Source organism: Ruminococcus hominis, from assembly GCF_014287355.1.
Lineage (GTDB): Bacteria > Bacillota > Clostridia > Lachnospirales > Lachnospiraceae > Schaedlerella > Schaedlerella hominis.
Genome location: NZ_JACOPE010000001.1, coordinates 692,058 through 749,728 on the forward strand (window position 1 = coordinate 692,058; position 57,671 = coordinate 749,728).

Genomic DNA, 57,671 nt, shown 5'->3' on the forward strand with positions numbered 1-57,671 from the left:
GATATGGTATAGTATATCCGGATTTCACATTCTTATCTTCGAAAACAGAGCAAGAAATATATTGGGAACATGAAGGGATGATGGATAATCAAGAGTATGCAAGGAGTGCAGTGCGTAAAATAGAATCTTATCAGAAAAATGGAATTTATCCTGGAGAAAGGTTAATTCTTACTTTTGAAACTGAGCAGAATGTGCTTAACCAGAATATAGTTGCAGGTTTGGTAGAGAAATATTTGTAAAGACCCAAAAGCATCTGTAGAAGTATTGCATGAGCAAATGAGGATACCAAAACGTTTAAAATGAATAGCGAAATAAAAAGATGTCACGTAGTGGTGTATTAAAATTATGTGGATGTAATTGAAGCAAAAATATGATATCATGTGAGTAACAAATCGTTATTTTTAGAACAAAATATTTCTATAAGATTAAGCAGATTTTAGTCAATATGAGCTGTTTATTATTGGATTTGATATATCACTTTTTAAAAGAATAGTTTACAATAAATACAAGTAGAAAAAAAGGAGATTAAAAAAGGAGGATTTGACATGAAAATTTTGAAAAGTATTCTTAATTATATTCCATTAGCCACGTTTCTCATATTTGTGGTTACTGATGGAATTTTTTCTCTAACATCGGCATTAATTTTTGTTATTTCCACGAGTGGTCTACTAATTAATTGGAAAAGAAAAAACAGAGATGAAGAATTAAGAAAATAGGAATTTGTGGAGGATGAAAAGATTATGATAAAGAATATCGCTATTGTCAGTTTATCGAGCGGAACAATAGGAGAGGATTTTGTTAAGCATGAGGTAGATATAGGAATAAAAAGGTTGAATGACTTTGGCCTGAATGTTCGATTTATGCCTCATGCCCTTAAAGGAATAGAATATGTCAAAAACCATCCTGAAAAGCGTGCGGCTGATTTGTTACAAGCCCTTAGTGATCCGGAGATTGATATGATTCTCTGTGCAATTGGTGGAGATGATACATATCGCTTGTTGCCTTTCCTGTTTGAACATAATGAACTGGCAGATGCAGTCTCCAATAAAGTATTTCTTGGCTTTTCTGATACGACGATCAATCATTTTATGCTCCATAAGGTTGGAATGAAAACGTTCTATGGGCAGTCTTTCCTTGCGGACGTCTGTGAACTGGACAAAGATATGCTCCCATATACACAAAAGTATTTTGAAGAACTGATAAGTACTGGAATGATAAAAGAAGTCAGACCCAGCGAAATCTGGTATGAAGGAAGGACGGATTTTGGTATTGATCGAGTTGGCACACCTTTAAAATATCATCCCGATTATGGTTTTGAATTACTGCAAGGCAATTCTGTTTTCTCAGGAGAGATTCTTGGCGGTTGTATTGATTCCATTTATGATTTTTTCAATGGAGAACGCTATGTGGATATGCCGCTTTTTTGCAAGAAGTACAAACTATTCCCAGAGATTGCAGATTGGGTCGGAAAGATTCTTCTGTTAGAATCCAGTGAAGAGAAGATGTCTCCTGAAAAATACAGAAAAGCCGTACTCGCACTAAAAGAAACAGGCATTTTTGATGTGATTTCAGGTATTCTTATAGGAAAGCCGATGGATGAAACTTATGTGCAGGAATATAAACAGATACTGGTAGACGTAATTGATCATCCGAATTTGCCTATAGTGTGCAATATCAATATCGGACACGCCCAGCCACGTTGCATCATTCCATTTGGTGTTGTGGCAACGGTTGATATTGATAATCAAGTAATCAGATTTGCAAACTGAGAGACAACTTCCAATTGAACAAAATCGCTGCGCGATGGCCTGCCAAGGCTGTGGCACAGCTTTCTTTTTCTCAATAATAAAATAGGCAATGGCAATTCTTACCAGTATTTGATATTGTAAAGTTACCACACAAAACAATTCAATACAGAAAGACACCACTGCCTATGAAAAGAATACCATTTGACCGCTTTTCTGACAAGCGGTTTTATTATGCTAATGCACCTCCATGTAAGCAGGGTTTTTCATTAACTACTGATTTTACATGGAGGATTTTATTATGTACGATGAAATATTTAGCCAGATTACAAATGCTGCAAACAAACGGAATCTAAGAGATTCTACTATTCATGCATACTGTACAAGTGTTGCTCACTTTTTAAAATATACTGATAAGCCAATAGATGCTCTGACAACAGATGATGTTGACATATTTCTCACAGAAAAAAGACTTTCCGGGATTTCACCGGAAACATACAACCACTATCATTCCGGTATTCGTTTCTTTTATAAAAAAGTATTAAAGATGAATTGGGATGACGATGATATCCCACGTATGAAAAGAGACAGGAGCCTGCCAATCGTACTTACGAAAGCAGATATATCAGCGATTCTGGATGCAACGCCAAACCTGAAACATAAAGCCATGATTGCTACAATGTATTCAGGTGGTCTTCGGGTATCAGAAGTCACGCACCTTCACTATGATGATATTTCACGCACAAACAAAACAATACACATCCGTGATGGCAAAAGTCGTTTTGACCGTTATACCCTGCTTGCTGACCGTACACTTGAGATACTTACGGAATACTGGTTTAAGTGCGGCAGACCAACAGGGATTCTGTTTCCAAGTTCATGGACTGGCGATTATCTTGTGAAGGACAGTGTCATTCAGTTCTTCCATAAAAGTGCAAAAAGGGCTGGAATTCAGAAACATGTCTCTACACACTGTTTGCGCCATAGTTTCGCAAGTCATCTGTTCGAAGCCGGGTGTGACGTGAAATATATTCAGGCCCTTTTGGGACACCGTGATCCAAGATCAACAGAGATTTATCTTCATGTAAGTAATAAGACTCTGCTCGGTATTAAAAGCCCATTTGATGAGATGGGTGGTGAGTAATCGTGGAAAAATCATGTACGATACAGGATGTCTTTGAACGGTTTTATCCTGTTTATAAAAAAACACATGAGATTCCTGCGCACCACAGAAAAACCGCTTTTCACATCATGAACTGTAAAACAGGGGCTTTTGGTGTGAATATCAGTGTCTGTGAGGAATGTGGCTGTATCAGTGTTCACAACAATTCATGCAGAAGCAGGTGTTGTCCCATGTGCCAGGAGTTTCCGAAAGAAAAATGGATTGATGCACAAAAGGAGAATGTATTGGATACACCTTATTATCATGTTGTTTTTACGGTTCCGGAAGAATTGAATCCAGTTATTTATAGTAATCAGAAACTTCTGTATGATGCACTGTATCATGCTGCATCTTCCACTCTGAACGAACTGGCAAAAGATTCAAAGTATCTGGGAGCTGACATCGGATATATCTGTATTCTTCATACATGGGGTTCTGCAATGAATTATCATCCTCATATACATACCATTGTTCTTGGTGGTGGACTTGATAAGGACAACAAATGGAAAGATACCGGTGGGAAGTTTTTTCTCCCGTATGGGGTCGTTGCAAAAGTGTTCCGTGGGAAATATTTGTGCGAATTAAAAAGCCTGTGGAATGATTCAAAGCTTGAGTTTCATGATACAGCGGAGAAATATCAAAACCACTATTGCTTCAAAGAACTTCTCGATGAGTGCTATAAAAAAGACTGGGTTGCTTATTGTAAGGAAACATTTAATGGAGCACAGTCAGTCATAAATTATCTTGGGAAATATACTCACAGGATAGCAATCAGTAATCATCGGATCAAGTCCATGACGGAAACAACTGTTACATATGCTGTAAAAGACTATAAAAACAAAGGTCAGTGGAAAGAGAAAACAGTTCCAGGCGAGGAATTCATCCGTCGATTTTTAATGCATGTTCCTCCAAAACGTTTTGTTAGAATCCGGCACTATGGTTTGCTGTCGTGCCGAAACAAGAGCAAAAAGATGACGCACTGTAGAAATCTGCTTGGATGTAAAAAATATATTTCTGCATTGAAAAATCGAAGTGCCGCTGAAATGATAAAGCTGCTATATAACATAGATGTATGCATGTGTTCTTCCTGTGGCGGAAAAATGGTTCCACATCTTCCAGATAAGCATACACCATCTGTTTTAGCGTATATGAGATGTTAAAATATACAACTGAATACTTCAAAAAACTTCCGCAAAGGGAGTCTGTTTGTCATGCCTAAAAATAATTCTTTTGGCAAAAACTAGCTGTCAATAAAACACGAGACATGATAAACTTATAGAAGAGAGTAAAGATTGAATTCCCATAGATAGTGGCGAAAGGGACGCGACTTTGTTCACCAAGGAAAAATCGAAATTGATGTAAACGAAAGGGCAGTTTGATAAAACCGCAAGACTGCTTTTTCGTTTACAACAACTCCGATTGTTTCCTTAACAATTTGGGCAATGGCGAATCACATGGTTTGCCGGCAGCGGTATTCCTTTGGCGTGCATCCGTATTTTTCTTCAAATTTTTTGAAGAAGAACCCAGTATTCTCATATCCCACGGCAATGCTGATATCGCAGGTCGGCAGCGTGGTGGTACGCAGCAACATGGCGGCCTGTGATAACCGCTGGTTCTGGATGAGTTGTTTATATGTATAGTTTGTATGCTTTTTGATATACGAAGAGAGATAGTTCGGATGCATATGGAAGAAAGCCGCGGTCGATTCCAGCGTACAGTCTGCGCAGTTGGTTTCTATATAACGCAGGATGGCGTAAATATGGTTGGAGGAAGAGAGGCTTGCCAGTTCCATGTTGTGCTGGAAGTAATTGATTAACTCGCAAATCAATAAAGTCATCTGTGCGTCAAGCATGGCGACGGACGTAACGGAGGGCGAGTAGAATTCACACAGAAACTGGTTGACAAATAATGTCAGCCGGTTTCTTTTTTTGGCGGAAAACAGGATATAGTTATCCCGTCGGGACTGGCTGTTGAGCGCCTCAATGAGAAATTGCGTGATAAAATTCTTTTTTGCGAGTTTCTCAAAGAAGTTGTTGTTTAAATATTCTTTGGTAATCAAAAAATTAATCATAATATCTTCTTCATTACATTTTGTCGTGCGGTGAGGCGTATTCGGGCTGATTAAAAGAATCTCTCCGGCAGATAAAGTGAGGGATACGTCATTGAGTGTAAATGTACAGCTGCCGGAATAGACATAGCAAAGCTCCAGCCATTCGTGAATATGCAGGGGAACCGTCTCAAAGCGGTCCTGCTTGATGACTGCAAAATTTTGGTAATTGGCCAGAACCTTGTTCTCCGAGAGCGCCATCTGCATACTGAGCGGGGTAGGCGTGAAACAGTAGCAGAGTTCCCCCGACGCCGTGGTGATTGTCTCGATACCGGGATAATCATTGGTAGCTCCCAAGAGATTCTGTTCTTCCTGTGCAGTGTGTTTTCGCAGATAAGTATCCAGTCCGGAATCCGTCAACATTGGTATATCCTCCCATATTTTTAAAAATATTTAAAAATCCGCCTTCATCGGCTGCCTTCGCATGTTTTTCAGGTTTCAAAGTCATGGCTTTCATGCAAATGTAAAGGTATGCTCTTTGGCACTTTGCATTTTTATCATTATACAAAACATTTGCGGATGCATCAATATAAATCTTAAGTTTGGTAGGTAAAATGATGAAATTCCGTAAATGATTTTATGAGGCAAATCCATTATACTCGAATTACAGTGTACACAATGAAAAAAGGAAGGAGCTTGGAAAACAGCAATATGAATCAGATTTACGCAGCAAAAACAAATCATATCACGAATCCGGTGGGATTTTTACTGAATCCGGTGGTTTTTTCGTGGAAGGTCAGAGAATGCAGGGGAAAGAACCAGAGATGTGCCAGAATCCTTGTGGCAAAGGATGAAACCTTCGCGGATGTTCTTTGGGACACCGGGGAGGCAAAGCTCGACAGTCTGGCTGTAAAAGCGGAGATGAATCTGGAGCCTTGTACCAGATATTACTGGAAGGTAATCGTTACTACGGACGCAGACGAAGTGCTGGAGTCCGACGTACAGTTCTTTGAGACGGCAAAGAGGGACGAGCCGTGGGTGGGAAAATGGATTACCTGCGACAGCAGGATGGAACGCCATCCCATTTTCTCAAAGCGAATCATTCCCCGTGGAAAGGTAAAAAAAGCCCGTCTCTATCTCTGCGGACTGGGGCTTTATGAGGCATATTTTACGGATGGAGAGAAAACCGAAACAGATATTTTAAAATCCGCAAAAATCGGGGAAGAATATCTGACCCCGTACTGCAATAACTACAATCAGTGGTTACAGTATCAGACGTATGATGTGACCGCGCAGATGCAGCGCGAAGGTGTGTTGTCCGTTCTTTTGGGGAATGGGTGGTACAAAGGGAGGTTCGGGTTCAATCAGACAGAACAGAAAGGATTTTACGGCGACGAGTGGAAACTGCTGGCAGAGGTGCATCTGGAATATGAGGATGGCACACAAGAGATAATCGGCACGGATGACACATGGGAAGTGACAAGGAGCAATCTGTTTTTTTCCAATATATATGACGGGGAGAAACGGGATGATACCTTGGAACCTGTCGAACCTGTCAGCGCGCAGCTTGCTGAGGCGCCGCAGGGGCGACTGACGGAGCGGCTGTCCCTTCCGGTGACTGTGCATGAACAGTTTACACCGAAGGAACTGATTCACACCCCGAAGGATGAATGGGTGTTTGACTTAGGGCAGGAGATTACCGGGATTTTCAAACTTCATGTCCATGAGCCGAAAGGAAAAGAAATCAGAATCCAGACAGGCGAAATCCTGCAGGACGGATGTTTTTATAACGAAAACTTAAGAACCGCTTTGTCGGAATATGTGTATATCTCTGACGGGGAAGAAAAAGACATTGTTCCGCATTTTACATTTTACGGATACCGGTATGTAAAAATCAGCGGGGTAACCAATGTCTCCTGTGAAGATTTTACGGGAATGGCACTCTACAGTGATTACGAAGGTACCGGTAGTATACAGACAGGAAATGAACTGGTAAATCAGTTGATTTCCAATGTGGAATGGGGCATGAAGGATAATTTCTTAGATGTGCCGACAGACTGTCCGCAGAGAGATGAGCGCATGGGATGGACAGGCGACACACAGGTGTTTTCGGGTACGGCATGTTATCTGGCGGATACCTATGCATTTTACAGAAAATATCTGTACGATTTGTATAAGGAACAGCTGATTGCCGGAGGGATGGTTCCGGAGGTGGTGCCGACCTTCGGTCCGTCGAAATGTTCCTGTGCATGGGGCGATGCGGCCTGTATCGTTCCGTGGAATGTCTATCTGTTCAGCGGGGATGCTACCATATTGGAACAGCAGTTTGACAGTATGAAGGCTTGGGTGGACTATATCCGTAAGGTGGACGGAGAGCACCACGGATGGAGACATTCCTTCCATTACGGAGACTGGCTGGCGCTTGACCGGGTGGGAGCCGCGGCGGGAAATGTATACGGAGCGACCGATGAAGGCTATATTGCGGATATTTATTATGCGGCAAGCGCGGAGCTTACAGCGAAGGCAGCGGCGGTTCTCGGGCGAAAGGAAGAGGAAAAACAATATCGGGAAATCGCCGAAAAACAATGGCGTGTGGTAAAAGAAGAATATTTTACCCCGACCGGAAGATGCGCGGAAAAGACACAGACGGGTCTTCTGCTGGCTCTGAAATATCATTTGTCAGAGGACGAAGAGCTGACCAGAGAGATGTTAAAGAAACTTTTCCGCGAGAGCAGAAACAAATTGAATACCGGATTTGTGGGAACCTCTCTTTTGTGTAATGTGTTGACCGATAACGGAATGACGGATACCGCCTACCGCCTGCTTTTGAACGAGGAGTATCCGGGGTGGCTGCACGAAGTGAAACTGGGAGCCACCACAGTCTGGGAACGATGGAATTCACTGGATGAAGACGGTAAGATATCCAGTACCGGAATGAACAGTCTCAACCATTATTCTTACGGGGCGATTCTGGAATGGATGTTCCGCCATGTGGGAGGAATCCATCTTTTGGAAGAATCTCCGGGAGGCAGAAGGGTTGCAATTTGTCCGAATGTCCATTATGATTTGAGACAGGTAAAGACCGTGTATGACTCGGCAAGCGGACGGTATGAGTGCGGCTGGGAAATCACGAATGATAACAGAATCAAAATCAGCATCACGATTCCGTTTGGCGGAGAAGGCGAGGTGCGATTGCCGCATGCTCCGGAGATTCTGTTTGAAGATAAGACAAATCCACTATTCGCAACAGTGGTGAACGGTATTTGTTATATCACTGCAGGAAACTATGAAGTCGTATATGAGGCAACTGAGAAGTTAAAGAAAATATACAGCGTGGAGTCAAAGCTGGAAGATTTGCTGAACCATCCGCAGATACGGGCATTTTTATCGACGATGACCGAGGTGGATATGATACCGGATGCGGTCTATGGATTGTCGTTTCGGCAGGTGGCGGAGATGTTTTCAGGACCGATGGATGAAGGACAGGCAGAGATGTTGAATACAGCATTATCACAATATTAAGGCGGAGAGAACAAATGAGTGAGAAGAGTAAAAAACAAAAGGTTAGTATCGTGGAAAAAATGGGCTTATTTATGGTATGTGCGGGAAATATTCCACTGATGGGATTATTGTCAGGATTCTTTATGATTTACTATACGAATGTGGTTGGTCTGGAACCGGCAGCACTGGCGACCCTGTTTTTAATATCCAAGGTGGTGGATGGAATCAGCGACCCGATTATGGGATATTTTCTGGACAAATTTCCGGTAACAAAAATGGGAAAATTTCGCCCTATGATTATTCTGGGAACAATCATCTGTGTTATAAATTATATTTTACTGTGGTTTGGCGCAGTCTGGATTCCGGTCGGAAAATATGTGATTGTGTATGTGACGTATCTTCTGCTGGGCTGGACGTTTGATATTATGGATATCTCCAAGAACAGTCTGCTCCCGGTCATGAGCGCGGATGACAGGGAGAGAAACAGTCTGTCGATTTTCAATGCGTTGGGAACAATGATAGGTGGCGCGGTACTGGCTGTGGCAGCACCGATTCTTGTGGCGGAAGGAACGTTACAGAACTATTACGTGTTAATTTTCGGTTCCATGGCCATGGTGTTGGTTTTATCTATTGCAGGGGCTCTTTGTGTAAAGGAAAGAGTAGCTTTTGAAGGAAAAAAAGAAGAAAGTTATACATTCAGGGAATTGTTACAGTTTTTGCGGTATAAACCTGTCTGGGCACTGTTTGTACTGGCACTGGTAGTCGGGGTGGGCAGTAATATAGCAGGAGGAGCCGGCGCTTATTTTTACACATATATAATGGGTGATATGACGCTTATGTCAGGGGTGTCACTTGTTTCAATGATAACTGCTCTGGTGGGAATTTTCCTTGGACCAATTCTGGCAAACCGGTTTGGAAAGAAACAGATTTTTGTAATGGCAATCGTCGTATCCATCCTGTTTTCCGCACTGCGTTTGATTGATGTGAGATCTATGCTTTTGATCTATATTAGTACAGTGGCAGGAGGTGTGGCAGGCGGATGTATAGCACCGCTGTCAACCAGTATACAGGCAGATAATACTACTTACGTGCAGTATAAAACCGGAAAACGTGCAGAAGCGGCGATCGCATCGCTTACATCTTTTATTACAAAAGTGGCGCAGGGACTCGGAGGAGCGATTCCGGGGTATGTATTGGCAGCTACAGGTTTTGTTACCGGCTCGGTTGCCCAGCCGGAGAGTATCAATACAGGAATTATCCTCTGCGTACTGATACTTCCGATTATCCTGAATTCCGCAGGGGCGATTCTTTTTGGTACACAGTATACGTTGGATAAAAAAGCAGTAGAGGAAATGCACACGGCAATCGCAGCGCGCAGCAATAAGTAACATATTGAAGGAGAATGCGATGGAACTGTCAAGATTAAAAGTAAACAACCAGTATTGTCCTTGCGTGGATGAAATGCCTTATTTTTCATGGGGCATTACCAGTAAAAAGCAAAATGTGATGCAGAAGTCCTACCACATTACGGTAACAGGAGCGGAAGGTCTTGTATGGGATTCGGGTGTGGTGGAAAGTGATGCGAGCGTTTTTGTGGAGTATAAAGGCAAACCGTTTCAGAGTTTCAGTGACTACCTGTGGACGGTGACAGCGACGGATAACACCGGTGATACCGCCACCGCCACATCCTCCTTTGAAACAGGTTTTATGGAAAAGGAGTGGAGTGCGCAGTGGGTAAGGTCTCCGTTTGCGATGAAAAAAGCCAGGAAAGGGAACGGCGGTCAGAATCCGGCAGAATATTTCCGCAAGGAATTTGTCGTAAGACAGGGAATAAAGAGAGCGCGTGTTTACGCGACCTGCCATGGCGCCTATCAGCTTAGTATCAATGGAAACAGAGCGGATGACAGAGAACTGGCGCCGGAATTTACGCTCTATGAAAAGTACCTGTGTTATCAGGTGTATAACGTAACATCTCTTTTGCAAGAGGGACACAATGCCATAGGAATGTTGGTTGGTGATGGCTGGTATGACAGTAAGAACTTTAAGTCGCGTGACAGGAAATTTAAGATGGAGCACGCAGTGTTGTTTGAAACGAGAATTGAGTATGAAGACGGCACATTTGAGACAGTTCTCTCTGACGATAAGTTGAAAGTTGCCGAAAGTCCGGTTCGTTCTTCGGATTTGTTCGCGGGCGAACTCTACGATGCGCAAATGGAGCAGGAGGGATGGAATTGTGCCGGATTTGATGACGGTGGATGGCAGAATGGAATTCTCTCAGGAGCATACTATGATAATTTAGTGTGGCTCTATGAAGTAAAACAAGGCGCGACTACAATATGGGAAAACTATATTGTCTATGAACCGGACGGCTCGCCGGTTACAACAAGTTTGAATCACTATGCGTTTGGCTGTGTGGATGACTGGATGTTCCGCAAAATCAGCGGTATCGATATGGCAGCGCCTGGTTTTAAGAAAATTGTGATTAAGCCGGAGCTGACGGAGACTTTTACATGGGCGAAACGTACTTATATGAGTGAATACGGACGAATCGGTACGGAGTGGCATCTGGCTGACAAAAATTTCAGCATGAATGTGGAGATTCCCTGTAATACTACGGCTGTTGTGTACCTGCCGGATGGAAGTTCCAAGGAAGTGGGGAGCGGGAATTATGAGTTTCACTGTATCGTTTGAATAGAAAAAACGAGGGCAGAGGATGCTTTGCCCCCTAAAAACATAACAGAGTTGGAGGATGTGTATGAAGCTGGAGCAATATGAAAAAGAACACATTGAAATTATGCGGAGACTGGCACCGGAATGTATGGTGTTGTTAAAAAGTAACGGTGACTTTCCACTTGCGGCACCGGAAAAGGTGGCTCTTTACGGCAGTGGCGCACGCAGGACAATTTTGGGCAAGAGATAAGGAGGAAAAGAACATATGAAAAAATATATGAAAATTCTGGCAATGATAATGCTCGTGCTGCTCATTTTGGCAGTCGGCTTTGTGGGGTATGTTTATAAGAAAAATGCGACGTTTCTGCCGGCACTGTTTGGCATCGGCGGTTTTCCGAATATAAAAAAGGAAGATTATTATCAGGCAGACGGAACATTCCGGAAAGCGGAAAAAGATGATAAAATGGCATTTTTTATGCAGCATCCGGTGTTTGGCGGCTATAAGCATATGTTTTTTAATGTTGAGGATAACGTGTTAAAAGCGATTGCCCCGGCAAAATATGCAGATTTTCTAAAAGCGCAGGGCAGAAGTGATCAGATGGAAAATGCACTGGAGGCTTTTAATTACCTGATCCGGCTTGTGGAAAGTGGAGAGGCGCAGTTGATTTCCGATATTAACTCGAAAGAAATGATAGAACAGAATCCATATCAGTCTCATTTGACCGGAATGTTTTACAAAGGAAAGCAAGGAAAACCATTGGCGGTGGTCGTTCCCGGAGGTGGATTTATCAGTAATGTGACGGACTGCGAGGGATATCCCGTGGCAATGAAATTACACAAGTTGGGGTACTCCGTATTGGTAATCAGTTACCCGATTGGCAAACAGCTGGGAGAAACGGAACATGAAAAACAGGGGCAGGCAGCGGTCAGGGAGCTGGTGCAGGTAATCCGTTATCTGAAGGAGCATGAGCAGGAACTGTCTGTGGATATGGATGACTATGCGATATTCGGTTTCTCGGCAGGCGGCATGATGACTACGGCATATTCCTTCGCAAATTACGAGGACTGCTGTCACAAAGTAAAACTGCCGAGACCGAAAGTGATTTTCCCGATGTATGGTCTGGACTGGAATGTGAAAGCGCTTGAGCAGGATAAGGGACTGGCGGTATTTTCCATCGCAGGGCGCGAGGATGAATACGGATTCGGAAATGTAGAGAAGAGACTTCCGCAATTGAAATCCGTGTTGGGTGAGGACAATGTGTCTGTACGGATTTACGATAATCTCGGACATGGATTTGGTATTGGTTCCAATACCATAGTACCTCATTGGATTGAAGAGGCAGTGGAATTCTGGGAGGCACATCGGAAATAATTTTTTCAAGAACAGAAAGAGTGAATTTTGAGAGGTCAAGTGTTTTATAAAATTATAAAACATCTGACCTTTTTAAAAGATGTTGGGGTCAAAAGCCCCCAACTATGATGCCTACGGATTGTTCCGTGCTTTGCACTCCCACAATCCTCCCAATTATTCGCAGAGTAGTCTCGTGTTTTTCAAATTCATGGAAAGCTACCAGAAAACTGACAGAATCATGTCTTTTGGCACTGGTAAACCGCAAAAGGAGTGGAATATCAACGTGTAGTGAATGGTTATGGCAGGACAGCTGAAAGAGGGTATATCCGTAATAGTATTTTTCCATATCGCTGTCCCATCCCCATGAGGCATCGGGGTCTGAAAAATGGCGAGGAACATCCGGGTTGTATGGTTTATCGGGGTCAGGATTTAAACGGTGTCCCCTCGGGTTGGCATGAGTATGGACAGCGGTACCGTCGCCGGAAACCGTAAGGTTTTCAGAAGAAGTCCCATAGAAATGAGCAGAAAAAACAGGATAAAGGAACGCACAATTCACGAGAAATGACAATAGTTTTTTGAAAATTTGCTGAAAAAATTTAAAATCCCTCTCTGAAAATGGGAGGAAACGAAAAAAGTAACAAGTACAAAAAGAGCGGAGATTCGGGCTTTATGGAGTTTCCGAGACCGTTCTGAAATAGATAAGGAGGAAAAAAACATGGGTAAGTACAAAGGACTGTTCTGGCCGGCAATCTTAGGCGTCAAGCATATGCCGAAGGTAAAGGAATCGGAGTTTTACAATGACGCGGGAGGGTTCCGCAGGGCTACGATCAATGACAAGATTGCGTTCTTCCTGCAGCATCCCGTATGGGAGGGCAGGCCGGAGCTTTTTATGAAGACCGGGTCGCCAAAGGAAATATATGCCATGTCAGGCATGAGCGTCCATGGTTTGTGCAATCTTATCGGGCAGCCCGCACAGGCGCAGAGCATCGTGGATGGTTTCAACTATGTCGTGGAGCAGAAAGGGCTGAAAAAGGTGCATTTCATCAGCGGGCTTTATGCGGAGGATGAGGTAAGGCGTGATCCCGACAAGGGAAAGGTACAGGGGATCCTGTTCCAGGGGGAGCCAGGGAAGCCCGTGGCTGTGCTGATTGCGGGCGGCGGGTTTGACGGCGTAGCCTCTTATTTGGAGAGCATCCCGGCAGCCATGGAACTGCACAGGAGGGGATACAGTGCGTTTGTGCTGGTCTACCGTGTGAATGTGGAGCTGCATGAAACCGAACCGCAGGCCAAGGGCGGGGAGGCATCCAAGGATGTGCTGCCGGCGGTAAGGTATCTGATAGGGCATCAGGCAGAGTACGGCTATACGATGGACGGCTTTGGTATGTTCGGGTTCTCCGCTGGAGGCCTGATGACGACAGCCTACGCATTTTCTGATTATAAGGACTGCTGCCATAAACATAATTTGCCAAGGCCCGCCGCCATCTTCCCCATCTATGGCCTGCACTGGGAGCTTAAGGTTCACGAGGAGGACAAGGGGCTTGCTATATTTTCCAGGGTCGGGCGGGATGACCCTACCGGTTTTGCGGCCGTGGAGAAGATCATCCCGGACATCAGGAAAGCGCTGGGGCAGGAAAATGTCGATATCGTCATGTATGATAAGCTGGGTCATGGCTTTGGCCTGGGGATAGATACTGCGGCAGATGGCTGGCTGCGGGATGCAGTCGCATTCTGGGAGGAGCATCGGAAATGTTGATTTGCTCTTCACGGATTTCAACTATTGTTTGTGCCGCGGTGCGGCATGTCCGAAAGCGTGGGAGAACAGGAGAAATGACAGTATGGGACAGGTAAAAAACAATGATTCTTTTTTGGGCAAGGCTGAAAAATTAAAGCCTGTGCTGAAGCACAGGATGCTCCGGCCGGTGGGCGTTGTGTCCTTTGAGCGGAAAAAGGCGGACAGCGGGGCGGATGAGATGATCTGCAGCGGTACAAGGCCGATACAGGAACTGCCGCATCAGGTCCTGGGGAAAGGGCAGAAGCTGGTGCTGGATTTCGGAGACCATCAGGTGGGCTATGTAAGCTTTACGATTGATGCCAGGGGAAGCCATTTTGACGCGCCGGCCTATATCCGGCTGAAATTCGCGGAGCGTCCCTCTGAGCTGTTTGACAGAATGGAGGACTGCGAGAGCTGGATCAGCAAGTCCTGGATTCAGGAGGAATTTCTCCATATAGATGTGATGCCGCAGAAGATATCCCTGCCGAGACGCTATGCTTTCCGCTATCTGCAGGCGGAGGTCATAGACACTTCCAGTAAATATGGGATTGTCATAGACGGGGTTTCCGTGGACGCGGTGTCCGCTGTGGATATGGCGGATATCCAGCTTTTGGATTCCGGTGATATGCTGCTTGACAGGATAGACAGGGTGGGCGCAAAGACCCTGATGGACTGCATGCAGTCTGTCTTTGAGGACGGTCCCAAAAGGGACAGGAGGCTGTGGCTGGGGGATTTGAGACTGCAGGCACTGGCAAACTATGAGACCTTTAAGAATTATGATATGGTGAAGAGGTGCCTTTATCTGTTTGCCGGGAGTACGTTTTCAGATGGGAGGATTGCGGCCTGTCTGTTTTTGGAGCCGGAGATTGCAGCGGATGACTCTTACCTCATGGATTATGCACTGCTTTTCGGGGCAATCCTGTGGGAATATTATCAGGAGACAGGGGATGCGGAAACCTTGCGTGAGCTGTATCCTCGTGTCATACAGCAGATTGACTTATGTATGGAGCTGTTTGTGGAAAATGATTTGGTGAAGGAACAGAAGGAGCCGCTTTGTCTGCTTGATTGGACGGTGGAACTGGACCGGCAGGCCGGAACCCAGGGAGTGCTGATTTATTCCATGGGATATGGCGTGAAACTGGCCGGAGAAATGGGGGACGGTGAGACGGCCCGCAGGCTGGTGGTATCTATGGAACGGCTGCGGCAGACGGCGCGGGAAAGCTTCTGGGAGGAAGAAAAGGGGGCCTTTGTCAGCGGGAGCAGTCGGCAGGTCTCCTGGGCGACGCAGGTATGGATGGTTCTGGCAGATGTCCCCGGCAGGGAGGAAAGCTGGAAGCTCCTCCTGCACATGGCGGAAACGGGGTCTGAACTGCCGATGATTACGCCCTATATGTACCACTATTATGTGGAGGCCCTGCTGCACTGCGGCATGAAGGATGAGGCCGTAAATGTGATAAGGAACTACTGGGGCGGGATGGTAAACGAAGGTGCAGATACCTTCTGGGAACTGTATAATCCGGCGAACCCGGATGAATCCCCCTATGGGTCTGTGATGCTGAACAGCTTCTGCCATGCGTGGAGCTGTACACCATCCTATCTGCTGAGGAAGTTATAGAGGGTCACCATGTAAAGAAGGAAATGGAGGAAAGGAAAAATTGGGGCGGGTCCCAAGGCCTTTCATCCACTTATGAGCAAGCTCATGTGGATTTAGACCTTTTGACCCTGGCATCTTTAAAATAGAAAAGCAAAATATGGAATAAAAATCAAATTCTCGGTTCACTTCACAGATTTTTCCCGTTAGAATATATGTCAGATACAATGTTGAGGTACAAAGTACATAATAAGTTGTGTGTATCGGGAAAACAGACGAGCGATATGGTGCAGTTAATTTAAAATTGCTGTACCAGCAGAAAGCAGGACAGAAGGAGGATTATAACGATGAGTTTTTCAAAGGATTTTATCTGGGGCGCGGCGAGCGCGGCTTATCAGGTGGAGGGCGCGTATAATGAGGACGGAAAGGGCATGGGCATCTGGGATGCCTTGTCAGACGGTCATGTCAAGCATGGCGATAACGGCAATGTGGCATGCGACCATTATCACAGATACAAAGAAGATGTGGCACTTATGAAAGAAATGGGACTGAAGGCGTACCGCTTTTCTGTAAGTTGGCCGCGTATTATTCCGGAAGAAGGTGTGGTAAATCCGAAGGGAATTGAGTTCTATCAGAATCTGGTGCAGGAACTTCTGGATGCGGGGATTGAGCCAATGTGTACGATTTTCCACTGGAATCTGCCGATGTGGATTTACGAGAAGGGTGGCTGGTACTGTGAGGAAATCAGCGATTATTTCGCGGAATATACCAAAGTTGTGGTGGAGGCATTGTCAGATAAAGTGTCCTACTGGATGACGGTCAATGAACCGGCGTGCTTTATCGGCGCGGGATATATTGCGGGTGCGCATGCGCCGTTTGAAAGTCTGATAAAGGGGCTTGATATGAGCAAGCCGGAGGCAAGAGGGCAGATTGCGCAGAAGATGGCAGTGCTTACAAAGAATACGCTGTTGTCTCACGGAAAAGCCGTGCAGACCATCCGCAAATATGCCGTGAAGACACCACAGATTGGGATGGCGTTAAACGGCAACATCTATACTCCGTGGGAGAATACGGAAACAGGGGTTGCGGAGGCAAAAGCACAGACATTTACGGAGAATCCGATGGTATTTAACCTTGGATGGTGGGCAGACCCGATGATACTTGGAACAATGCCGCCTGCACTGGCGCCGTTTGTAAATGCAGAAGAGTTGGAGATGATCAGACAGCCGTTGGATTTCTTTGGCTATAACTGCTATAACAGTAATAACTATAGTGAAGATTGGGGCTCAAATGAACATGTATATGAAGGACAGCCGCGCACTGCCATGGACTGGCCGATTACCCCGGATGTGCTGTACTGGGCGGCGAAGTTTATTTATGAGCGTTATCAGCTGCCGGTATTGATTACGGAAAATGGTATGGCAAATCTGGACTTTGTGATGAGTGACGGTAAGGTGCATGACCCGCAGCGGATTGATTTTCTGCAAAAATATATAGGCGGACTGGAAAAGGTGGCGGAGGAAGGCGTACCGCTGGTGGGATATATGTACTGGTCGATTCTGGATAACTTTGAGTGGGCGGAAGGATATGATAAGCGTTTTGGATTGGTGCATGTGGATTATCAAACCCAGAAGAGAACACGGAAGGATTCGTCTTACTGGTATGCGGATGTAATCAAGAGAAACAGTGTGGAGTGATGAGACTGCGGTAAAATGTTGTCGCTTTCTGAAAATGGAATAAGGAAGAAAAATAGCTGTTTTGCGGTGTTGAAATCGTGAAACAGTTATTTTTATGAATTATGAATTGAGAAAATCGGTTGACTAAATACAGCTGTAGAGGTATAACGATACTACCACAGATGTACAAGAGGAGGGTGCATAGAAATGGTATTTCAATACATAGAACATCAAGAGACACATCTTGCCATGCAGCGAAGAATGATAGGGTATACGCAGAGACTTTTAGCTGAAAAGTCAGGTGTGAATATCAGACTGATTCAACAGTATGAATCGAAAGCCCGGGATATTAATAAAGCGGCAGCAGGAACTTTATGGCTGTTAAGCAAAGCACTGCAATGCAGGATAGAAGATATCATAGATATTGAGGTGGATACGGTTACAGATTGTATTGTGAACAGAAAAACAAAAGAGACATTGGATACCGGATATGAAGAGATTAAACGTATCATCACGCCGGCAGAGGCAAAGAACGATCTTGCTCACGGGTGGAAGTTTAATTGGTATGATATTCAAAAGCAAGGATATACCATTATTGAATTGTTTACGTTATCTGACAATAAATTACAGGGACGCATAGCATTTCAGAGAAAAGAAATGTATTACTATATCGGATATGTGGAAAACGCACCTAAAAATGTTGGCTCAGAAGGGATATACGAAGGTATTGGAGGAAGTCTGTTTGCGATTGTATGTGCAAAGAGTAAGTCAGAAGGATTTGATGGAGTTGTGTCTTTTATAACAAAAAAAGATCCAAAAGTAATCGCAAATTATACTGAAAAATTGCATGCAAAACAAATCGGAACAAGTCAATTGATGGTCTTAGATGAAACTGCGGCTGATTATCTGATTTCAAAATACGGATTGGAGGAAGAAGATGAACAGTAAAGAAAATGTGATTATGGGATTTGATGAAGTGTTTGAAGACGGTATTTTTGTAAATCGGGAAGATGCAAAAGCATTGGATGTAAAAGAGCTTATGCAACAGTTTTTCAGAGAGAATGAACACAGGAAAAACTATAAGTGACAAGGGAAGATAAGGGAGGAAGAAGATGCAGTACACAACAACTTACACATCCCCCATCGGCAAGATGAATCTGACATGTGATGAGACAGGTCTGACCGGTCTGTGGTATTCGGTGTGAGAAAATCTCTTGAAGAGGCAAGAGAAGTTTCTAAGAAATATGCAGACCGCGAGACAGTGGAACAGGAATACGAGAGTACACAGCACAATGGTGTCAGGCACCAATGTGGTCAACTTAAGTAGGGAGAATCAGGAGCGATATGAAGGAAAAGTCATTGAGATCACAGCCAGAGTATTGAAGCCGAAGAGTTTCCCAAGCAAATTCTTCATGCCGGGAAGAATGGCGATGACATGCTGTGCAGATGACACTTCATTTTGGGGGTATGTCTGCAAGAGCTCTTATGCACCGAAACTCAAAGCAGGACAGTGGGTGACAATCCGGGCGAAAGTCAGCTACGAAAATCTGTTGATGTATCGGGGAAAAGGACCGATATTGAATGCAGAGCATATTGAATCTGCAGAGCCGATAGAGGAACTGGTATATTTTAACTGATAGACAAAATGTTAGTGTAAAGTTTTCCTGTACTCCGTCGGCGTCATCCCGGTCAGTTTCCGAAAAACAGACGAAAAGTGGCTTGGAGTGGAGAAATGCAGGGATTCGCTGATTTCCTGAATATTCATATAAGGATTATTTAATAACGTTTTTGCATAATCAATGCGGCGTGACATCAGATATTCTGAGATGGTCATGCCGCTTTCTTTTTTAAAGCGGGTTGTGAGATAATACTTTGTATAGCCAAGTTCTCTTGCGAGTTGCTCAAAATCCGGTGCTTCTGTCAGATGCGAATCGATATATGCCTGGCAGTCCCGCACAAGAGAACTTGTGGCGGTGCTTTGGCGTATTGCCTGGATATGGCGTACAATATCAGAATACATAGTTTCAGTAATCTGGATTACCTCAGTAATAGTTCTGGCAGCTTCTACAGACTGGATGTAATAATCACTGAGATTATAAGCAGTTTCCGCCGGAACACCACTGCGGATAGCGGCACGGGTAAACAGAGTGGTACTGCTGATTGCTTCATCTTTTTTCTGGCGGGTCGGGTCGCCCGGGCACATAAGTCCGATTTGTGCAGAGGCAAACAGAGACGAAAAATTAGAAAATAATACACCGTCTTCAATATTTTTCAATAGCTGTGTTTCCAAAAAGTAAGAATCATGCTTCGCTGAAGCTTCCTCTTTTTTTGTGTGTGCAACAGGCATTGCTGTCTGAGTCTGCATACAGATTTGGTCTGTGGAAAGTGAAATTCCGTTTAATGTATAATAAAGCTGACAGATATAACGACTAAAAAAGGCAGTCGGCATCACTGGAATTTGTTCTATGATGTCGAGAAGCGTCTTTTGAGATTTTACGGACATGTTCTGGATATCCATTTTTTCTTTTACGTAACTGTCAGATGTAGTAGAACTGAATACCGGACCCAGAAGATATACAGCATGAAGGGAATCATTTACGGATTCTGGGACTGCTGCCCATAAAAAGAATAAATCATCAAATAGAAAGACAGGAGTGTTTTTTTCTGAAAAATGCTCCTGCATGTATTGAAAGCTGGAACTTAATGTGAAAATATTTTTCAAGGGGGCGACGGTCAGACTATTGCTGTATTCCAACTCAAAGGAAGGTGAAAACCTCCACAGGCAGAGTGAAGCAGTATGTAAAAATAAGTCTTCCAGAAAATTTAAATCAGAATGATGTGTCATAAAAAACCTCCTGCAAAATGTCCATGTAATCAAATGTTTTGAAAATAAGTCCTGTCATTAATTACATAATACTATCAAGAATTTGTTTTTACAAGGAAAGAAAACAAAAATATGACAAAAAAACGGAATATTTGACGGTAAAGAGAATCGTTGTCTGTTAGACTCAGCTCAGAAACAAGCAAATGAGTCAGACAAAAGGAGTTTATCAATGGAACGAGATGTAAAAGAACTAATATCCCAAATGACTTTGGAAGAAAAAGCTGGGCTGTGTTCAGGGGCAGATTTTTGGAATACAAAAAGCATAGAACGCCTCGGCATTCCGAAAGTAATGATGTCAGACGGACCTCACGGACTGCGTAAGCAGGCAGGAGAAACCGATCATCTGGGATTGAATGAGAGTGTGGAAGCGGTCTGTTTCCCTGCGGCATGCGCTACGGCTTCCAGTTTTGATGTGGATTTGATAGGGAAAATGGGTGAGATTCTGGGTGAAGAATGTCAGGCAGAGAATTTAAGTATTCTGCTCGGCCCGGCAGTGAATATCAAAAGGAGTCCGCTGTGCGGAAGAAATTTTGAATATTTATCAGAGGACCCATATCTGACAGGGAAGATGGCTGCTGCCTATATTCGAGGGGTTCAGAAATGGAATGTGGGAACCAGCATCAAACATTTTGCCGTAAACAATCAGGAGTACCGCCGTATGAGCAGTTCCTCAGAACTGTCTGAGCGGGCATTGCGGGAAATCTATCTTCCGGGCTTTGAAGAGGCGGTGAAGACGGCGCAGCCCAAAACGGTTATGTGCAGCTACAATAAAATCAACGGTGTATATGCGGCGGAAAATGAAAAACTTCTGACAAAAATCCTGCGTGATGAATGGGGATTTGAAGGTTATGTGGTGACAGACTGGGGGGCAGTCAATGACCGGGTAAAGGGACTGAAAGCGGGATTGGATTTGGAAATGCCTGCATCCGGAGGGTACAATGACAGAAAAATCGTGAAGGCTGTCCGTGAAGGTACACTGGACGAGGCAGTGTTGGATAAAACAGTGGAAAGAATATTGAAGGTTCTTTTCTCTTATGTGGATAATCGTCACCCGGAGGCTGTATTTGACAGGGAAGCAGATCACAAAAAAGCTATAGAAGTCGAAACAGAGTGTGCGGTTCTTTTAGAAAACAATGGCGTGCTTCCGTTGAAACCGGAACAAAAAGTAGTCTATATCGGTGAGTTTGCAGAAAATCCTCGATATCAGGGAGGTGGTTCCAGTCATATTCACGCAAGCAGAGTAAGTTCGGCATGGGAAACAGCGATGGAAAAAGGACGCAATATTACATATGTAAAAGGTTTTCCGTGTGACAGGGATGAAGTGGATGAACAGCAGCTCAAAGAGGCGGCAGAAGCAGCAAAAGCGGCAGATGTTGCAGTGATTTTCGCAGGACTGCCGGATGTGTTTGAGTCGGAGGGATATGACAGAACAAGCATGAAAATGCCGGAATGTCAGAATCGGTTGATTGAAGAAGTTGCAAAAGTACAGCCGAACACGGTCGTTGTGCTACATAACGGAAGTCCGGTGGAGACCCCGTGGGTAAAGAATGTGGCTGCGGTTCTGGAAATGTATCTGGGCGGACAGGGCGTTGGCGAGGCATGCGATATGCTGCTTTATGGCGAAGTAAATCCGAGCGGACGTCTGGCGGAGACGTTCCCGTTGCGACTGGAGGACAATCCAAGTTTTCTTACTTTTGGCGGAGATGGGAAAAAAGTGAATTACCGGGAAGATATTTTTGTGGGATATCGGTATTACGATACAAAAAAACAGCCGGTACGTTGGGCATTCGGACACGGACTTTCCTATACGGATTTTTCATATGCAAATCTGCAGGTATCCGGGGAAGCCATGAATGATACAAATAAAATTACGGTTACAGCAGAAATTTCCAATATAGGAAAATGTGCCGGAAAAGAGGTTGTTCAGTTATATATCAGTGATAAGAATGGTACACCGGACCGCCCGGTAAAGGAATTGAAAGGTTTCACAAAGGTGATGCTGGAAGCAGGAGAGACAAAGACCATATCTCTGGAAATCTGTGCAAGAGACCTGTCGTTTTATCACGAGGGACTCCGGGATTGGTATGCTCCAAGTGGAAGGTATGAAATTGCGGTAGGACATGCAAGCGACGATATCCGTCTTACGAAAGAAATTTCGTTTGAAACAAAGAAGCAGCTGCCATTTCGAGTAGACGGGGCAACGACGGTGGGCGAGATACTGGCTGACCCGAGAACCGCCGGGGTGATGGCTCAAATGCTGGAAGCGATAAACAATGCAGCGAAGACCGAAGAAGGTCAGGAAGCTGTCAGCGCCTCGGATTCAGAATCGGATGCGGCAATGATGAAAGCACTTCTGGATGGTATGCCGATGAAATCATTGATTAGTTTCGGCGTTCCGGGAGAGCAGGTAGAGGCTATAATCACACAGTTGGATGCGCTTTGCAGATAAAGGTGAAGGATAAATTTGGAAAGAGGGTAAAAACATGAATCACGATAAGATTAAAATGAGAGAAAAGCTGTCTTATGCGGCAGTAAACTTTGGAAATATTCCGATTATGACACTGATTAACGGATATCTGTTGATTTTTTATACCAACATCTGCGGGCTGAGTCCGGCGGCGTGTGCGACATTGTTTTTGATTGCACGTATTCTGGACGGGCTCAATGACCCGTTAGTAGGATTTGTAATCGACCATTTGCCGAATACAAAGCATGGACATTTCCGGCCAAGTCTGATTGTAGGGACTGTTTTGTGCAGTCTAAACTTCCTCATGCTGTGGTTCGGACCAATGCTTGCACCGGGTGGAAAGCTGATTATCGCATACATTTCCTATCTGTTGCTTGGCGTACTGTTCCCTGTAATGGACATTTCTTTAAATAGTCTGCTCCCGGTTATGACGGCAGATATGAATGAAAGAAACTCTCTGAGCTCCATTAAGGGATTGGCATATGTAGTAGGAGCACTTGTTATTGGTGTGGCTGCTCCGCTTATTCTGGGAGATGCTTCCAACAAGCAGGGATACATCCATATGATTTTGATAGGTACAGCAGTTGTATTTATTTGCTCTATTCTCGGTACAGCAGGGGTGAAGGAACGTATCAAACCGCAGAAGGGCAAGAGCTATACAGTAAAAGAACTGTTTAGAATCCTGAGTCGGAAGCCGGTATATATTACTTTTTTGGCAATTCTTCTGTACACAATCGGAGGCAATATTGTCAGTGCGGTAAATACATATTATTATACATATGTTCTCGGAAATTTGAGCTGGTCTGCAATTCTGACACTGGTAATGTGTATTACAATCTTTCCGGCAACCATGTTTGTAAGTAAACTGATTGGAAAATACGGAAAGAAAAAAATGTATGCAATCGGCCTTGCCATTGCAGGCCTGACGCCGCTGATTCGTCTGATTGATGTGAGAAGTATTCCGATTCTGGTCATTTCAGCACTGATTACCGGTATCGGAAGCGGATTTGCAGCACCGTTGAATTACGGAATACAGGCAGATAATACAGATTACATTGAACTGTCTATGGGAATTCGAGCAGAAGGTGCGATAGCATCACTTTCCAGCTTTATTTCAAAATGTGCAATGGGTATCGGTGGTGCAATCCCAGGGTATCTTCTGGCACTGGCAGGATTTGATGCCGCAGCAAAGACACAGCCGGACAGCGTAATTACCGTAATCATTTTGTGCTTGATCGGACTGCCTGCTCTGGTGGATTTGCTTGCAATTGTGATTTTTGGCAAGGGTTATCCGCTGACAAAAGAGAAATTAGAGGAGCAGAATCGGATTCTTGCAGAAAAAAGAGGTACAGTACAGGCAGAGTAGACAATGCATTCCATATAATAAGGATAATAGACAATATAGGTGTACAGAGGGCGGTGTGTCCTCTGTACATGGACGTTTGAGAAATAATATTTAAGAAAGGAAGGGAAATTATGGAGTTTCAGATACCTACAACCGGATGGATATGGGGAAACGGCTGGCAGGAAAGTGCCGGAAATAAAACACAGCTTGCTTATTTCAGAAAGATTGTTTCTGTAAAGGAGATACCGGATGAGCGGAAGATACAGATTTCGGCAGATTCCAGATACAAGCTGTATATCAATGACCGGTTAGTTTGTGTAGGACCAAGCAAGGGCGACAGAATGGTCTGGTATTTTGACGAAGTCGATGCTGCACCATATCTGGCAGCAGGAGAAAATGTAATCGCAGTGGAAGTGCTGCGTTATCCTCCGGTTCATAAAAAAGGAAGTCATTCTGTATTTCGTACGGATATTCCGGGACTGTTTGTCAAAGAACTGCATGCGGAAACAGAGGAAGCTTTCGGATTTTCTACGGATGCTTCGTGGAAATGTAAATTGGAAGAGCATTATGAAATCGTACCGGAGTCATTTCTATTTTCTCCGCTGTTTATCTTTGAATCACGCTGTGGAATACCGGAAAATGCAGGCTGGAAATCGATAGAGTATATTGCAGATGCATGGGAAAATGCGGTGGAATATAATATTTTGCAAATGGATAAAGCAGTCAGTCCATACAATTTGCTTCCTCGCACCATCCCACATATGAAATTGGAAAAGCGGAAGTTTGCAGGACTGTTTGGAAACTTCCAATCATCTTCTGAAAAGAAAATATGGAATAACATGCTGGCAGGAAAAAGCAGGGTATGTATTCCAGCAAACAGTCACGAAACGGTGGAAATCAGTGCGGGAGAACTGACAACAGGATATCTTTCTTTAAGAATGCAGGGAGGAAGCGGAAGTACAGTGAAGCTGCTGACTTCAGAATCTTATGTATCGAAAGACAGTCCAACAAAAGGATTCAATCCAACACCGATTAAGGGTGACCGCTGTGATTATGAGAATGGATACCTTCATGGCTTTACAGATTCGTATCGGGTGGGCGGTTTTGCAGAAACAGAGGAACGGTATGAGCCATTTTGGTTTCGTACATTTCGTTTTTTACAGGTGGATGTTACAACCGGAGAGGATCCGCTTTACATCACAGGACTGGATTATCTGGAAACGGGATATCCTTTGGAAGCATCTGCGTGGGTGGAAACTTCGGATGAGACATTAAAACCGGTGTGGGATATCAGCCTGCGGACACTGAAACGCTGTATGCATGAAACCTATGAGGACTGTCCGTATTATGAACAGCTTCAGTACGCAATGGATTCCCGCAGTCAGATCCTGTATACCTATATGGTGTCTGCGGATGACCGGCTGGCGCGAAAATGCATGGATGATTTTCGAAGGTCACAGCGGTATGACGGTATGATAAATTGTTCCTATCCATGCTACGGACCAAATGTCATTCCGGGATTTTCTATTTACTATATTATGATGCTTTATGATCATATGATGTTCTTTGGAGATAAGGCGTTTTTACGGCAGCATATGGGAGCTGTGGATGGGATTCTGGAATTCTTCAATCGAAACCTGGAAGAAAGAGGACTGGTAGGAAAAGTGGGCGGTCTCAATGTATTTGATCGCTATTGGTCTTTTATTGACTGGACAAGTCAGTGGGATGATACAACCGGAATGCCGAAGGCAGGATTGTCCGGACCGATTACAATGGAGAGTTTGTTATATATTATGGGACTGGATTCGGCGGCAGCGGTAATGGACTATCTTGATAGAAACGGCATGGCAGAAGAGTACCGAACACGGGCAAATACAGTGAGAGAGGCAGTCAATCGGTATTGCGTGGATGAAAACGGTATGTATACAGACGGACCGGGAGTGCCGGAGTACAGCCAGCATTGTCAAGTGTTTGCAATTCTGACAGATACTGTAGACATTGTCAAAGGAAAAGCATTTCTGGAAAAAACACTGGATGCGCCGGAGGAATATGCACAGTGTTCTGTGGCAATGGCATATTATCTGTTCCGTGCAATGGAAAAGGCGGGACTGTACGCACGCACAGACCGGCAGTGGAATCTCTGGCGGGATATGATCAAGAAAAACCTGACAACCTGTGTGGAGGACAATGTCAACGAACGCAGCGACTGCCATGCATGGGGTGCGCTTGCACTTTATGAACTTCCGGCGGTTGTGCTTGGAGTAAAACCTGCTGCACCGGGATTTAAGAAAGTATCCGTGAATCCGAATCCAGGGTACATGACATGGGCGAAAGGCGATGTGGCAACAAAATTCGGTATGGTACACGTGGAATGGGAGAAAGAAGAGAACGGAGAGATAGAAGTAAGCTATCAAGTGCCGGACGGAATGGAAGTTGTGAAATAATCTGAAGATATAACATGAGGCGGAAAGGAACCGGGAGGCTATATCCCTGCCCGGTTCTGATTCCGCCATTCCCTCGGCGATATCTTCCACGGAAATCTCATTCTGGAAATTCTGTTCAATGAATACTAACGCTTCGTGAATATAAAAGTCCTGCAGCTTGCTGCCGCCTGTCACCTGCCGTGATGCACAAGAGCGGGTAAAAGGCATCGATAAACAGGTAAAAGTGCCCATATATAGCAATACCAGGCAATGCCATTAAGCTAGGTGTTCGAGGTTTTGTTCGAATTTGCATTGAAACATGTGCAAGAGGATGTTTTGGTGCTTGGAAATACAGATTCAGAAAAAAGTGCATGCTGATAAGACAGATGCTGTTCATCTGTTAAAAATGACAATCTTCAGTGGTAGAGCCTAAGGCTATCGATATCCGAAATGAATCGCACTGATTCCACGGAGGGAACGGTCAAATTGTCGGAATTTTTCTTTTACAGCATGGACGCATTTCAACATCAACTTAATGATATCAATAGGTTTATCGGAGTCCCTACGAATAAAGAACTTTCTTGCTGTTTTCAGAGCAGAAGAAATGTCGATTTCGTAAAGATATTTGTTATCATTCTTCCGTTCTTTTTTTCTTGTTTTCTTCCATAGTAAAGCTGTAGGGCAGATTTGTGATGAGATACTCATATGTATTTTCTGCAGTTTTTATTTTTACGACACGAAACTGCATGAAGTAAAGATGTCTCCTATCTCTGTCAAGAAGCTCATAAAAATGAGGTGTGTTTTTACTCGGATTAATATATCGGTACACATCCGACTGATCTTTCATAACCACGATCAGCGGTTACAATATATTTCTGCGGATTGTCCGGACTAAAATGGTCGAGCATCATGTGAAAGGCTTGCCTTTCATCAGGGTTCTGACCTGGCTGAATTACAATATCAAGAAAAGCTTTGCTGATCACATCAACAAACCCATTTAAGTGCATATGGTTGTATCCTTTATAGTCGATGAGACGAGGCTTGTTGTAATCCTCAATAATTTCAGATTGAACAAAATCGCTGCGCGATGGCCTGCCAAGGCTGTGGCACAGCTTTCTTTTTCTCAATAATAAAATAGGCAATGGCAATTCTTACCAGTATTTGATATTGTAAAGTTACCACACAAAACAATTCAATACAGAAAGACACCACTGCCTATGAAAAGAATACCATTTGACCGCTTTTCTGACAAGCGGTTTTATTATGCTAATGCACCTCCATGTAAGCAGGGTTTTCATTAACTACTGATTTTACATGGAGGATTTTATTATGTACGATGAAATATTTAGCCAGATTACAAATGCTGCAAACAAACGGAATCTAAGAGATTCTACTATTCATGCATACTGTACAAGTGTTGCTCACTTTTTAAAATATACTGATAAGCCAATAGATGCTCTGACAACAGATGATGTTGACACATTTCTCACAGAAAAAAGACTTTCCGGGATTTCACCGGAAACATACAACCACTATCATTCCGGTATTCGTTTCTTTTATAAAAAAGTATTAAAGATGAATTGGGATGACGATGATATCCCACGTATGAAAAGAGACAGGAGCCTGCCAATCGTGCTTACGAAAGCAGAGATATCAGCGATTCTGGATGCAACGCCAAACCTGAAACATAAAGCCATGATTGCTACAATGTATTCAGGTGGTCTTCGGGTATCAGAAGTCACGCACCTTTACTATGATGATATTTCACGCACAAACAAAACAATACACATCCGTGATGGCAAAAGTCGTTTTGACCGTTATACCCTACTTGCTGACCGTATACTTGAGATACTTACGGAATACTGGTTTAAGTGCGGCAGACCAACAGGGATTCTGTTTCCAAGTTCATGGACTGGCGATTATCTTGTGAAGGACAGTGTCATTCAGTTCTTCCATAAAAGTGCAAAAAGGGCTGGAATTCAGAAACATGTCTCTACACACTGTTTGCGCCATAGTTTCGCAAGTCATCTGTTCGAAGCCGGGTGTGACGTGAAATATATTCAGGCCCTTTTGGGACACCGTGATCCAAGATCAACAGAGATTTATCTTCATGTAAGTAATAAGACTCTGCTCGGTATTAAAAGCCCATTTGATGAGATGGGTGGTGAGTAATCGTGGAAAAATCATGTACGATACAGGATGTCTTTGAACGGTTTTATCCTGTTTATAAAAAAACACATGAGATTCCTGCGCACCACAGAAAAACCGCTTTTCACATCATGAACTGTAAAACAGGGGCTTTTGGTGTGAATATCAGTGTCTGTGAGGAATGTGGCTGTATCAGTGTTCACAACAATTCATGCAGAAGCAGGTGTTGTCCCATGTGCCAGGAGTTTCCGAAAGAAAAATGGATTGATGCACAAAAGGAGAATGTATTGGATACACCTTATTATCATGTTGTTTTTACGGTTCCGGAAGAATTGAATCCAGTTATTTATAGTAATCAGAAACTTCTGTATGATGCACTGTATCATGCTGCATCTTCCACTCTGAACGAACTGGCAAAAGATTCAAAGTATCTGGGAGCTGACATCGGATATATCTGTATTCTTCATACATGGGGTTCTGCAATGAATTATCATCCTCATATACATACCATTGTTCTTGGTGGTGGACTTGATAAGGACAACAAATGGAAAGATACCGGTGGGAAGTTTTTTCTCCCGTATGGGGTCGTTGCAAAAGTGTTCCGTGGGAAATATTTGTGCGAATTAAAAAGCCTGTGGAATGATTCAAAGCTTGAGTTTCATGATACAGCGGAGAAATATCAAAACCACTATTGCTTCAAAGAACTTCTCGATGAGTGCTATAAAAAAGACTGGGTTGCTTATTGTAAGGAAACATTTAATGGAGCACAGTCAGTCATAAATTATCTTGGGAAATATACTCACAGGATAGCAATCAGTAATCATCGGATCAAGTCCATGACGGAAACAACTGTTACATATGCTGTAAAAGACTATAAAAACAAAGGTCAGTGGAAAGAGAAAACAGTTCCAGGCGAGGAATTCATCCGTCGATTTTTAATGCATGTTCCTCCAAAACGTTTTGTTAGAATCCGGCACTATGGTTTGCTGTCGTGCCGAAACAAGAGCAAAAAGATGACGCACTGTAGAAATCTGCTTGGATGTAAAAAATATATTTCTGCATTGAAAAATCGAAGTGCCGCTGAAATGATAAAGCTGCTATATAACATAGATGTATGCATGTGTTCTTCCTGTGGCGGAAAAATGGTTCCACATCTTCCAGATAAGCATACACCATCTGTTTTAGCGTATATGAGATGTTAAAATATACAACTGAATACTTCAAAAAACTTCCGCAAAGGGAGTCTGTTTGTCATGCCTAAAAATAATTCTTTTGGCAAAAACTAGCTGTCAATAAAACACGAGACATGATAAACTTATAGAAGAGAGTAAAGATTGAATTCCCATAGATAGTGGCGAAAGGGACGCGACTTTGTTCACCAAGGAAAAATCGAAATTGATGTAAACGAAAGGGCAGTTTGATAAAACCGCAAGACTGCTTTTTCGTTTACAACAACTCCGATTGTTTCCTTAACAATTTGACGAAATATTTGGCTGGCTTTCCCTATTTTACAGGCATCCCAGCTTTGCAGATTCCTGCTTGACTTTTCTTGTGGAATGAGTATAGACATTCATTGTGGTACTGACATCTGAGTGTTCTATAATTCCTGCACAGTCTTTGGTGCAGCTCTGTTTGCCAGAAGGTTACTTGCGTAGGTGTGACGTTTGTATTATCCATCCCGGAAGCATTATTACTTCTGGAATTTTTCTACAATATAAAGAAAAATGCAGATTACTAACACAAGTAATAGTGAAAAACATTTTTATATTGTTTATTATAATTATAGAGAACATATTGGGCACGAGAAAAGGCAATTATAAATTGAATTCAGAGAGTGATCCAATAGAAATTCTGTATTGTTGTATTGCGATTCCTCTAGGGTTACTCATTGTAGTAGCTACATTTTGGAGTATGTTCGGAAAGAACTCAAATAAAGAAAAGAATAAAAACTAGGAGGGAAAGGTATGATTTGCAAAAATTGTTCAGCACAAATTCCGGATGGCAGTAAATTTTGTACAGTATGTGGGCATAAAATAGTGGTAGAACCATTCGTTGCTCCAAAACCACAGCAACCACCACAGACAGAGCCTACACAGGTGCCGCCACAGGCGCAGCATATGCAGACACCACCACAGACAGAGCCTACACAGGTGCCGCCACAGGCACCATATACGCAGATTCCACCACAGGTACAGCAGGGGCAGGTGCCACCATATAATCTTAATGGTACACAACAACAGACTGTGAGTAAGAATCCTGCACTTGATGCACCGTTGACAGTGCTTGATTTTTTCCTGATGTCACTGTTGTCATTTGTTCCTATAATTGGATTTATTTTCTTGCTTATATGGGCATTTTCTGGAAATACAAATATTAATCGAAAGAATTATGCCAGAGCAGCACTTATCTGGATACTCGTAAGTATTGGATTAGTGATTTTGCTGAGCATCATAGGAGGCGGAATTTTAAATAGCATGATGTAAGGAATAATGATAAAAAATACGTGTAAAAATAAAGAAATTTAGCTTTGCAGTGTAGAATAGAAGTATCCTGATAAGTATAAAGTGTTTTAACTTTGTAACTTGTCAGGATATTTTCTTGTGTTTTCTGTGCTGAAAAAGTAATATTAATAGTGAGTTGTATGTGGCTTGTATTTGTAATGGATTGCGTTGATATAAAAGAGAGGGATTAGAAATGAGAAAAGAAAGTACATTATGTTACATCGAACAGGATAACAAATACCTGATGCTTCATCGTGTTGTGAAGAAAAATGATGTGAATAAGGATAAATGGATTGGAGTGGGAGGACATTTTGAGCATGGAGAAAGCCCGGAAGAGTGTCTTCTTAGAGAGGTTAAAGAAGAGACCGGGTATACGCTGACATCGTGGAAATATCGCGGGATTGTAACATTTGTCTATGGAGAAGATGTCATTGAATATATGTCGCTTTATACGGCAGATGCATTTACGGGAGTGCCGATAGAATGCGATGAAGGTGTTCTTGAATGGGTTGAAAAAGATAGAATCAAAGAATTGAACTTATGGGAAGGTGACCGTATTTTCTTCCGTTTATTGGACGAGAGGGAAGACTTCTTTTCGTTGAAATTAGTATATAACAAATCCGATGTGTTGGAATATGCAGCACTCGACGGCATACCAATGGAGCTTTTTGATGTTATTAATCCGGATGGTAGTAAAACGGGAGTTGTAAAAGAACGTGGGGTGGCACACCGGGAGGGGGCACTTCATGCAACTGTTCATACATGGATCGTCAGAAAAAATGACAAGAGTGGTTATGATGTACTATTGCAGAAGAGAAGTCTTTGTAAGGACTCTAATCCGGGAAGTTATGACATTTCTTCAGCAGGGCATGTGGACGCAGGAGATGAGACTCTCGAAAGTGCTCTGCGAGAATTGCGGGAAGAACTGGGAATTGAGGCGACGGAAGATGATTTGACAGAGGTTGGAGTTCATAGAGGAAAGTTTGAAGCTGTATTTCATGGAAGACTATTCAAAGATAACGAATTGAGTACGGTTTACCTTTATCGGAAACCGGTTGATATTACAACGCTTACATTACAAGAGTCAGAAGTATCCGAAGTTATTTGGATGGATTTTTCAGAATGCAGAGCAAAGATTAAAAATAAATCGTTACCGAACTGTATTTATCTGGAAGAATTTGATATGATTGGAGAGAAACTCGGAATACTGTCTGAGAAAAATATATAGTAGGAGAGCAAGATGAGTATATTAAATGTAGAACATTTATCACATGGATTTGGAGATCGTGCGATTTTTTCGGATGTATCATTCCGTCTTTTGAAGGGCGAGCACATCGGTCTGGTGGGGGCTAATGGTGAAGGAAAATCCACATTTATGAGTATTGTTACCGGAAAATTGCTGCCGGATGAAGGGAAAGTAGAATGGGCGAAAAATGTGCATGCAGGATATTTGGATCAGCATGCAGTTTTAAAAAGTGGGATGACGATCCGTGAAGCATTAAAAGCAGCGTTTGATCCGCTTTTGCAAAAAGAACAGAGAATGAATGAAATCTGTGATATGTTAGGAACAGCAGATGATGAGCAGATGACGGAGCTTATGGAAGAACTTGGAACAATCCAGGACGAGCTGACACTACATGATTTTTATACAATTGATGCAAAAGTAGAAGAGGTGGCAAGAGCACTGGGTCTGCTTGATCTGGGGCTTGAGAGGGATGTGACAGATTTAAGTGGAGGTCAGAGAACAAAAGTGCTCCTGGCAAAACTGCTTTTAGAAAAACCAGATATCCTTTTGTTAGATGAGCCGACAAACTACCTGGATGAGGAACATATTGTCTGGCTGAAACGATATTTATTGGATTATGAAAATGCATTTATATTGATCTCGCATGACATTCCGTTTTTGAATGATGTGGTAAATATTATTTATCACATGGAGAATCAGGAACTGAATCGTTATGTCGGAGATTATGATCATTTTCAAGAAGTTTATGCAGTAAAAAAAGCACAGCTGGAGGCTGCGTATCGTCGTCAGCAGCAGGAAATCAGTGAACTGAAAGATTTTGTGGCGCGTAATAAAGCGCGTGTTTCTACAAGAAATATGGCTATGTCACGCCAGAAAAAACTGGATAAAATGGATGTAATCGAATTGGCGGCAGAGAGACCGAAGCCACAGTTTAAATTTCAGTATGGAAGAACTCCTGGAAAAATTTTATTTGAGACAGAGAATCTTGTTACAGGATATGATGAGCCATTGTCAAAACCTTTGAATTTTTCTATGGAACGTGGAAATAAAATTGCTCTGGTAGGAACGAACGGTATTGGAAAAACTACATTGTTGAAGAGTATTTTAGGGCTGATTCCTTCTCTGTCCGGAAAGTGTGAGCTGGGTGAAAATTTACAGATTGGTTATTTTGAACAGGAAGTAAAAGGTGATAACCGAAATACCTGTATTGAGGAGATTTGGGAAGAATTCCCTTCGTTTACTCAATATGAAGTGCGTTCTGCACTGGCGAAATGTGGATTGACGACAAAGCATATTGAAAGTCAGGTGAGGGTACTTAGCGGAGGAGAGCAGGCAAAGGTGCGTCTTTGTAAGCTGATGAACAGAGATACGAATATTTTGCTTTTAGATGAGCCGACGAATCATTTGGATGTGGATGCAAAGGATTCATTAAAGAAAGCATTACAGGAATATCGGGGAAGCATTTTGCTAATCTGTCATGAACCGGAATTTTACAAAGATGTAGTAAATGATGTCTGGGATATGAGCCGCTGGACAACAAAAGTTTTCTGATAGATTTGCGGGGATAAGAGTGATTTTTCGAAGTGTCTGTGCCGGGTAACTAATAAGTACTTATTAGAATGTATTGATGGTGAGCATATTGAACTTAAAAAATTTCATAGTTATAATAAGAGTATGCGAAAAAATGAAAATTAAGTTTGAAAACAAAGGAGAATCATCAATGAAAATGTTATCCATTGAACAGGAACTGAAGAATAACACTTATCCGGGAAGAGGAATCATCCTTGGAAAAAGTGAAGATGGTACAAAAGCTGTAGCAGCTTATTTTATTATGGGGAGAAGTGAGAACAGCCGTAATCGTGTGTTTGTGGAAGATGGGGAAGGTATCCGCACACAGGCGTTTGATCCATCCAAATTGACAGATCCAAGTCTGATTATTTATGCACCGGTACGTGTGCTTGGAAACAAAACAATTGTTACAAACGGAGATCAGACAGATACAATTTACGAGGGAATGGATAAACAGCTTACATTCGAACAGTCTCTTCGTTCACGTGAGTTTGAGCCGGACGGACCGAATTATACACCACGTATTTCAGGTGTGATGCATTTGGAAGACGGAAAGTATAACTATGCAATGTCTATTTTGAAAAGTAATAATGGTAATCCGGAAAGCTGTAATCGTTATACATTTGCATACGAGAATCCGGCAGCAGGTGAGGGACATTTTATTCATACATATATGCATGACGGTAATCCGCTTCCAAGCTTTGAAGGAGAGCCAAAGTTAATTGGAATTCCAAATGATATGGAGAGTTTTACAGAGTTGTTATGGAACAGCCTGAATGAAGAAAATAAAGTTTCATTATTTGTCCGCTACATCGATATTGAGACAGGAAAATACGAGACAAAGATTGTAAATAAAAATAACTAAATAATATCAGAACTGTGAAATACAATTAGTAAGAGGAGCAGATAAGATGAAAGAATTAGAATTAAAATATGGTTGTAATCCAAATCAGAAACCTTCAAGAATTTATATGGCTGACGGAAGTGAACTTCCAATCCAGGTATTATGCGGACGTCCGGGATATATTAACTTCCTGGATGCATTTAATGGCTGGCTGCTTGTATCAGAATTGAAAAAGGCAACAGGTCTTCCGGCAGCAACATCATTTAAACATGTTTCACCGGCAGGAGCAGCAGTGGGACTTCCGTTAGATGAGACACTTGCAAAAATTTACTGGGTAGATGACCTTGGAGAACTTTCTCCACTGGCATCAGCATATGCAAGAGCAAGAGGTGCAGACAGAATGTCTTCATTCGGTGATTTTATTGCACTTTCTGATGTGTGTGATGTAGATACAGCGAGATTGATCAAGAGAGAGGTCTCAGATGGTGTAATCGCACCTGGATTTGAGCCGGAAGCATTGGAATTGTTGAAACAGAAGAAAAAAGGAAATTACAATGTTATTCAGATCGATCCAAATTACGTGCCGGCTCCATTGGAACATAAAGAAGTATTTGGAATTACATTTGAACAGGGAAGAAATGAGTTGAAGATTGATGATGAGTTTTTCTCAAATGTTGTAACAGATAATAAGGAAATTCCTGATTCAGCTAAGATGGACCTTGCAATTTCTATGATCACATTAAAATATACACAGTCAAACTCTGTATGTTATGTAAAGGGCGGACAGGCAATCGGTATCGGAGCAGGACAGCAGTCTCGTATTCATTGTACACGTCTGGCAGGACAGAAGGCAGACAACTGGTGGCTTCGTCAGTCTCCACAGGTTCTGGGACTTCAGTTTAAAGATGGAATCGGACGTGCGGATCGCGATAATGCAATCGATCTCTATATTGGAGAAGAATATATGGATGTTCTTGCAGATGGTGTTTGGGAGAATACATTTAAAGAAAAACCAGCAGTATTTACAAGAGAAGAAAAACGTGCATGGCTGGATAAGATGACAGATGTTTCGCTTGGTTCCGATGCATTCTTCCCATTTGGAGATAATATCGAACGAGCTCATAAGAGTGGTGTAAAATATATTGCACAGCCGGGCGGCTCAGTGAGAGATGACAACGTAATTTCAGTATGTAATAAATATGGCATGGCAATGGCATTTACAGGAATTCGTTTATTCCACCATTAAAATATACTAAAAATAAAAAAGAATGTGCTTTGGTACATTCTTTTTTTGTGCCGTGGGACTGGAAAAAACGAGGGTAATGTGGTATAGTCACTACTATATGGAGGAAACACTATGGTATTAGAGACGAGAAGTCCTGAACAGACATTTCAGATTGGTGTTGATCTGGCAAAGAAAGCCGTACCGGGACAAGTATTTACTTTGACAGGAGATCTAGGCGTTGGCAAAACTGTATTTACACAGGGATTTGCACATGGATTAGGAATCACAGAGCCTGTGAACAGTCCGACATTCACAATCGTTCAGGTTTATGAGGGTGGACGACTTCCATTTTATCATTTTGATGTATATCGTATTGGTGATGTAGAAGAGATGGATGAAGTCGGTTTTGATGAATATGTGATGGGGGAAGGCGTATCGCTGATTGAATGGGCGAATTTGATCGAAGAGATACTTCCTGAAAGACGTACAGAGATCATTATTGAAAAAGATCTTCAAGAAGGATTTGAGTATCGGAGAATTACGATAGAAGAACGATAAAAAACACAGTTGGGAAAAGGTCAGCGTTGTCTGACCTTTCTTGGTTAACTAGGTGACAGGAGGAGCATATGAGAGTACTGGCAATTGACAGCTCAGGAATGACTGCAACAGTGGCAGTTGTAGAAGATACGCAAACAATTGCGGAATATACAGTAAATTTTAAAAAGACACATTCACAGACATTGTTGCCGATGATCGATACAATGGGGAAGATGATAGAACTTGAACTGAAATCAATAGATGCGATTGCTGTAGCAGGAGGACCAGGTTCATTTACAGGTCTTCGAATTGGGTCAGCTACGGCAAAAGGATTGGGACTGGCATTGGAGAAACCATTGATACACGTGCCGACAGTAGATGGACTTGCGTATAATCTTTATGGGTGCCAGGACATTATTTGTCCTATTATGGATGCCAGAAGAAAGCAAGTTTATACAGGAATGTACACATTTGCAAGAAGAGAACTGGAAGGAAGTAAGGAGACAGAAATGGTACTGGATGTATTAGAAGCACAGAATGCATCGCCAATAGACGAGTTAATAGAGCGCTTGAATATACATGGAAGACCGGTTGTATTTCTCGGAGATGGAGTGCCGGTATATCAGGATGTAATCAGAGAAAAGATGCGTGTACCATTTTCTTTTGCACCTGCGAGTGCGAACCGTCAGAGAGCAGCAGTAGTCGGAGCTCTTGGAATTCAGTATTATAAAGAGGAAAAATTTGAGACGGCAATGGAACATCAGCCGGACTATCTGCGTGTATCACAGGCAGAAAGAGAGCGTGCGGAAAAAGAACGTAAGGCTGTTGTATCGATTCGTCAGATGAAAGTAGAAGATGCGGCAGCAATCGCAGAGATGGAACACCAGACATTTTCAGATGCTTGGAGTGAGAAGGCGATTCTTGATACACTTCGTAATCCAAAAACAATTTGTCTTGTAGCAGAAAAGATTGGGAAAATTGTGGGATATTGTATTGTCTATACAGCAGATGATGAGGCTGATATTGCCCGAATCGCGGTCTTAAAAGAATCAAGAAGATTTGGTGTCGCATCAGAATTGATACATGCATTAGATGTAATCTGCTGGGAGAACCAGATACAGATTATTATGTTGGATGTTCGTGTCAGCAATGACGATGCAAGAGCATTTTACGAAAAGCATGGCTTTACACAGGACGGAATCCGTGAAAATTATTATAAAAATCCGATTGAAGATGCGATTTTAATGAGTCGTGCGGTGATACCAACGAAAAAATAGAGCGTAGAAATAGAGGAATAATATGTTAGATGTATGTTTACTTGGCTGTGGCGGGATGATGCCACTGCCATATCGTTGGCTGACTTCCCTGATGACCAGATTTAATGGAAGCAGTTTGCTGATCGATTGTGGCGAGGGAACACAGATCGCAATAAAAGAAAAAGGCTGGAGTTTTAAACCGATTGATGTGATTTGTTTTACTCATTATCACGGTGATCATATTAGTGGTTTACCGGGATTGTTACTGACAATGGGAAATGCGGACCGAACAGAACCGCTGACTTTAATCGGACCAAAAGGCTTGGAGCGAGTTGTAAATGCCCTCAGGGTAATTGCACCAGAATTACCATTTCCAATTTATTACAAAGAAATTGAAGGTGCAGAACAGACTTTTGAGATGAATGGATACAGGCTTAAGGCGTTTCGTGTAAATCATAATGTACTCTGTTATGGATATACATTGGAAATCGATCGTGCCGGAAAATTTGATCCTGCCCGTGCAAAAGAACAGAATATTGAACAGAAATATTGGAGTTTGTTGCAGAAGGGTGAAACGATAGAGACGGAAGGTCGTGTGCTGACTCCGGACATGGTGCTTGGACCAGCCAGAAAAGGAATTAAGCTGACTTATACAACGGATACAAGACCGACAAAATCAATTCGTGAAAATGCGGTGGATTCGGATTTGTTTATTTGTGAAGGAATGTACGGAGAGAAAGAAAAGGCAGCAAAAGCTGTTGAATATAAGCATATGACATTTTATGAGGCAGCAGAGCTTGCAAAAGAAGCAAATGTAAGAGAAATGTGGTTGACACATTATAGTCCGTCGCTTACGCATCCGGAAATGTATATGGATGAGGTGCGTAAGATTTTTCCGGCGTCTAAGGCGGGAAAAGACAGGATGTCTGTAGAAATGAAATTTGACTAGGAGAAAATTATGAGGGAAATACAGGATATTAATATTTTGGCAATAGAAAGCTCCTGCGATGAAACTGCAGCAGCAGTAGTGCATAATGGAAGAGAAGTACGATCTAATATTATTTCTTCTCAGATTGACCTGCACAAATTGTATGGTGGAGTCGTACCGGAAATCGCCTCCAGAAAGCATATTGAAAAAATTAACCAGGTAATTGAAGAAGCATTGAAAGAAGCGGATACAACATTGGATGAAATCGATGCAATCGGAGTGACTTACGGACCGGGGCTTGTGGGAGCCCTGTTAGTTGGCGTTGCAGAAGCAAAGGCAATCGCATTTGCAAAGAATAAACCATTGATCGGAGTGCATCATATAGAAGGTCATATTTCTGCAAATTATATTGAACATCCAGATTTAGAGCCACCATTTTTGTGCCTGGTAGTATCTGGCGGACATACACATCTTGTATGCGTAAAGGAATATGGAAAGTATGAAATCTTAGGCGGAACACGCGATGATGCAGTTGGAGAAGCCTATGATAAAGTGGCACGTACAATTGGTTTGGGGTATCCGGGAGGACCGAAGATTGAAAGAATTGCACGTGAAGGAGATCCAGATGCGATTGTATTTCCAAAAGCACGAATTGAAGGATCACCATATGATTTTAGCTTTAGCGGATTGAAATCAGCTGTCTTAAACTATATCAATGGATGCCAAATGAAAGGACAGGAATATAATCCGGCAGACATTGCGGCATCATTTCAGAAGGCAGCAATTGATGCATTGGTAGAGAAATCTATGAAAGCAGTAGATGAATTTGATATGTATAAGTTTGCGATAGCAGGTGGAGTGGCATCGAATGGTGCATTGCGTCAGGCGATGGAAGAAGCATGTGCAAAACGTGATATGAAATTTTATTATCCGTCTCCGATTTTCTGTACAGATAATGCGGCAATGATCGGTGCGGCGGCATATTATGAATATCTTGCAGGAACAAGACATGGATGGGATTTGAATGCCGTGCCAAATCTGAAGCTTGGAGAACGATGATATAAAGTAGGGAATAAAGAGGAGAATCTTGAAATGGTAAAGAAACATTGTACAGCAATCGTATTGGCAGCAGGACAGGGAAAGCGAATGGGAACAAAAGTGCATAAACAATATCTGTTGTTACAGGATAAACCGGTGCTGTATTATTCATTACAGACATTTCAAGATTCGGCTCTTATAGATGAGATTTATCTTGTTACCGGACAAGGAGAGGAAGCCTATTGTGAGGAACAGATTGTAAGACCATACGGTTTTACAAAAGTGACACATATTGTGGAAGGCGGAGCAGAACGTTATAATTCCGTATGGAATGCATTAAAGTACGTAGAGGATGGATATGTATTCATTCATGATGGCGCACGCCCGTTTATAAGTGAAGAGATAATAGAACGTGCATATGAATCTGTTCAGAGTTGTAATGCATGTGTTGTTGGAATGCCAGTAAAGGATACAATAAAGATTGCGGATGATCATGCAAATGTTGCTGAAACTCCGGACAGAAGTAAAGTATGGATGGTGCAGACACCACAGGTTTTTCATGTTGGGCTGGTGAAAGAAGCATATAGATGTTTAATGGAACAAGAAGAGACGAATGTAACGGATGATGCAATGGTAGTAGAAACATTTACGGGGCATTCTGTAAGATTAGTGCAAGGAAGCTATGAAAATATTAAAATCACAACGCCGGAAGACTTGGAAATAGGCGAGGTTTTTGCTGGAAAATATGGAAAATAAATAATTTTTCAAAAAAGTTTAAAAAAGTTTTGAAAAAGTGTTGACATAATATAAACCATGTGATAGTATACTACTTGTCGCGAACGACATAAAACAAAAAGCGACGAAACAGAATATGGAGAGGTATCGAAGTGGTCATAACGAGGCGGTCTTGAAAACCGTTTGTCCGCAAGGGCGCGTGGGTTCGAATCCCACCCTCTCCGCTTGAATCGTATCGGTAAATGCCGATACGATTTTTTGTATATTAGCAAAGTCTTCTTTCCTAATATACAAAAAGACTCCGTGAGGATGCATTTTATAACTTGAAAAAAAGACTGGACAAATTAGAACAAATCATGTATATTAATCTTCGGTCGTTTTTTTTGGAGAAGTACCCAAGCTGGCCGAAGGGGCTCCCCTGGAAAGGGAGTAGGTCGTTAGTAGCGGCGCGAGGGTTCAAATCCCTCCTTCTCCGTTTGTGTTACATGATTATCTCAGTCGAGAAGACTCCCACCTCTTTCAGGTGGTGAGTAACAGCAAATTTGTCTCAGTGGGAGTCCAATCTCCGACTGAGATAAACGCTCCGCGAGGATGCGCAGTGATTCTGAAAAGAATGTGTCAGCTTACGCTGACCAGAATCACGCGCCAAGTCTCGCGGCTGCTCGACTTGAAATATGTGATACAAGAAGGCATGAAAACTGATAAAACATTTTTTGAGATAAGATGAAAAAAGTTTAGAAAAAGTGTTGACAGAATAAAGAGTACATGCTAATATAAATGAGCTGTCGCAAACAAGACATCGAGAGAATGAACTTGAAGCGATAAAGCAAAAAAATTAAAAAAGTTGTTGACAAACAGTGAAAGATGTGATAATCTAAATAAGCTGTCGCAAACGACAACAAACAAAGAACATTGATAACTAAACAATAGACAACAGATCCTTGAAAATTTCTTTAAGAGAAAATTTTTTAAGAACGGTTTATAACAAACCAAAACAACAGTAAAAGGATAGATTAGCTAGAGTTAATCTTGACTAGAACAAACACTTTTAACGAGAGTTTGATCCTGGCTCAGGATGAACGCTGGCGGCGTGCTTAACACATGCAAGTCGAGCGAAGCACTTTACTTAGATTTCTTCGGGATGAAGAGTTTTGTGACTGAGCGGCGGACGGGTGAGTAACGCGTGGGTAACCTGCCTCATACAGGGGGATAACAGTTAGAAATGACTGCTAATACCGCATAAGACCACAGCACCGCATGGTGCAGAGGTAAAAACTCCGGTGGTATGAGATGGACCCGCGTCTGATTAGCTGGTTGGTGGGGTAACGGCCTACCAAGGCGACGATCAGTAGCCGGCCTGAGAGGGCGACCGGCCACATTGGGACTGAGACACGGCCCAAACTCCTACGGGAGGCAGCAGTGGGGAATATTGCACAATGGGGGAAACCCTGATGCAGCGACGCCGCGTGAAGGAAGAAGTATTTCGGTATGTAAACTTCTATCAGCAGGGAAGAAAATGACGGTACCTGACTAAGAAGCCCCGGCTAACTACGTGCCAGCAGCCGCGGTAATACGTAGGGGGCAAGCGTTATCCGGATTTACTGGGTGTAAAGGGAGCGTAGACGGAGAGGCAAGTCTGATGTGAAAACCCGGGGCTCAACCCCGGGACTGCATTGGAAACTGTTTTTCTAGAGTGTCGGAGAGGTAAGCGGAATTCCTAGTGTAGCGGTGAAATGCGTAGATATTAGGAGGAACACCAGTGGCGAAGGCGGCTTACTGGACGATGACTGACGTTGAGGCTCGAAAGCGTGGGGAGCAAACAGGATTAGATACCCTGGTAGTCCACGCCGTAAACGATGACTACTAGGTGTCGGGTGGCAAAGCCATTCGGTGCCGCAGCAAACGCAATAAGTAGTCCACCTGGGGAGTACGTTCGCAAGAATGAAACTCAAAGGAATTGACGGGGACCCGCACAAGCGGTGGAGCATGTGGTTTAATTCGAAGCAACGCGAAGAACCTTACCTGCTCTTGACATCCCGGTGACCGCTCCGTAATGGGAGCTTTTCTTCGGAACACCGGAGACAGGTGGTGCATGGTTGTCGTCAGCTCGTGTCGTGAGATGTTGGGTTAAGTCCCGCAACGAGCGCAACCCCTATCTTCAGTAGCCAGCGGTTTGGCCGGGCACTCTGGAGAGACTGCCAGGGATAACCTGGAGGAAGGTGGGGATGACGTCAAATCATCATGCCCCTTATGAGCAGGGCTACACACGTGCTACAATGGCGTAAACAAAGGGAGGCAAACTCGCGAGGGTAAGCAAATCCCAAAAATAACGTCTCAGTTCGGATTGTAGTCTGCAACTCGACTACATGAAGCTGGAATCGCTAGTAATCGCGAATCAGAATGTCGCGGTGAATACGTTCCCGGGTCTTGTACACACCGCCCGTCACACCATGGGAGTCAGTAACGCCCGAAGTCAGTGACCCAACCGTAAGGAGGGAGCTGCCGAAGGTGGGACCGATAACTGGGGTGAAGTCGTAACAAGGTAGCCGTATCGGAAGGTGCGGCTGGATCACCTCCTTTCTAAGGAAGAAAAACATTCTTTCGTCTGGAACAATCCAACTAAAACGGAAGAGTGAAGTAAAGAGAACTGCTGTCTATTGTTTAGTTATCAAGAAACAACTTGATAATGAAACCTTTTGGTGGCGATGCGTTTAGGGGTAACACCCGTTCCCATCCCGAACACGATGGTTAAGACCTAAACGGCCGATGGTACTGCACTGGAGACGGTGTGGGAGAGTAGGTGGCCGCCAAATCCTATGGGCTTATAGCTCAGCTGGTTAGAGCGCACGCCTGATAAGCGTGAGGTCGGTGGTTCGAGTCCACTTAAGCCCATACAATTTAAGGAAGCCTTCCGGATAGAGGAGGAAAGGCCCACTTAAGCCCATACAATTTGAATAAAAACCAATTATGGGGGATTAGCTCAGTTGGGAGAGCGCCTGCCTTGCAAGCAGGAGGTCACGAGTTCGAATCTCGTATTCTCCACTTGATTCCAGAAGGAATCAAAAGTGTACCTTGAAAATTGCATACAAAGAAATATAGATGATAAGATTAAAAAATATCTAATCAAGACATCCGAGGTAATGTTAACAAACATTAACTGAAGTCTGAAGAAAACAGACTCAAAAGAAATTGACCTATTACCAACGCATACACGCTAGTATGTGTCGATGAGAAACCAACCCGTGTTTCTTGTCTGTTGGTTATGCTGATAAGAGCGTATGGTGGATGCCTTGGCACTAAGAGCCGATGAAAGACGTGATAAGCTGCGAAAAGCTTCGGGGAGGAGCAAATATCCATTGATCCGGAGATTTCTGAATGGGGAAACCTACTTGAGCAAACCTCAAGTATCCTAACGCCAATCCATAACGTTAGGAAGGGAACCCGGTGAACTGAAACATCTAAGTAGCCGGAGGAAGAGAAAACAACATGTGATTCTGTGAGTAGCGGCGAGCGAAAGCGGAAGAGCCCAAACCGGAGTGCGTGCACTCCGGGGTTCGGACCGCAGAATTGATTCAATAAGTCTAGCAGAATGGTTTTGGGAAAGCCAGCCAGAGAGGGTGAAAGCCCCGTAAGCGAAAGACGAGTTGACATGGCGGTATCCAGAGTACCACGAGACACGAGAAACCTTGTGGGAATGAGCGGGGACCACCCCGTAAGGCTAAATACTTCTTAGTGACCGATAGCGCATAGTACTGTGAAGGAAAGGTGAAAAGGACCCCGGGAGGGGAGTGAAAGAGAACCTGAAACCATATGTTTACAAGCTGTGGAACATCTTTATATGATGAACCGCGTACTTTTTGTAGAACGGTCCGGCGAGTTACGCTGGCTGGCGAGGTTAAGCACTGAAGGTGTGGAGCCGAAGGGAAACCAAGTCTGAATAGGGCGTGAAGTCAGTCAGAGTAGACCCGAAACCGGGTGATCTATCCATGTCCAGGTTGAAGTTGCCGTAAAAGGCAATGGAGGACCGAACCCACATCCGTTGAAAAGGGTGGGGATGAGGTGTGGATAGGGGAGAAATTCCAATCGAACCCGGAGATAGCTGGTTCTCCTCGAAATAGCTTTAGGGCTAGCCTCATACGAGTCTTGCGGAGGTAGAGCACTGAATTCTTAAGGGGGCGTCAAAGCTTACTAAGAGATATCAAACTCCGAATGCCGCGTAGATGATGTATGGGAGTCAGACTGCACGAGATAAGTTGGGTAGTCAAAAGGGAAAGAGCCCAGACCTACAGCTAAGGTCCCAAAATGTGTGTTAAGTGGAAAAGGATGTGGGATTTCGAAGACAACTAGGATGTTGGCTCAGAAGCAGCCATCCATTAAAAGAGTGCGTAATAGCTCACTAGTCGAGAGGTCCTGCGCCGAAAATGTCCGGGGCTGAAACACACTACCGAAGCTTAGGAATTAACGAATGTTAATTGGTAGAGGAGCATTCTTAAAGAGACGAAGCTGTACCGAAAGGAGCAGTGGATTTTTAAGAAGAGAGAATGCCGGAATGAGTAGCGAGAGGAAGGTGAGAATCCTTCCGGCCGAATATCTAAGGTTTCCAGCGTAAAGCTGATCTGCGCTGGGTAAGTCGGGGCCTAAGGCGAGGTCGAAAGACGTAGTCGATGGATAACAGGTTGAAATTCCTGTACTATGATATAACAGAACTGTGGGGACGCAGGGAGAGAGCGCGAGCCGGGAACGGAAAGCCCGGCGCAAGCGAGGTACCGGTCTGTCAGGAAAATCCGGCAGGCAACGGGAAGACGTGATGCGGACCGAAAAAGAGTAGGGAAGAGCGTGAGCTAACTGCCAAGAAAAGCCGCTATTGTTTATATCATACCCGTACCGTAAACCGACACAGGTGGATGAGGAGAGAATCCTAAGGCCGACGGGAGAAGCATTGTTAAGGAACTCGGCAAAATGACTCCGTAACTTCGGGAGAAGGAGTGCCATGCGAATGGCCGCAGAGAATTGGCCCAAGCAACTGTTTAGCAAAAACACAGGTCTATGCAAAACCGAAAGGTGAGGTATATGGGCTGACGCCTGCCCGGTGCTGGAAGGTTAAGGGGAGAGGTTAGCGCAAGCGAAGCTTTGAACTTAAGCCCCAGTAAACGGCGGCCGTAACTATAACGGTCCTAAGGTAGCGAAATTCCTTGTCGGGTAAGTTCCGACCCGCACGAAAGGCGTAATGATTTGGGCACTGTCTCAACAATGCACCCGGTGAAATTGAAATACCAGTGAAGATGCTGGTTACCTGCGCCAGGACGGAAAGACCCCATGGAGCTTTACTCCAGCTTGATACTGGGATTCGATATTGCATGTACAGGATAGGTGGGAGACTAGGAGACGGTAACGCCAGTTGCCGTGGAGTCGATGTTGGGATACCACCCTTGCAGTATTGGGTTTCTAACCAGCAGCCGTGATCCGGCTGGGGGACAATGTCAGGTGGGGAGTTTGACTGGGGCGGTCGCCTCCGAAAGGGTATCGGAGGCGCTCAAAGGTTCCCTCAGAATGGTTGGAAACCATTCGAAGAGTGCAAAGGCAGAAGGGAGCTTGACTGCGACACCGACGGGTGGAGCAGGTACGAAAGTAGGACTTAGTGATCCGGTGGTATAAAGTGGGATTGCCATCGCTCAACGGATAAAAGCTACCCTGGGGATAACAGGCTTATCACTCCCAAGAGTTCACATCGACGGAGTGGTTTGGCACCTCGATGTCGGCTCATCGCATCCTGGGGCTGAAGTAGGTCCCAAGGGTTGGGCTGTTCGCCCATTAAAGCGGTACGCGAGCTGGGTTCAGAACGTCGTGAGACAGTTCGGTCCCTATCCGGCGTGGGCGTAGGATATTTGAGAGGAGCTGTCCTTAGTACGAGAGGACCGGGATGGACTGGCCGCTGGTGTACCTGTTGCATCGCCAGATGCATGGCAGGGTAGCCAAGCCGGGAAGGGATAAACGCTGAAGGCATCTAAGCGTGAAGCCCCCCTCAAGATAAGATATCCCATAACGTCAAGTTAGTAAGACCCCTTGAAGACGACGAGGTAGATAGGGCAGAGGTGGAAGTGTGGTAACACATGGAGCTGACTGTTACTAATAGGTCGAGGGCATAACCAGAACAGGTGATAGGAACAAGATGGATGAAAAACTTTGTATGCAGTTTTGAAGGTATACTTCAATAAAGGTAATCCTCGATAGCTCAGCGGTAGAGCATTCGGCTGTTAACCGAAGGGTCGTTGGTTCGAACCCAACTCGGGGAGGTTAGAAGAACATCTCATAGATTTATGAGGTGTTTTTTTACTAGGGGGTCGTCGTGAACTAAAGGCATCTGCACAAGCAAATAACCCATGATATAGATACATCAGACACCAGAAAAGTAAATACATCATCGCTCCACCTATTTCAATCATGGTACACCTCAAAGCAAGAAAAGACTATGCAATCCAGCGAATTGGAGTCGGGCTTGCCCGACGAAGCTGAGCAGGAGTGCATAGTCTTTTTCTTGTACGTATTTTTTTGTTAGTCTTGAAAAGTATATTAACCTTGTGATATAATAGGTATATAGGATTGGAGGAATATTATGAAGATATCAACAAGAGGACGTTATGCAATTCGTGTAATGTTAGATTTGGCAGAACATAACACAGGAGAATATATTCCATTGATGGATATAGCAAAAAGACAGGAAATTTCAGAAAAATATCTGGAATCAATTGTGGCATCATTAAGTAAAAATGGATTTGTTCGCTCACTACGAGGAAAGGGTGGCGGATATCAGCTTGCAAAAGCCCCGGAAGAATATACGATCAGGAGTATTTTACAACTTACAGAGGGTTCATTGGCACCGATTTCATGCCTGGAAGACAATCCAAATTTATGTGAACGTGTTACCGTGTGTAAAACAATTAAAATGTGGGAAGGTCTGTATAAGTTAATTCTTGATTATTTTGATGGAATTACATTAGCAGATTTATTAGTGGATTCTACAGATGTAGGAAATTATATTATCTAATATAGGACAAATGGATATAATTGCGTTATAATAGAAATATAAATAACGCGGAGGTGGCAGATGAAGAAGAAAATAGCACTGCTGCAAGGGGGATTTAATGGAGAAGTAATGAAGTATGCTATTCGAGGAATTCGAAAACGTATACAAGAAGAAGGCGCTGATCTTTATATATTCAGTTGTTATGGCGGAGAAAAAGAAGATTTGTTGTACAATCAGGGAGAGTATCAGATTTTTTCATTATTAGATTGTAATGAATATGACGGATTTCTTATGGCATCGAATAATATTACTTCAGGAGAAGAGAGGGAAAAATTACGTAAGAAACTGGTTGCAAGTGGAAAACCGGCAGTTAGTATGGAACATGAGTTGGAAGGTCTATATTATGTCGGATGTGAGAATTATCGAACTGTGAAAGAGATAACATTACACATGATTGAAAAACATGGGTGTAGAAAAATATATTTCATAGGCGGACCAGAAGATAATTATGAATCACAAAAGCGAAAAAAAGGTGTTCAGGATGCAATGGATTTAAAAGGATTGCAATATGAAGAAGCCTGGTTTCGAAATTACAACTACACATATCATGATGGATATCAGGCATTTTATGATTTTCAAAAAATGGGTTTGGAAGTTCCGGATTGTGTTATTGCTGCAAATGATGAGATGGCAATAGGGTATTGTGCTGCAGCTGGTGAACAGGAATTACATGCACCAGAGGATTTTAGAATCTCTGGATTTGATAATTTGAGAATTGCAAGTACATATCGTCCAAGCCTGACAACAGTAGAGCGTAAAAAAACAGAAGCAGGCTATCAAAGTTGCGATGTATTGTTTCGTTTGATAAATGGGGAGGATGTTCCACAAAAAACAACTTTGGAGAGTGAGGTAGTCTATCGTTCAAGTTGTGGATGTACAAATCATGAAGAAAAACCCAAAAATGGAAAAAGACATATAATCGAGACGATGTTAAATCGAAATTATGTACAGAATAATTTTCAGATTTTACAAAAGAGACTGGTTCAAAGTGAAAATTGGAATGAGTATGCGAATACATTGGCAGAACATGTAATAAATAATATTCCGTGTAGTGCAATGTATATATTGCTTAATAGAACTGAGCAATTGGAGCAGCATACAGGACAAATCCTCAACAATCAAGAATACGATTCAAAATTAATTGTGATTTTTGCATTGGAAAAAGGAAAGCTGGTAGAGTATAAGGAGTTATTTGATATTTCAAAACTAATTCCAGGAGAAGAAGTGGATGATGAAAAAGCGCATGCCTATATGATTATGCCGGTTCATTTTCAAGAAAAAACAATTGGCTATTGTGTAATCAAGGACAGTTTTCAAATGATTGATGATGAAAGTTTATTTCGCGGGTCACATTGTATCAATATGTCAATGCAGGTTATGGTTGAGAGACTGGCATTGAAGCAGATGAACCGTATGTTAGATGAGTTGAGTGCGGAAGATGCTATGACAGGAGTTTACAATCGCTTTGCCTTGTCGAGGCATGCGGAAAAGATTTTGCAATATGACCGGCTTGAACAGAGAGAAACCTTAATACTGTTTAGTGATATTAATCGTTTAAAAATGATCAATGATACATACGGACATAAAAATGGTGATATTGCAATTACAACTGTAGCGAATGTTCTGAAGAAAGTTTGCCCGAAACATTCTGTTGTTGTTCGTTATGGTGGAGATGAGTTTGTTATTGTAGTCTCAGGTGGTGACTATAACAAAGGTCTTAGGATCAAAGAGGCGATTTATGATGAATTAAAACAGGCAAATGAAATCCTGGATATTCCATTTCAGATATCCACTAGTGTAGGATGGGTGTGTGCAAAACCTGATGAAAAATTATTGCTGGAAGAGTATGTAAAACAGGCTGATAAAGTAATGTATAAGGAAAAGAAAAAAAACGAGATGACAAGACAGATGTAAAACATTTGCTTGCAAAAAGTTTACATTTGTTATACCCTAGAAGAGATATATGTGATTAGTAGTGGAAACGAAAGGTATAGAATAATGAGTGAAACAGTAATAGAGCAGATTAATCGTTTGAAAAAAGAGAAAAATGCAGTAATTCTTGCACATTATTATGTAGATGGAGAAGTTCAGGCTATTGCAGATTATGTGGGTGATTCTTATTTCCTTGCAAAAAAAGCAACGACAGTCGATGCAGATGTAATACTTTTCTGTGGTGTATCATTTATGGGTGAGAGTGCAAAGATTCTTAATCCGCAGAAGAAAGTAGTAATGGCAGATAAAAACGCTGACTGTCCTATGGCGCATATGGTGAATGAATTAAAAATTAAAGAAGTAAGAGAACAATATCCAGATGTATCGGTTGTATGTTATGTAAATTCAACAGCAGAGATCAAGGCATTATCTGATGTGTGTGTAACATCTTCCAATGCACTTAAGATTGTTAAAAATCTTCCAAACAAAGATATTTTCTTTATTCCGGATAACAATCTTGGAAGATATACAGCAGAGCAGATTCCTGAGAAACACTTTATATTTAATGATGGATTCTGTCATGTACATAAAAGTATCCATAAAGAAGAGCTTTTAAAAGCAAAAGAGGCAAAACCGGAAGCAGTTGTAGTTGCACATCCAGAATGTACACCAGATGTATTAGAAGAAGCAGATTACATCGGAAGCACATCTCAGATTATTGATTATGTGACAGAATCGGATAAGAAAGAATTTATCGTCTGTACAGAAATCGGAGTATTCTATGAATTAGAGCAGAAGAATCCGGAGAAAAAATTCTATTCTGTAGGACATCGTCAGTTCTGTCCAAATATGAAGAGAATTAGTCTGGAAGGAGTAGCTCAGGCACTTGAAACATTGGAGCCAGAAGTAGAATTGCCAGAAGATTTGAGAGTGAAGGCAGAACTCCCATTGAAGAGAATGCTGGAATATGCACAGAAATAAGATAATAAAATTTAATAATGAATAAAAAAAGTGAGACGGGGGAAAAAATCTGTCTCACTTTTTTATTCGAAAGTACATAGGAATTAAACCTTTATTGTAATCTACGCTGTATATTGTCCTTTATTTTATCAGAGAGCTGTGCGTATTGAATTAGCTCTTCTTCTGTAAATTCAGAAAAACGAGTCTGGTCAAAATCATTTTGAACAACAGAGAGATCGGCAAGAATTGTATCAGCTGCTGAAAGAAGAGTAATCAAAAGCTGTCTTGGTGAACGCGAATCTTCTATCATGATTAGATTTTTTAAAGTAAGTTTTTTTAATGCTCTCGAGAGGGAACTTTTGGAAATATCAATAAAATCGGCCAGTTCTTTGCGTGTTGTAACACTGTGTGGGTGGCAAAGATAAAAAAGAACCCAGATTTCAGTCATAGATAAATCATGCTTTAAAGCAACAGGTTCCAGATAACGTTCCAATAATTTTCGAGTACGGTAATTATCCATCAAAACACCTTCTCCGGCAATAGCTGCCTGACAAACTTTGGCACGTTCCTCTCCCAGGCGGGTAGCACCGGGCAGGATTGCTGGCGGAACAGCCCCATCTTTCGCAGCATCTATGAAAAAGCGATATACCTGCAGTCGGTTCTTTTCATATTCTTCTTCATCTAGAATATTCTTATAGAAATTATTATAGTATTCAAATACGTTCAATTTCATTTTTATGGTATTGGAAATGCTAGCACCTTGTGTTACAAGAGAACCTTTTGTTTTCACATAATAATAAATAGGTGTCTTTAAAGCGTAAAATCGTGTCGCGTATCGAATATATTCCAGATTAAACATAAAGTCCTCACACCAGCTAATATCTGGGTTCATTCGTAAATGCTGCTGCTCAATCAATTCTCTTTTATATAATTTGTTCCAGATTACACCATAATAATAATCGGCAGGATTTTCCATCATATGCTCAGCGAATTCTTCACGGGAAATGACCTCATCTTCATCAATATCGCCTTTGTGAGAAACGCGTTCACCTATAACACGATAAAAATCGGCAATTACAAGATCTGCCTGAAAATCTTCTGCCGAACGTACAAGAAGTTTGGTGGCATCAGGGGTAATCCAGTCGTCGCTGTCAAGGAATTGAAGATATGTTCCACGGGCCTGATCTATAGCATGATTTCGTGCAATCGATACCCCACTGTTTGATTGATGAATGACACGGATGCGGGAATCACTTCTTGCATAGGTATCGCAGATTTCACCGGAAGAATCAGGACTTCCATCGTCGACCAGTAATAGTTCAAAGTCGCGATATTCTTGATTTAAAATACTGTCAATACAGCGAGAGAGAAAAGTTTCTGCTTTATAGACAGGAACAATAATACTAACTGTTGGATTCATAAAGCTTACCTCTTTGAAAAATGATGTTAAAGTTACTATAGCAAAGAGCAGATAAATTTTCAAGGAAGGTATGAGTTTACACGAAGGAGCTACTTTACAAAATAAAGAGAATATGATATTGTTATCATAAATTAGCACTCGACGAAAAAGAGTGCTAACAAATATGAACTAAGATTTTCAGATATAGAAAGCAGGGTGAATGATATGATCGTAGTACCTATTTATGATATGATTATTTTGCCGGGAGTAACATTTTACTTTAAGCAAGATGTGTTTCAGGAATTAGAGATAGAAGATGTGAAAGAGGGAGAAGAACTGATCTTTTTATATCAAAAAGAGGATAAGGAGAGACAGAGCCTGACGGCGGAGGATTTTTATCCAATTGGTGTAGAAGGAAAAGTAGAAGGGATTGATCGGGATGGTAATATCAATGTCCGAACATTTCACAGAGTAGATATTCATAATATAGAAGTAGCAGAGGGAAATATTTCGCTGGAAGCAGTGAATCGGGATGAGATAGAAGATATTGATGCACAGGAGTGTCAGATGCGTTTTGAAAAAATGCGTACCTCACTGCTCCGTTTCGCACAGGGATTTCAATGGGGTGTATGGGCCAGAAGTTACATATTGCATTGGAAATCAATAAGCGAAGTTGTATCTGCATTGTCCAGCTATCTGAATCTGACAAATGAAGAAAGATACCAGATTGTAGAGACGGATGTGTTGTCACAGCGTATAGAGAAGATGGAACACGCTGTGTATGAGTTTATAGAAGTGACAAGAGTTGGAGAAGAAGCAGAGAATGCGCAACAAGAACGTCATGAGAAAGTATATCGTGAAGATGCAATTAAGAAACAGATTGATTTTCTGCAACGTCAATTAGATGAGATGCATCCGGAAAATATATCAGATGTGCGTAGATTTGAGCAGAAAATAGAAGAATCCGGCATGAATGAGACTGCGAGAAAAGAAGCAGAAAAGATTCTAAACCGCATGAAGCAGGAAGGAAAAGATAGTCATGAATACGGCATGCTCTACGATTATCTGGATTTTGTAACGACACTGTCCTGGAAGAAAGAAGAAGTAGAAGCTATTGATTTGGATAAAGCAGAAGATATTTTGGACGAAGAACATTATGGCTTGAAAAAAGTAAAAGCAAGAATTATTCAACAAATTGCAGTTATGCAACTGAATAAAAAGCAATCGGGTTCAATTTTGTTATTTGTCGGGGCACCGGGAACCGGTAAGACGAGTATCGGTCAGAGTATTGCAAAGGCATTGCACCGAGAGTATGTGAGAGTCAGTCTTGGTGGCGTAAGAGATGAGGCAGAGATCCGTGGACATAGAAGAACTTATGTAGGGGCTATGCCGGGGCGCATCATGGAAGGAATGAAAAGATGTGGAGCATCGAATCCGGTTATGGTATTGGATGAAGTTGATAAGCTGTCAAAAGATTTTAGCGGAGATCCGGCAAGCGCGTTGCTCGAAGTATTAGACCCCGAGCAGAATAACAATTTTACAGATCATTATTTGAATGTACCATATGATTTATCAGATGTATTATTTGTCTGTACAGCAAATTCGTTGGATACAATTCCGGAGCCTTTACTAAATCGAATGGAAGTAATACAGTTTCCGGGATATACAGCAGTGGAAAAATTTCAGATTGCAAGAAAGCATTTGCTTCCAAAAGCAATGGCAGGAATGGGAATTAAGGCTAAGAATCTGAAAGTGACGGATGATGCAATTAGAACAATTATCCAAGATTATACGGCAGAATCAGGCGTTCGAGGACTGAAAAAACAAATGAATACATTGTGCCGTTATGCCGCTGTAAAATTGGTAAAAGGGGAACAAAAGAGCATTACAGTAAATCCAAAACGGCTTCGTGAATTTTTGGATCAAAAGCCAATCCATCATGAGAGTATTTTAGAAGAAAAGCAGCCGGGAGTCGTTACCGGACTGGCATGGACGTCAGCCGGCGGGGAGATTTTATTTATAGAGGCGATGTTTATAAAAGGAAGCGGTAAGATTCAGGTAACAGGTCAGCTGGGTGATGTTATGAAGGAGTCTGTTCAGATTGCGGTTAGTCTGGTTAAATCAATGTATCCGGAATCAGCAGCAATGTGGAAAGAAAATGATTTGCATATCCACGTTCCGGCCGGTGCGGTACCAAAGGACGGCCCATCTGCCGGCATAACACTGACAACGGCATTGGCGTCGTTGGTGACTGGTAAAGCTGTTAGTCCTCAATATGCGATGACCGGAGAAGTTTCTTTACGTGGTGGGGTAATGCCAATAGGCGGTCTTCCGGAGAAACTTATGGCAGCGCAGAGAGCAGGAGTATCGAAAGTATTTATACCATATGAAAATGTGGAAGACCTTGAAGATGTTGCAGAAGAAGTAAAAGAAAAGCTGGAGATTATACCTGTTAAAAAAGTAAAAGATGTATTAAAACGGTTGGGACTATAATGTGGTCCCAACCGTTCGACTTGAATAAGAAAAAAGTATTCATTAAGATTAAGGTAATAGTGCATACATAACTACGAAGTGACACATACTTCCACCCATTACGAATAAATGAAAAATTTCATGACTTCCAAAATTTTTATGTTTACTATTAAAAATCGGAAGCTTTAATGCGTAGATAATACCGCCAACAGTATAAATAATTCCGCCTGTCAGAAGCCATAAAAAAGAAGTATGGCTCATGGAGTTTAATATTTGAGTGAAAGCAAGAACACATGTCCAGCCCATTCCGATATAGAGAATGGATGAAATCCACTTCGGACAGTAAACCCAGAAGGCTTTAATAAGAATACCTACGATAGCGAAGCTCCACACAATGGCCAGGAGAATAAGTCCGGTTTTTCCTTTTAATACTAATAAACAAATTGGCGTGTAGCTTCCTGCAATTAATACAGAAATCATCATATGATCCCATTTTTTTAAAATCGTATTGATTTTAGCAGAAATATCAAATGTATGATAAGTAGTACTGGCTGCATACAATAATATCATACTTGCAGAGTAGATTGCGAGTGAGATAACGTAAATACGGCTAGGTTCATGAGCAGCTTTGATCAGTAATGGGACAGCTGCAAAGATTGCCATTAACATTCCTATAAAATGGGTGATCGCACTGCCGGGTTCTTTAATATGATGTTGTGATTTCATGATTCATTCCTCCTCTTTTATATCAATTGAAATATATTCATGTTTGTTTGATTATATGAATAGTTAACATACGAAATAGAATTAAATAACTCTACATGTAGTATTTAAAACTACATGTAACACATGTTTATATTATACCTATAAAAGAAAAAAAGCAAGAGGAAAATAAAATAGGATGCGAAAAATGTTATTACATTTTTCGCATCCTATTTTAGAATTATCCATGAATTCTTGTTCCGGCTTTTCCATGTAAACCGGCTTTTAATTGCTCAAGAGAAGTGATCAGAGCCTCGCGACCTTCTTTTTGTTCGATGAATTCAACAGCAGCCTTAAATTTAGGAAACATATTGTAAGTACCGAAATGTCCGGCATCCATATATTCTTTTGCCTGAGCAACGGAGATAGAACCGAGTTTTTCTTCAGCTGGAGTGCCCATGTTAATACAAACCTGATCTACACTTGTAAGGATAATAAGGAGATCGGCGTTGACACCTTCTGCAAGTTTACCTGCGACAAGATCCTTTTCAATAACAGCACTGGCACCGCGTAAGTGATTATCCTGTTCCAGAACAGGAATACCGCCACCGCCACATGCAACAACTAACTGATCAGCATTAAGCAGAGCATTGATAGCATCTAATTCTACGATTTTAACCGGGTTTGGAGCGGATACAACTCGACGGAATCCTTTACCAGGTTCTTCTACTACATAATTTCCTTTTTTACGTTCTTCGTTGGCATCTTCAGCATTCATGTAACGTCCGAGTACTTTTGTTGGGGTATAGAAAGCTTCATCATACGGATCTACAATAACCTGCGTCAGGACTGTGCTGACTGTACGATAAATACCACGGTTCAATAATTCCTCGCGAATTCCATTCTGCAGGTCATATCCGATATAACCCTGACTCATGGCTGAGCAGACCGACATTGGTGCAGATGTATAATTATCATGAGTTTTGCCAAACTCATTCATAGCAGTATGAATCATACCGACCTGAGGTGCATTACTGTGAGTGATCGCAACCTGATATCCTTCTTCAATCAAATCAGCAATAGATTTGGCTGTTTTAGCTACAGCAACTTTCTGTTCTGGTAATGTTGTGCCAAGCGCTCTATGACCCAGTGCAATAACCGCTCTTTTTTTCATAATTTCGTTCCTCCGTTTCGTCTAAGCAATGTATGAAAATTCCTTCTTACATAATAAATTGTCAGAAAGAAAAAAGCAAGATGTAAGTATTCATTCGGGAAGAAAAATGTTATAATAAAAAAACGTGGGTTAGAATGGAGGTAAATTTGTGAGAAAACTGCTTATTTATTTAAAAGATTATAAAAAAGAGAGTATTATAGGTCCATTGTTTAAATTATTGGAAGCAACGTTTGAATTGATCGTGCCGGTTATTATGGCACACATCATAGATATTGGTATCAAGAATCACGACACGCTTTATATTTGGAAAATGGGTGCCGTGCTTGTAATATTTGGAATTTTAGGGCTTACATGTTCATTGCTGGCACAATATTTTGCGGCGAAGGCAGCAGTTGGATTTGGAACTGCACTCAGGCATGATTTATTCTGGCATATTGAAAATTTGTCACATGCAGAAGTTGATAAGGCCGGAAGTTCAACATTGGTTGTTCGAATGACAAGTGATGTCAATCAGGTACAATCAGGGGTGAATCTTGTATTACGACTATTTTTAAGATCACCGTTTATAGTTGTCGGCGCACTGGTTATGGCATTTACAATTAACTGGAAGGCAGCAATGGTATTTGTTGTGACCGTTCCGCTGTTGGCATTCGTTATCTATGGAATTATGGTTATTACGATTCCTTTATACAAGAAGGTTCAAAGAGAATTAGATGAAGTATTATTGACAACCCGTGAGAATTTGACAGGAGTTCGTGTGATTCGTGCATTTCGTACTCAGAAGCTGGAGAGAGAGACCTTTGAACATAAGAGTGATATGTTGATGGATATTCAGATGCATGTCGGTAAAATTTCGGCATCATTGAATCCTTTGACATATATTATTGTAAATGCCGGGATTATTGCAGTTATCTGGTTTGGTGGAATTCAGGTAAATGTAGGCGATATGACACAAGGAGAAGTAATTGCACTGGTAAACTATATGACACAGACATTGTTGGCACTTGTGGCCTTGGCAAATCTGATCATAACATTTACAAAAGCATTGGCATCGGCAGGAAGAATCAATGAAGTGTTTGCAATGAAGCCGGGCATTGTAGATGGTAATGAAAAAGAGTCAGCAGTGCAACAGACAGAAGAACCAAAAACAGCTGTAAGCATGGAAGACGTAACATTTTATTATCAGGAGAGTAAAGAACCTGCTCTGGAGCACATTTCATTTACAGCAAAAAAAGGTGAGACAATCGGAATTATCGGTGGTACCGGTTCAGGAAAGTCAACCTTGGTA

42 protein-coding genes, 5 tRNA genes and 3 rRNA genes (2 of these 50 cut by a window edge) are annotated in these 57,671 nt (G+C 42.4%); 43 read left to right on the forward strand and 7 right to left on the reverse strand.

The window, feature by feature from the left end; translation table 11 throughout:
• From H8S40_RS03055 to H8S40_RS03070, 4 genes are all read left to right on the forward strand, one after another.
• Positions 1-239, forward strand: the end of a protein-coding gene (locus H8S40_RS03055; RefSeq protein ID WP_118738519.1) for a hypothetical protein. 547 nt of this gene lie to the left of the window's left edge; the window shows 239 of its 786 coding nt (coding positions 548-786); its start codon lies off the left edge, out of view; its stop codon occupies positions 237-239.
• 501 nt (positions 240-740) lie between these two features.
• Positions 741-1,769: a S66 family peptidase gene (locus H8S40_RS03060; protein WP_186864520.1), complete on the forward strand. Its 1,029-nt coding sequence runs from the start codon at positions 741-743 to the stop codon at positions 1,767-1,769.
• Between the two features lie 277 nt (positions 1,770-2,046).
• Positions 2,047-2,889, forward strand: coding sequence for a tyrosine-type recombinase/integrase (locus H8S40_RS03065; protein WP_186864521.1), 843 nt, complete (start codon positions 2,047-2,049; stop codon positions 2,887-2,889).
• A gap of 2 nt (positions 2,890-2,891) precedes the next feature.
• Positions 2,892-4,067, forward strand: a complete 1,176-nt coding sequence (locus H8S40_RS03070; RefSeq protein WP_186864522.1) for an IS91 family transposase — start codon at positions 2,892-2,894, stop codon at positions 4,065-4,067.
• Between the two features lie 290 nt (positions 4,068-4,357).
• Here H8S40_RS03070 and H8S40_RS03075 read toward each other — a convergent pair whose 3' ends face one another.
• Complete coding sequence (locus H8S40_RS03075; protein WP_118725308.1) at positions 4,358-5,377, reverse strand: AraC family transcriptional regulator; 1,020 nt, start codon at positions 5,375-5,377, stop codon at positions 4,358-4,360.
• 288 nt (positions 5,378-5,665) lie between these two features.
• Between H8S40_RS03075 and H8S40_RS03080 the strand changes: the two genes are divergently transcribed.
• From H8S40_RS03080 to H8S40_RS03130, 11 genes are all read left to right on the forward strand, one after another.
• Positions 5,666-8,476 (forward strand): alpha-L-rhamnosidase, encoded by a 2,811-nt coding sequence (locus tag H8S40_RS03080; RefSeq protein WP_186864523.1) that lies wholly within the window; start codon positions 5,666-5,668, stop codon positions 8,474-8,476.
• Positions 8,477-8,490: 14 nt separating this feature from the next.
• A complete protein-coding gene (locus tag H8S40_RS03085) occupies positions 8,491-9,843 on the forward strand; it encodes an MFS transporter (protein ID WP_186864524.1) in 1,353 nt (450 codons plus the stop codon).
• 19 nt (positions 9,844-9,862) lie between these two features.
• On the forward strand, positions 9,863-11,146 hold the full coding sequence (locus H8S40_RS03090) for an alpha-L-rhamnosidase N-terminal domain-containing protein (RefSeq protein WP_186864525.1): 1,284 nt from the start codon (positions 9,863-9,865) through the stop codon (positions 11,144-11,146).
• Between the two features lie 64 nt (positions 11,147-11,210).
• On the forward strand, positions 11,211-11,375 hold the full coding sequence (locus H8S40_RS03095) for a hypothetical protein (protein ID WP_186864526.1): 165 nt from the start codon (positions 11,211-11,213) through the stop codon (positions 11,373-11,375).
• A 15-nt stretch (positions 11,376-11,390) separates the two neighbouring features.
• Positions 11,391-12,497, forward strand: coding sequence for an alpha/beta hydrolase (locus H8S40_RS03100; RefSeq protein ID WP_243238171.1), 1,107 nt, complete (start codon positions 11,391-11,393; stop codon positions 12,495-12,497).
• A 694-nt stretch (positions 12,498-13,191) separates the two neighbouring features.
• A complete protein-coding gene (locus tag H8S40_RS03105; RefSeq protein ID WP_186864527.1) occupies positions 13,192-14,229 on the forward strand; it encodes an alpha/beta hydrolase in 1,038 nt (345 codons plus the stop codon).
• An 82-nt stretch (positions 14,230-14,311) separates the two neighbouring features.
• Entirely contained in the window at positions 14,312-15,862 is a 1,551-nt protein-coding gene (locus H8S40_RS03110; protein ID WP_186864528.1) for an alpha-L-rhamnosidase-related protein, read from the forward strand.
• Between the two features lie 323 nt (positions 15,863-16,185).
• Positions 16,186-17,535, forward strand: coding sequence for a glycoside hydrolase family 1 protein (locus tag H8S40_RS03115; protein WP_186864529.1), 1,350 nt, complete (start codon positions 16,186-16,188; stop codon positions 17,533-17,535).
• 186 nt (positions 17,536-17,721) lie between these two features.
• A complete protein-coding gene (locus H8S40_RS03120) occupies positions 17,722-18,462 on the forward strand; it encodes a helix-turn-helix domain-containing protein (RefSeq protein WP_186864530.1) in 741 nt (246 codons plus the stop codon).
• Positions 18,452-18,601: a hypothetical protein gene (locus H8S40_RS03125; RefSeq protein ID WP_186864531.1), complete on the forward strand. Its 150-nt coding sequence runs from the start codon at positions 18,452-18,454 to the stop codon at positions 18,599-18,601. The genes H8S40_RS03120 and H8S40_RS03125 overlap by 11 nt, the downstream gene beginning before the upstream one ends.
• A 157-nt stretch (positions 18,602-18,758) precedes the next feature.
• Complete coding sequence (locus H8S40_RS03130; RefSeq protein ID WP_366482192.1) at positions 18,759-19,151, forward strand: TIGR03943 family putative permease subunit; 393 nt, start codon at positions 18,759-18,761, stop codon at positions 19,149-19,151.
• Between the two features lie 11 nt (positions 19,152-19,162).
• On the opposite strand, the gene H8S40_RS03135 is transcribed toward H8S40_RS03130, so the two are convergent.
• A complete protein-coding gene (locus H8S40_RS03135) occupies positions 19,163-20,359 on the reverse strand; it encodes a helix-turn-helix transcriptional regulator (protein ID WP_118725301.1) in 1,197 nt (398 codons plus the stop codon).
• Positions 20,360-20,567: 208 nt separating this feature from the next.
• Here H8S40_RS03135 and H8S40_RS03140 point away from each other — a divergent pair, with 208 nt between their 5' ends.
• The 3 genes from H8S40_RS03140 (at position 20,568) to H8S40_RS03150 (ending at position 26,654) form a co-directional block, all read left to right on the forward strand.
• Complete coding sequence (locus H8S40_RS03140; protein WP_118725300.1) at positions 20,568-22,847, forward strand: glycoside hydrolase family 3 C-terminal domain-containing protein; 2,280 nt, start codon at positions 20,568-20,570, stop codon at positions 22,845-22,847.
• 34 nt (positions 22,848-22,881) lie between these two features.
• Positions 22,882-24,231: an MFS transporter gene (locus H8S40_RS03145; protein WP_186864532.1), complete on the forward strand. Its 1,350-nt coding sequence runs from the start codon at positions 22,882-22,884 to the stop codon at positions 24,229-24,231.
• Positions 24,232-24,341: 110 nt separating this feature from the next.
• Positions 24,342-26,654, forward strand: a complete 2,313-nt coding sequence (locus H8S40_RS03150; protein ID WP_118738254.1) for an alpha-L-rhamnosidase-related protein — start codon at positions 24,342-24,344, stop codon at positions 26,652-26,654.
• Positions 26,655-27,068: 414 nt separating this feature from the next.
• Here the strand turns inward: H8S40_RS03150 and H8S40_RS03155 are convergent, their stop codons facing one another.
• Both H8S40_RS03155 and H8S40_RS03160 read right to left on the reverse strand, forming a co-directional pair.
• Positions 27,069-27,338, reverse strand: a complete 270-nt coding sequence (locus H8S40_RS03155) for a hypothetical protein (protein WP_147365759.1) — start codon at positions 27,336-27,338, stop codon at positions 27,069-27,071.
• A 107-nt stretch (positions 27,339-27,445) separates the two neighbouring features.
• Positions 27,446-27,640 carry a hypothetical protein gene (locus H8S40_RS03160; RefSeq protein ID WP_118738255.1) on the reverse strand — a complete coding sequence of 65 codons (195 nt, stop codon included), beginning with the start codon at positions 27,638-27,640 and terminating at the stop codon, positions 27,446-27,448.
• Positions 27,641-27,962: 322 nt separating this feature from the next.
• Here H8S40_RS03160 and H8S40_RS03165 point away from each other — a divergent pair, with 322 nt between their 5' ends.
• From H8S40_RS03165 to nadA, 23 genes are all read left to right on the forward strand, one after another.
• A complete protein-coding gene (locus H8S40_RS03165; protein ID WP_118738506.1) occupies positions 27,963-28,805 on the forward strand; it encodes a tyrosine-type recombinase/integrase in 843 nt (280 codons plus the stop codon).
• A gap of 2 nt (positions 28,806-28,807) precedes the next feature.
• On the forward strand, positions 28,808-29,983 hold the full coding sequence (locus H8S40_RS03170) for an IS91 family transposase (protein WP_186864522.1): 1,176 nt from the start codon (positions 28,808-28,810) through the stop codon (positions 29,981-29,983).
• Positions 29,984-30,745: 762 nt separating this feature from the next.
• Positions 30,746-31,264 (forward strand): zinc-ribbon domain-containing protein, encoded by a 519-nt coding sequence (locus H8S40_RS03180; protein ID WP_186864533.1) that lies wholly within the window; start codon positions 30,746-30,748, stop codon positions 31,262-31,264.
• Between the two features lie 211 nt (positions 31,265-31,475).
• A complete protein-coding gene (locus H8S40_RS03185) occupies positions 31,476-32,510 on the forward strand; it encodes an NUDIX domain-containing protein (protein ID WP_186864534.1) in 1,035 nt (344 codons plus the stop codon).
• 12 nt (positions 32,511-32,522) lie between these two features.
• Positions 32,523-34,079 carry an ABC-F family ATP-binding cassette domain-containing protein gene (locus H8S40_RS03190; RefSeq protein ID WP_022076317.1) on the forward strand — a complete coding sequence of 519 codons (1,557 nt, stop codon included), beginning with the start codon at positions 32,523-32,525 and terminating at the stop codon, positions 34,077-34,079.
• Between the two features lie 169 nt (positions 34,080-34,248).
• Entirely contained in the window at positions 34,249-34,962 is a 714-nt protein-coding gene (locus H8S40_RS03195) for an IMP cyclohydrolase (RefSeq protein WP_022076316.1), read from the forward strand.
• Positions 34,963-35,008: 46 nt separating this feature from the next.
• The gene (locus tag H8S40_RS03200) at positions 35,009-36,187 is read left to right on the forward strand and encodes a phosphoribosylaminoimidazolecarboxamide formyltransferase (protein WP_117992098.1); all 1,179 of its coding nucleotides are present in this window, start codon (positions 35,009-35,011) and stop codon (positions 36,185-36,187) included.
• 111 nt (positions 36,188-36,298) lie between these two features.
• Entirely contained in the window at positions 36,299-36,724 is a 426-nt protein-coding gene (gene tsaE, locus H8S40_RS03205) for a tRNA (adenosine(37)-N6)-threonylcarbamoyltransferase complex ATPase subunit type 1 TsaE (protein WP_022076314.1), read from the forward strand.
• 68 nt (positions 36,725-36,792) lie between these two features.
• On the forward strand, positions 36,793-37,980 hold the full coding sequence (tsaB, locus tag H8S40_RS03210) for a tRNA (adenosine(37)-N6)-threonylcarbamoyltransferase complex dimerization subunit type 1 TsaB (protein WP_186864535.1): 1,188 nt from the start codon (positions 36,793-36,795) through the stop codon (positions 37,978-37,980).
• Between the two features lie 22 nt (positions 37,981-38,002).
• Positions 38,003-38,908: a ribonuclease Z gene (locus H8S40_RS03215; RefSeq protein ID WP_022076312.1), complete on the forward strand. Its 906-nt coding sequence runs from the start codon at positions 38,003-38,005 to the stop codon at positions 38,906-38,908.
• 9 nt (positions 38,909-38,917) lie between these two features.
• Positions 38,918-39,946 carry a tRNA (adenosine(37)-N6)-threonylcarbamoyltransferase complex transferase subunit TsaD gene (tsaD, locus tag H8S40_RS03220; RefSeq protein ID WP_118738319.1) on the forward strand — a complete coding sequence of 343 codons (1,029 nt, stop codon included), beginning with the start codon at positions 38,918-38,920 and terminating at the stop codon, positions 39,944-39,946.
• Positions 39,947-39,979: 33 nt separating this feature from the next.
• Positions 39,980-40,681: a 2-C-methyl-D-erythritol 4-phosphate cytidylyltransferase gene (ispD, locus tag H8S40_RS03225; protein WP_186864536.1), complete on the forward strand. Its 702-nt coding sequence runs from the start codon at positions 39,980-39,982 to the stop codon at positions 40,679-40,681.
• A 117-nt stretch (positions 40,682-40,798) separates the two neighbouring features.
• Positions 40,799-40,884 (forward strand) — tRNA-Ser (locus H8S40_RS03230).
• Positions 40,885-41,045: 161 nt separating this feature from the next.
• Positions 41,046-41,135 (forward strand) — tRNA-Ser (locus tag H8S40_RS03235).
• Between the two features lie 572 nt (positions 41,136-41,707).
• Positions 41,708-43,240: ribosomal RNA gene (locus H8S40_RS03240) — 16S ribosomal RNA — on the forward strand.
• Between the two features lie 115 nt (positions 43,241-43,355).
• A 5S ribosomal RNA gene (gene rrf / locus H8S40_RS03245) occupies positions 43,356-43,473 on the forward strand.
• Positions 43,474-43,478: 5 nt separating this feature from the next.
• Positions 43,479-43,552, forward strand: a tRNA-Ile gene (locus H8S40_RS03250).
• A 77-nt stretch (positions 43,553-43,629) separates the two neighbouring features.
• Positions 43,630-43,702: transfer RNA gene (locus H8S40_RS03255), tRNA-Ala, on the forward strand.
• Between the two features lie 216 nt (positions 43,703-43,918).
• Positions 43,919-46,810, forward strand: a 23S ribosomal RNA gene (locus H8S40_RS03260).
• The 16S, 23S and 5S rRNA genes sit together here with 3 tRNA genes alongside, the layout of an rRNA operon.
• 71 nt (positions 46,811-46,881) lie before the next feature.
• Positions 46,882-46,953 (forward strand) — tRNA-Asn (locus H8S40_RS03265).
• Between the two features lie 320 nt (positions 46,954-47,273).
• A complete protein-coding gene (locus tag H8S40_RS03270) occupies positions 47,274-47,705 on the forward strand; it encodes an RrF2 family transcriptional regulator (protein WP_022075369.1) in 432 nt (143 codons plus the stop codon).
• A gap of 60 nt (positions 47,706-47,765) precedes the next feature.
• Positions 47,766-49,658 carry a diguanylate cyclase gene (locus H8S40_RS03275; protein ID WP_186864537.1) on the forward strand — a complete coding sequence of 631 codons (1,893 nt, stop codon included), beginning with the start codon at positions 47,766-47,768 and terminating at the stop codon, positions 49,656-49,658.
• 84 nt (positions 49,659-49,742) lie between these two features.
• Complete coding sequence (gene nadA, locus H8S40_RS03280; RefSeq protein ID WP_186864538.1) at positions 49,743-50,657, forward strand: quinolinate synthase NadA; 915 nt, start codon at positions 49,743-49,745, stop codon at positions 50,655-50,657.
• A gap of 91 nt (positions 50,658-50,748) precedes the next feature.
• Here the strand turns inward: nadA and H8S40_RS03285 are convergent, their stop codons facing one another.
• Complete coding sequence (locus H8S40_RS03285; protein ID WP_186864539.1) at positions 50,749-52,056, reverse strand: glycosyltransferase; 1,308 nt, start codon at positions 52,054-52,056, stop codon at positions 50,749-50,751.
• 204 nt (positions 52,057-52,260) lie between these two features.
• Here H8S40_RS03285 and lon point away from each other — a divergent pair, with 204 nt between their 5' ends.
• A complete protein-coding gene (gene lon, locus H8S40_RS03290) occupies positions 52,261-54,528 on the forward strand; it encodes an endopeptidase La (RefSeq protein WP_117992154.1) in 2,268 nt (755 codons plus the stop codon).
• A 48-nt stretch (positions 54,529-54,576) separates the two neighbouring features.
• Here the strand turns inward: lon and trhA are convergent, their stop codons facing one another.
• Positions 54,577-55,233 (reverse strand): PAQR family membrane homeostasis protein TrhA, encoded by a 657-nt coding sequence (gene trhA / locus H8S40_RS03295; protein WP_117992155.1) that lies wholly within the window; start codon positions 55,231-55,233, stop codon positions 54,577-54,579.
• Positions 55,234-55,450: 217 nt separating this feature from the next.
• Positions 55,451-56,383, reverse strand: a complete 933-nt coding sequence (gene arcC / locus H8S40_RS03300; protein ID WP_118688787.1) for a carbamate kinase — start codon at positions 56,381-56,383, stop codon at positions 55,451-55,453.
• A gap of 148 nt (positions 56,384-56,531) precedes the next feature.
• Here arcC and H8S40_RS03305 point away from each other — a divergent pair, with 148 nt between their 5' ends.
• A protein-coding gene (locus H8S40_RS03305; RefSeq protein WP_118688788.1) for an ABC transporter ATP-binding protein crosses the window boundary here: on the forward strand, positions 56,532-57,671 show its 5' portion. Its footprint extends 609 nt past the window's final position; the window shows 1,140 of its 1,749 coding nt (coding positions 1-1,140); the start codon lies at positions 56,532-56,534; the stop codon falls past the right edge of the window.

What these genes read in the sequence shown, in the direction of transcription:
- H8S40_RS03270 (WP_022075369.1), top strand. Translation starts at nt 47,274, where the DNA reads ATGAAGATATCAACAAGAGGACGTTATGCAATTCGTGTAATGTTAGAT.
- ispD (WP_186864536.1), top strand. Translation starts at nt 39,980, where the DNA reads ATGGTAAAGAAACATTGTACAGCAATCGTATTGGCAGCAGGACAGGGA.
- H8S40_RS03155 (WP_147365759.1), bottom strand. Translation starts at nt 27,338, where the DNA reads ATGAGTATCTCATCACAAATCTGCCCTACAGCTTTACTATGGAAGAAA.
- tsaD (WP_118738319.1), top strand. Translation starts at nt 38,918, where the DNA reads ATGAGGGAAATACAGGATATTAATATTTTGGCAATAGAAAGCTCCTGC.
- H8S40_RS03080 (WP_186864523.1), top strand. Translation starts at nt 5,666, where the DNA reads ATGAATCAGATTTACGCAGCAAAAACAAATCATATCACGAATCCGGTG.
- H8S40_RS03165 (WP_118738506.1), top strand. Translation starts at nt 27,963, where the DNA reads ATGTACGATGAAATATTTAGCCAGATTACAAATGCTGCAAACAAACGG.
- H8S40_RS03120 (WP_186864530.1), top strand. Translation starts at nt 17,722, where the DNA reads ATGGTATTTCAATACATAGAACATCAAGAGACACATCTTGCCATGCAG.
- H8S40_RS03085 (WP_186864524.1), top strand. Translation starts at nt 8,491, where the DNA reads ATGAGTGAGAAGAGTAAAAAACAAAAGGTTAGTATCGTGGAAAAAATG.
- H8S40_RS03190 (WP_022076317.1), top strand. Translation starts at nt 32,523, where the DNA reads ATGAGTATATTAAATGTAGAACATTTATCACATGGATTTGGAGATCGT.
- H8S40_RS03215 (WP_022076312.1), top strand. Translation starts at nt 38,003, where the DNA reads ATGTTAGATGTATGTTTACTTGGCTGTGGCGGGATGATGCCACTGCCA.
- H8S40_RS03180 (WP_186864533.1), top strand. Translation starts at nt 30,746, where the DNA reads ATGATTTGCAAAAATTGTTCAGCACAAATTCCGGATGGCAGTAAATTT.
- H8S40_RS03145 (WP_186864532.1), top strand. Translation starts at nt 22,882, where the DNA reads ATGAATCACGATAAGATTAAAATGAGAGAAAAGCTGTCTTATGCGGCA.
- H8S40_RS03075 (WP_118725308.1), bottom strand. Translation starts at nt 5,377, where the DNA reads ATGTTGACGGATTCCGGACTGGATACTTATCTGCGAAAACACACTGCA.
- H8S40_RS03130 (WP_366482192.1), top strand. Translation starts at nt 18,759, where the DNA reads ATGCAGACCGCGAGACAGTGGAACAGGAATACGAGAGTACACAGCACA.
- H8S40_RS03110 (WP_186864528.1), top strand. Translation starts at nt 14,312, where the DNA reads ATGGGACAGGTAAAAAACAATGATTCTTTTTTGGGCAAGGCTGAAAAA.
- H8S40_RS03105 (WP_186864527.1), top strand. Translation starts at nt 13,192, where the DNA reads ATGGGTAAGTACAAAGGACTGTTCTGGCCGGCAATCTTAGGCGTCAAG.
- H8S40_RS03060 (WP_186864520.1), top strand. Translation starts at nt 741, where the DNA reads ATGATAAAGAATATCGCTATTGTCAGTTTATCGAGCGGAACAATAGGA.
- H8S40_RS03195 (WP_022076316.1), top strand. Translation starts at nt 34,249, where the DNA reads ATGAAAATGTTATCCATTGAACAGGAACTGAAGAATAACACTTATCCG.
- H8S40_RS03160 (WP_118738255.1), bottom strand. Translation starts at nt 27,640, where the DNA reads ATGCACTTAAATGGGTTTGTTGATGTGATCAGCAAAGCTTTTCTTGAT.
- H8S40_RS03185 (WP_186864534.1), top strand. Translation starts at nt 31,476, where the DNA reads ATGAGAAAAGAAAGTACATTATGTTACATCGAACAGGATAACAAATAC.
- H8S40_RS03090 (WP_186864525.1), top strand. Translation starts at nt 9,863, where the DNA reads ATGGAACTGTCAAGATTAAAAGTAAACAACCAGTATTGTCCTTGCGTG.
- nadA (WP_186864538.1), top strand. Translation starts at nt 49,743, where the DNA reads ATGAGTGAAACAGTAATAGAGCAGATTAATCGTTTGAAAAAAGAGAAA.
- lon (WP_117992154.1), top strand. Translation starts at nt 52,261, where the DNA reads ATGATCGTAGTACCTATTTATGATATGATTATTTTGCCGGGAGTAACA.
- H8S40_RS03275 (WP_186864537.1), top strand. Translation starts at nt 47,766, where the DNA reads ATGAAGAAGAAAATAGCACTGCTGCAAGGGGGATTTAATGGAGAAGTA.
- H8S40_RS03115 (WP_186864529.1), top strand. Translation starts at nt 16,186, where the DNA reads ATGAGTTTTTCAAAGGATTTTATCTGGGGCGCGGCGAGCGCGGCTTAT.
- H8S40_RS03285 (WP_186864539.1), bottom strand. Translation starts at nt 52,056, where the DNA reads ATGAATCCAACAGTTAGTATTATTGTTCCTGTCTATAAAGCAGAAACT.
- arcC (WP_118688787.1), bottom strand. Translation starts at nt 56,383, where the DNA reads ATGAAAAAAAGAGCGGTTATTGCACTGGGTCATAGAGCGCTTGGCACA.
- H8S40_RS03125 (WP_186864531.1), top strand. Translation starts at nt 18,452, where the DNA reads ATGAACAGTAAAGAAAATGTGATTATGGGATTTGATGAAGTGTTTGAA.
- H8S40_RS03065 (WP_186864521.1), top strand. Translation starts at nt 2,047, where the DNA reads ATGTACGATGAAATATTTAGCCAGATTACAAATGCTGCAAACAAACGG.
- H8S40_RS03140 (WP_118725300.1), top strand. Translation starts at nt 20,568, where the DNA reads ATGGAACGAGATGTAAAAGAACTAATATCCCAAATGACTTTGGAAGAA.
- H8S40_RS03135 (WP_118725301.1), bottom strand. Translation starts at nt 20,359, where the DNA reads ATGACACATCATTCTGATTTAAATTTTCTGGAAGACTTATTTTTACAT.
- H8S40_RS03150 (WP_118738254.1), top strand. Translation starts at nt 24,342, where the DNA reads ATGGAGTTTCAGATACCTACAACCGGATGGATATGGGGAAACGGCTGG.
- H8S40_RS03095 (WP_186864526.1), top strand. Translation starts at nt 11,211, where the DNA reads ATGAAGCTGGAGCAATATGAAAAAGAACACATTGAAATTATGCGGAGA.
- tsaE (WP_022076314.1), top strand. Translation starts at nt 36,299, where the DNA reads ATGGTATTAGAGACGAGAAGTCCTGAACAGACATTTCAGATTGGTGTT.
- H8S40_RS03200 (WP_117992098.1), top strand. Translation starts at nt 35,009, where the DNA reads ATGAAAGAATTAGAATTAAAATATGGTTGTAATCCAAATCAGAAACCT.
- tsaB (WP_186864535.1), top strand. Translation starts at nt 36,793, where the DNA reads ATGAGAGTACTGGCAATTGACAGCTCAGGAATGACTGCAACAGTGGCA.
- trhA (WP_117992155.1), bottom strand. Translation starts at nt 55,233, where the DNA reads ATGAAATCACAACATCATATTAAAGAACCCGGCAGTGCGATCACCCAT.
- H8S40_RS03100 (WP_243238171.1), top strand. Translation starts at nt 11,391, where the DNA reads ATGAAAAAATATATGAAAATTCTGGCAATGATAATGCTCGTGCTGCTC.